Source organism: Brevundimonas sp. FV2ps16, from assembly GCF_058681075.1.
The window spans coordinates 1910247-1964038 of record NZ_CM178728.1; the positions used below are offsets into that span (position 1 = coordinate 1910247).

Genomic DNA, 53792 nt, shown 5'->3' on the forward strand with positions numbered 1-53792 from the left:
CCTGAATTTCTTCCAGCAGCACAAGGGCAAGGTCGTCATCCTGTCCGGCGGTTTCCGCGAGGTGATCGCCCCGGTGGCCGAGATGCTGGGCGTATCGCCGGACCGGGTGCTGTGCAACGACCTGGTCTATGACGCCGACGGCCGGGTGACCGGCGTCGATGACGCCAATCCCCTGTCCCAGGCCGACGGCAAGCCGGCCGTCATCCACGCCCTGAAGCTGTCGGGTCGCGTCGTCATGGTCGGCGACGGCTGGAACGACGCCGAGGTCAAGCTGGCCGGGGCCGCCGACGCCTTCTACGCCTTCACCGAGGTCGCCCGCCGCGCGCCGGTGGTCAAGGTCGCCGACGCCGAGGCCGCATCGCTGGACGAAGTGCTCCACGCCGAGGGCCTGGTCGGCCGCTGGTCCTTCCCGCGCAGCCGGATGAAGATGCTGCTGCTTGAGAACATCCACCCCGCCGCCGTCGAACGGCTGGAGGAGGCCGGCTATTCGGTCGAGACGGTCAAGGGCGCCCTGGATGAGGACGACCTGATCGCCGCCATCAAGGGCGTGCATGTGCTGGGCATCCGCTCCAAGACCACGGTCAGCCGCCGGGTGCTGGAAGAGGCCGACCGGCTGATGGCGATCGCGGCCTTCTGCATCGGCACCAACCAGATTGATCTGGACGCCGCCTCCGATCACGGCGTGGCGGTTTTCAACGCCCCCTATTCGAACACCCGCTCGGTCGTGGAACTGGCCATCGGTCTGATGATCGTCCTGATGCGGGACGTGGTGGACAAGTCGGCCGCCATGCACGTGGGCCAGTGGAACAAGTCGGCGACCGGGTCGAAGGAGTTGCGCGGCAAGACCCTGGGCATCGTCGGCTATGGCGCCATCGGCAGCCAGCTGTCGGTCCTGGCCGAGAACCTGGGCATGCGGGTGCTGTTCTATGACCTGTCGGAGCGGCTGGCCCTGGGCAATGCGCGACGCATGCGGTCGTTGGACGCCCTGCTGGCCGAGAGCGACGTCGTCACCCTGCACGTCGATGGGCGGCGGGAGAATTCCAACATCTTCGGCGCGGCCCAGTTCGCCCGGATGAAGGAGGGGGCGCTGTTCCTGAATCTGTCGCGCGGCCATGTGGTCGATGTCGGCGCCCTGGCCCAGGCCATGGGATCGGGCCGGGTCGCCGGGGCGGCGGTGGACGTCTTCCCCGAGGAGCCGCGCACCAATTCGGACCCGTTCGAAAGCCCGCTGCAGGGGATGAAGAACATGATCCTGACCCCGCACATCGGCGGCTCGACCGAGGAAGCGCAGGAAGCCATCGCCGAGTTCGCGGCGGAGCGGCTGCTGGGCTATCTGAACCGGGGCGACACCACCTTCAGCGTCAATCTGCCGAACGTGCAACTGGCCGAGGTGTCCGGGGCGCACCGCATCCTGCACATCCACAAGAACCAGCCCGGCGTCCTGGCCGAGCTGAACCGCGCCCTGGCGGCGGCGGGGCTGAACATCCTGGGTCAGCATCTGAAGACCGACGAGCGCACCGGCTATGTCATCACCGACGTGGACCGGGACTATGATCCCGAGGCGCTGCGGACGTTGAAGACCGTGCCGGGAACGCTGAAGTTCCGCACTCTGCACTGAGTGCGGAAGGATGCTGAGAGGGTTTCAGCCTTGCCCTCACGCCGCCGGCCCGCCAAGAACGAAGCACGCTCCCAGCCGTACCGGACCGACCGCATGACCGCCGACCGCACCCGCCTCGACGCCCATATCGCCGCCCTGGACGCGCCTGACGGTCTGAAGACGGTCCTGACCGTCGCCGCCGCCACCTGCGCCGACATCAGCAAGGTCGTTGCCGGCGGCGCCCTGGCCGGCGCACTCGGCGCCTCGGGCCAGATCAACGTCCAGGACGAGGAGCAGAAGAAGCTCGACGTCATGACCAACGACATGCTTACCGACGCCCTTCTGGCCAGCCCCGCCGTCGCCGGCGTCGCCTCGGAAGAGATGGACGAGGTCCAGCCGGCGTCCCATTCCACCGGCGACTATCTGGTCCTGTTCGACCCGCTGGACGGCTCGTCCAACATCGACATCAACGCCATGGTCGGCACCATCATCTCGGTGCTGAAGTCCGCGACGCCTTCGCCGACCGAGGCCGACTTCATGCAGCCGGGCCGGAACCAGATCGCGGCTCTCTATGCCTTGTATGGCCCCCAGACCATGCTGGTCCTGACGACCGGCGCGGGGGTCAAGGGGTTCACCCTGTCGAACGACGGCGACTGGATCCTGACCCACGACGACATCGCCATCTCGCCGGACACCAAGGAGTTCGCCATCAACATGTCGAACCTGCGCCACTGGTCCCAGCCGGTGCAGACCTATATCGGCGACCTGCTGAAGGGCGACGAAGGCCCGCGCGGCAAGAATTTCAACATGCGTTGGGTCGCGGCCATGGTGGCGGACGTCCACCGCATCCTGATGCGCGGCGGCGTCTTCCTGTACCCGTGGGACAGCCGCGAGCCGACCAAGCCCGGCAAGCTGCGCCTGATGTACGAGGGCAATCCCATGGCCTTCCTGGTCGAACAGGCCGGGGGCAAGGCGACGACGGACGGGACGCAGCCCATCCTGGATATCCAGCCCGAGCACCTGCACCAGCGCATCCCGGTCGCCCTGGGCTCGGCCAACGAGATCGACGCCTACGCGGGCGTGTGATGCAGATCGCCGCCACAGACGCCCTCCTGGTCATCGACCCGCAGAACGACTTCTGCGAGGGCGGCCGTCTGGCGGTCGCAGGCGGGGCGGGGATCATGCCGCTGATCAACCGGCTGGCCGAACGGTTCTCGCGCGTGGTCCTGACCCAGGACTGGCACACGCCGGACCAGATCAGCTTCGCCTCCAACCACCCCGGCGCGGCCCCCTTCACCGAGATCGAGGTCGCCTACGGCCGCCAGATGCTGTGGCCGGATCACTGTATCCAGGGTTCGCCCGGCGCCGACTTCCATCCCGACGTCGCGCCCACGGTGCAAAAGGCGCTGGCGGTGATCCGCAAGGGCTATAATCCGGCGGTCGATTCCTATTCCGGCTTCTTCGAGAACGACCATCGCACCCCGACGGGTCTGGCCGGCCTGCTGCGCGACCTGGGCGTGACTCGCGTCTTCCTGGCGGGCCTGGCCTTCGACTATTGCGTCCGCTTCACCGCAGAGGACGCGGTGCGCGAAGGCTTCGAGGCCGTGGTCATCACAGACGCCAGCCGCGCCATCGCGCCGCAGAGCGAGGCGGCGGCGCGGGACAGTTTCCGGGCGCTCGGGGTGACGGAGGTCAGGGCCGACACCGTCCTCGGCTAAACCCCTCTTTCGTCATCCTCCGGCGAGCGTAGCGAGATCGGGGGACCCAGTGGCGCGCGAGAGCGCGAACCTGTCGCGGTCTGGATCTTCGCCATCGTGCGGCGGAAGCATCGCCTTCGGCGCCGCTGGGTCCCCCGGTCTGCGCCGCGAAGACGCGGCTTGCCGGAGGATGACGAAAGAAGAGGCGTCACCCCGCCTTGGCGTAGGCCTCCACCTCCGCCACGAACGCCGCCTTCTCCGCCTCGCCCAGGAACGACCCTTCGAAACTGTTCCGCGCCAGCAGCGTCACCTGATCCTTCGTCAGCCCGACCGCCGCCGCCAACCGGCTGTAGTTGTCGTTCACATACCCGCCGAAATAGGACGGATCGTCCGAGTTCAGGGTGACGTGCAGGCCCCGGCGCAGCATCTCCGGCACGGGGTGGTCCTTCAGGTCGTCGACCACGCACAGTTTCAGGTTCGACAGGGGGCAGACGGTCAGGGTCATCTGCTCGCGCGCCAGCCGCTCGACCAGAACCTCGTCCTCCATCGAGCGATTGCCGTGGTCCATCCGGTCGATGTGCAGCAGGTCCAGCGCCTCGTGGACATAGGCCGGCGGGCCTTCCTCCCCGGCGTGGGCGCACAGTTTCAGGCCCAGGTCGCGGGCGGCGGCGAAGACGCGCTGGAACTTGGACGGCGGATGGCCGACCTCCGACGAATCCAGCCCAACCCCGATGAAATGATGCAGATAGGGCTTGGCCGCCTCCAGGGTCGCGAACGCCTCCTCCTCGGTCAGGTGGCGCAGGAAGCTGAGGATCAGTCCCGAACTCACGCCCAACTCCGCCTTGGCCCGGTCCATCCCCGCGATCAGCCCCTCGACCACCACGCCGAAGGCCACGCCCCGGTCGGTATGGGTCTGGGGATCGAAGAAGATCTCGGCGTGGCGCACGTTATCGGCGGCCGCCCGCTGGAAATAGGCGAAGGCCAGATCCTCGAAATCCTGGCGCGTCAGCAGCACGGCCGCCCCGGCGTAATAGATGTCGAGGAAGTCCTGTAGGTTCGAGAAATCATAGGCCGCCCGCACCGCCTCGACGCTGTCATAGGGGATGGACACCCCATTGCGCTGCGCCAGTTCGAACATCAGCTCCGGCTCCAGCGAGCCCTCGATATGCAGGTGCAACTCCGCCTTGGGCAGGCCGGCGATATAGGCGTCGAGGGTGGTGTCAGCTTGTACGTTCATAGGCCGTTCTCCCGTGCATAGTCGTCCAGACCCATGATCTGGATGGTCGTCGTGTCTGACGCCCGCGTCTTGGCGATGAGTTTCTTGTCCGCCGTCAGAAGGGGCGCGCCCAACTGTTCGGCGTGGGCGATGTAGAAGCAGTCATAGGCCGGATGGTCCAGCGCGATCGCCAATTCCACCGCCCTTTCGATCAGCCTGCGACCGGGCTCTACATCCAGGTTCATGGTTTCGATCAGTGTGACCGCCTGCATCGCCTGTTCGCGAGTGATGTCGCCCATCCGACAGCGCTTCCAGATGATGTTGGCGCATTCCGACAGGATCAGATCGGGCGCTGACCAGGACTGGGCGCGCAGGGCGGCGACGGCGATGGGGCTGTCGGGTTCATAGAGCGCGACGTTGATCGCCACGCTCGCGTCCACGACGATCAACGAGAATCCCGATCTTCGCGGATCAAGACTTCAGAAGGCGTGCTCAGCCTGCCCTTGGTCGCGTCCCGCAGAGCGGCGGCGCGGCGCTCCCACTCCGCGTCGATACGAGGCGTCAAAGCCTTGCGAAGAATCTCGCGATGCTCCGCCTCGGCCGAGCGATTGTTTTCCTGGGCCCGCTTCTTCAGGGCGATGGCGATGTCGTCGTCGATGTTGCGGACGTGGAGGTTGACGGGCATGGTCGCTCCTTATGCTAGCAAATATAGCATGAGGCCCTCGTCGCGACTAGGCGTTCGACACCACCAGCCGCAGATGTCCAGTCTTGGTCTTCCCCGCGTCGTCGTTGGGCGGTGGATCGGGCGGCGGGGGCAGGCTGGGGCGGGCGCTCCAGGCCTCGGGCCGTTCGATCCAGCCCTTGGCCGTCTTCAGCCGGTCGGGCAGCATGGACCGGGCCACCAGATTGGGCCCGATCCCCACCAGTTCATCGGTCCAGTTGGCGATCTGGCGGTTGTGAAGCCGTCCGGGCGGGGCGACGCTGACGATCCGCTTGTTGGGATAGGCCTCGCGCACGAACCGCACCGTCGCCGCATGGTCCCCGTCGGTGGTCAGCAGATAGACGGAATCGACCCGGTTCGCCGCCACATCGTCCGCCACCGCCAGGGCCAGGTTGACGTCGCTCTGCTTCTCCGTCGCCGAACTCCAGCCGTGTCCGCAGGCGCGGCAATGTTCGCCGTGGACGATGAAATGCCCCATCAGGCATCGCACGCGCCGCGCCCTCAGCGCGGCTTCATAGCGGAACTGGGCCTCCATCCGCGCCCTGGCCTGGGGCTTGTGCGCGCTGACCCAGACCACGCCGGTCAGCCGCTCCATCGGATCGATCAGGCCGCGCCCCAGGGCCTGCAAGTCCAGCCACAGCCATTCTCGCCGCTTCTGATCCAGCAGGGCGTGGAACAGGTTGTAGCCGTCCACATACAGGACGGCCCGCCGTTTCAGGAACGGCGGCGTGAGGTCGCCTGGACCAAAGGGGCGCAGGGCCGCGTCCGCCATGCGGATACGCCCCCGATGCTGACCCCAGGACCTGCGTCCCTTCGACTGCTGACCGTCGGGTTTCCCCATCCGTCGCCCGCTCCCTGTCCCCGGCAAAGGTTAACCAGAGCTGTCGAGCGGAGTCCGCGTCTTTCAGGTCACAGAACGGCGGTCACATCCGTTCGGGCGTCTCGATCCCCAGCAGGGTCAGCGCCGTTTCGAGCTGGCGCAGGGCCGCGGCCGACAGGGCCAGGCGCGAGCCACGCGTCGCCGCGTCCGGCGCGACCAGCACCGGGCAGGCGGCGTAGAATTTCGAGAACGACTGGGCCACGCGATAGGCGTGCTCGGCTGCCAGGTGCGGCATCCGCTTGTCATAGGCGTCGGACACGGCGGTCGAGAAGGCGTCCAGCGTCAGGGCCAGATCGCGTTCCGCCTGTTCGGCGATGACGATGGCGCCCGGCGCCGCCCCCTGTTCGGCGGCCTTGCGCAGCAGGGATTTGATCCGCACCGACTGGTACAGCAGATAGGGGCCGGTCTTGCCCTCGAAGCTCATGAACCGGTCCAGGTCGAAGACATAGCTGGTGGTCCGCGCGTTCGACAGGTCGGCGAACTTCAGGGCGGCGATGGCCACCTTGTGCGCGATGGCCTCGAACTCTTCCGGCGACAGGTCGTCGCCCAGCTTGGCCTCGTGCAGCCGCTCGCGCGCCTTGTCCGTCGCCTGGTCGATCAGGTCGCGCAGCTTCAGCACGCCGCCCGCGCGGGTCTTGAACGGCTTGCCGTCCTGCCCGTTCATGGTGCCGAAGCCCAGATGCTCCAGCGCCCCTTCGGTGGCGTAGCCGGCCAGATAGGCGGCGCGGAATACCTGTTCGAAATGCTCGGCCTGGCGTTCGTCGACCACATACAGGGCCAGGTCCGGCGCCAGGGCCTTCTTGCGGTCCAGGATCGTGGCCAGGTCGGTCGTGCCGTACATGGCCGAGCCTTCCGAACTGATCACCAGCAGGGGCGGGGGCGACGGGGCCTCGATCACCGAACCGTCGGCCAGCTTCTTCTTGCGGGTCTCGCCCGGCTTGGCGACATGCACCACCTGGGCGCCGTCGTCCTCGACCAGCAGGCCGGTCGCCTTCAGATGCGCCAGCATTTCCGGCATCTGCGGATCGGCGTCGCTCTCGCCGTTCCACAGGTCGAAATCGACCGACAGATCGCCGTATTCGCGCTTCAGCGCCTCGCGGCTGACCGCCACGAAATGAGCCCACAGGGCGCGATAGCCGGGACGTCCATTCTGCAGTTCCGCCGTCGCCTTGCGGGCGCGGTCCCGGAAGGCCGGGTCTTCCTTGGCCTTGCCGGCGGCCAGCGGATACAGCCGGTCCAGATCGGCCAAGGTCACAGGACTATCGGCCGGGAAGGGCCCGTCGCCCTCAACCAGGAAGCCTTCCGCCAGACCCTCGTCGCCACAGGCCACGATCAGCAGCCCCATCTGGAAGCCCCAGTCGCCGAAATGGGCGTCGCCGGTCACGTGATCGCCGCGGAAGCGGAACAGCCGCTTCAGGCTCTCGCCGATGATGGCGCTACGCAGGTGGCCGACGTGCATCGGCTTGGCCACGTTCGGACCGCCGTAGTCGATGACCACCTTGCGCGGCTCGGCCACGAGTGCGGCGCCTGCATGGTCAGCGTCGGCCGCGACCTCTGCGGCGCGTTCGGCCAGTAGCGCATCGGCCAGCTTCAGATTGATGAAGCCCGGCCCCGCCACCTCGACCGAGGCGAAGCGCGGATCGGCGGTCAGCCGCTCGGCGATCCTGCCCGCCAGTTCGCGTGGATTGGCCTTCAACGCCTTGGCGGCGGCCAGGGCGCCGTTCGACTGGAAGTCGGCCAGGTCGGGACGGTCGGACGGGGTGACGCGGGCCAGAGCCGCATCCACGCCTTCGGCGGCGAAGGCGGCGGCGACCGCTTCGCTGAGGACGGTCTTCAGATCAGACATTACTGGCTCGGCGTAGAGGCTTGGGCCGTTCCGGCGGTGACGCGGAAGCGGCTGCCCGAACGGTTGAACTCGGCCATTTCAGGCGTGACGTCGAAGCCGATCAGAACTTCGAAATTGCCGCCGCTGGTTTCCAGATCTGCGCGCGGGATCACGATGCTGCGCTCCTCGTGGACTGAGGCGGTGCGCTGACCGTCGAAGTTTACCGGCAGGTCGAAATATTCCTTGGCCAGGACGGCGCTGTTGCGCTCGGTTACGGCGACCCAGTAGCGATAGGTCTTCTGATCGCCGCTCGCCTGCTCGCCCCGGCCCAGTTCGAACAGGATGTCCATGTCCAGCTTGATGGGGTCGTCCTCGCGATATTCGCAGTCGGCCGACACGCCCTCGATCTCGCCGGTGAAGCCGACGTTGGCGATGGCCGCGCGGCCGCCTTCAAGCTCGACATAGCGGGCGGCGTCGTAAAGCACCTTCACGAAGGGGCAGGGCCCGGCGTTGGCGCGGCGGCGCAGCGGCGCGAACCGCGGCGCGCGTTCAGAGGGCGCATTGGCTGATCCGTCGGCCTGCTGGCCGCTGGAGCTGCGATCCCGCTGACGCTGTGAGGTCTGAGCCTCGGCGGCCGTGGGCAGGATGGAGGCCGCGATGGAGACGGCGGCCAGGGCGGAAAGCACGCGACGCATCAGTTATTTTCCGACAGCGAGAGGACCAACGCCGTGGCAGGCGTCCTTGGAACAGGGCGAAGGGTCTTACAGACCCGGCAGCTTGAAGCCGCCGCTGCGGCGCGGCTGGATCGTGATGGCCTGTTGGCCGCCGGTCAGGGCCTGGAGCCGCGCAGCCTCGGTCGAGGCGTCGATGGTCTGCTGGCCGTCCGCCGTCTGGCGCACCGTCGGCGCCTGGGTCGAAGCATCGTCCTTGCGCCAGAACATCACGCGGTTGGCGAAGCTCTCGTCCTTGTGGGCGATGTCGCCGAACTCGTCGTCGATGACATAGCGGGCCAGAGGGTCGGCCTGTTCGGCGCCGGCCTGTGCGACTAGGACCTGCTCCCCCGGGGTGCGGGTGATCGCCTGACGCTGACCCAGCAGGATCTGGCGGGCGGCGCTCTCGGGCGCCAGCTCTTGCGGGCGCGGCTGGCCCGGCGCCGGCGGGCGCAGGCCGTACTCGGGCGGCACGCTCAGCGGAGCGGTGGAGACGGTCACGAACTCGTCCGGCACGACCTTGGTCAGGCCGATGCCTTGCTTGATGCTGCCGCAGGCCGAAACGGCGAGCGCGGCGGTGGCGGCGAGGGTCAGTACGGCGACGCTGCGAATACGCATGGGTTCAGGCTCTGATCGGCTGATGCTCGAAACGCCTCTACGGGCGCTCTTGGCATAGTGAAGAGGGGGTGATTACGACTTTTCGGGGGCCGCGCCAACCTTGGCGGCCTTGTCGGACAGGAAGCTGTCGAGAATCAGCAGGACGACGCCGATGGTGATGGCGCTATCAGCGATGTTGAACACCCAGGGGAAGACGCCCGTGCCGGACACATCGATGAAGTCGACGACATAGCCGAACCGGATTCGGTCGATCACATTGCCCAGGGCGCCGCCCATGACGAAGCCGATCGCTGTGATCAGCAGGCGGCGATCCGACTGGGTCGCCCACCAGGCCAGGCCGGCCGAGACGATGACCGAGAAGATCGTCAGCCCCCAGCGCGCCTCGCCCCCGCCGAACAGGCCGAAGCTGACCCCGGTGTTCTGCACGAAGGTGAAGCGCAGGATCGGCGGAATCACTTCGGCGAACACATAGCCGACCGGAATCTGGCTGACCGAAGCCACGTCCGGCAGGCTCAGAATCCAGGCCTTGGTCAGCTGGTCCAGAACGATGATCAGAACGGCGATGCCGTAGGCGGCCAGGGCGATGCGAGTGATCTTCATGCGGCGGCGGTTAGCAGGAAGCGGCGCCGGGGCGAAGCGGAAAACCACTGAGGCCCGAACTTCACGTCGGCGAATTCACAGTCGGAAAAGAAAAATGGCGCGCATGACGATTCGTGCGGCCATCGGCGTTTGCCGGGCGAAAACCGCGATCAACTCGCCTGAGATGAGAGCCGGTTAGAATGGCGTCATGATCCGGTCGCCGCTCATTGATGTCGAAACCGTGCCGTCAGAGAACATGCCGGGCCCTCGGCTTGGCACGATTGGCGCCCTGTCACCCTGTTTTCGCGCCAAGCGCCGATTGTCAGGTTGGCGCATTGTCACCCTGTTTTTACGACAAGCGTCAACGGATCAGAACAGGTCGCCCTGGCTTGGCGTCGGCGGTTTGGGCCTTGGCGTGGGCTTGGGCGGAGGGGGCGACGCGACCCGTCCATCCCCCCCGTCGATGGTCGCGCCCCGCGCGCCGTCGCCGAACACCAGCCGCACCGCCTGGCCGGGCTCCAGTCCCGCCGCCGCGGTGATCCAGTCGCCGTCGGCGTTCTCGACCCGGGCGAATCCGGGCTTGGGCCGGCCGGGATCCAGCGTCGCCAGCGCCCGCGACAGGGCGTTCAGCCGGTCCTGGTCGCGGGTCAGCCGTCGCTCGACCGTCGGCTTGAACCGGGCTGCGACGGCGGACAGCCGGTCGCCCCGACGCTCCAGCGCCCGGTCCAGCAGCCCCCGTCCAAGCCGTCCGCCGACGCCGGCCAGCCGGCGTTCGTGGACCGAGACATTGCGTTGCAGCCCCGATCCCAGCCGGCTCGACACATGGTCCAGCCGCTGCTGCGCCAGGGCCAGCAGGTCTTCCGGCCGCGCCGGCAGGCCACGCGCGACCGCACGCAGCCGGGTGCGCCGATCCTCGATCAGTCGTCCGCCCGCCAGGACCATGCGCCGGTCCAGGTCGGCGACCGCATATCTCAGGTCCGCCAGCACCGGCGTCGCGATCTCGGCCGCCCCCGTCGGCGTCGGCGCGCGCCGGTCGGAGACGAAGTCGATCAGGGTCGTGTCCGTCTCATGCCCCACGGCCGAGATGATCGGAATTCGCGCCGCCGCCACCGTCCGCGCCAGGCCTTCATCATTGAAGCACCACAGGTCCTCGACCGAGCCGCCCCCACGGGCCACGATCAGCAGGTCGGGGCGGGGGATCGGCCCATCGGCGGTCATCGCGTCAAAACCGCGAATGGCGTTCGACACCTGGCCGCACGCCGCCTCGCCCTGGACCACGACGGGCCAGACGATCACCCGGCAGGGCCAGCGTTCGGCGATCCGGTGCAGCACATCGCGGATCACCGCCCCGGTCAGGCTGGTGATCACGCCGATGGTGCGGGGAAACTGTGGCAGGGGCTTCTTGCGCCCCGGCTCGAACAGTCCTTCTTCACGCAGCCGGACCTTCAGTCGTTCCAGCTGGGCCAGCAGGGCGCCGGCGCCGGCCGCCTCCATGCTCTCGATCACGATCTGGTACGACGACCGCGCCGGATACGAGGTGATCTTGCCGGTGACGATGACCTCCAGCCCTGCCTCCGGCTGGACGCCCAAGCCGCGCACCGATCCCTTCCAGATCACCCCGTCGATGGCCGACTTGTCGTCCTTCAGGGTCAGATAGATGTGGCCCGACGCGTGACGATTGACCTTGGACACCTCGCCCCTCAGCCGCACATGGCCGAATCGCTCCTCCAGCGTCCGCTTCAGGGCGAAGGACAGTTCGGAGATCGACAGGGGCGGATTGTTGTCGCGCGGGGCGGCGGCCTCGGCCGGGCCTTCGAACACATAGGAGTCGTCGCTCATCGGCCCATCCTAGCCTGCGTCGCGTCTTGCGGGAACAGGATCGACGCCGCCCCGTTCGGCTTTCATGGCCGCCGACCCCCAAGGAACCGATCCGGACGACCGCGACCCGCGCGAGCGCGACCTCATGCGTCGCAGCGGCGCCGGCGGGGCCATGAGCCCCTGGCTGATCATCGGCGGGATCGCCCTGATCGGCCTGGTCGTCTACGTCCTTTCCGCCCTGTTCTGACGCTTCAGCCCGTCGGACGCTTGACCGTCCGACGCAGGCCCGTCATTGCCGACTTCATGATTATTCTTCTCGTTGGATCGGGCGGGCGCGAACACGCCCTGGCCTGGAAGATCGCCCAGTCGCCACTGGTCACCCGCCTCGTCGCCGCCCCCGGCAATCCCGGCATCGAGAAACTGTGCGAGCTTCGTCCGGTCAAGGCTGACGACGCCGAGGGGCTCGCCGCCCTGGCCCGCGAGATCAAGGCGGACCTGGTCGTGGTCGGGCCTGAAGTGGCCCTGGCCGCCGGTCTCGCCGACCGTCTGGCCTCGGCCGGCATCCCCTGTTTCGGCCCCACCGCCAAGGCGGCCCAGCTGGAGGTGTCCAAGGCCTTCTCCAAGGCCTTCCTGGAACGCCACGAAATCCCCACCGCCGGCTACGGCGTCTATGACACGGTCAAGGACGCCAAGGCCGCCCTGGACGTGTTCAAGCCTCCCTATGTCATCAAGGCCGACGGTCTGGCCGCCGGCAAGGGCGTGGCCATCAGCCCCGACCGTCCCGACGCCGAAGCCGAGATCGAGCGCATGCTGGGCGGCCGCTTCGGCGCCGCCGGGGCCCGCGTCGTGATCGAGGAGTTCATGGACGGGGAGGAGGGCTCCCTCTTCGCCCTGTGCGACGGGAAACAGGCCGTCCTGTTCGGCGGCGCCCAGGACCACAAGCGCGCCTTCGACGGCGACACCGGCCCTAATACTGGCGGCATGGGCGCCTATTCGCCCGCTCCGGTCTTCACCGCCGACCTGGTGCAGCAGGCCGACGAACGGATCGTCCAGCCCACCATCCGCAAGATGGCCGAGGAGGGCGCTCCCTACCGCGGCGTCCTCTACGCCGGCCTGATGGCCACGGCCGACGGTCCCAAGGTGGTCGAGTTCAACGCCCGCTTCGGCGACCCCGAATGCCAGGTGCTGATGATGCGCATGGCCGGGGACATCGTCCCCTATCTGCTGGGCTGCGCGCGGGGCGACGTCTCGGGCCTGCCGTCTCCGGCCTTCAAGCCCCAGACGGTGATCTGTGTCGTCATGGCGGCCAAGGGCTATCCCGACAGCCCGCTGGAAGGTTCTATCATCCGCGGCGTGGACCAGGACGTCGGCCCCCACGTCCAGGTCTTCCACGCCGGGACCAAGCGCCGCGACGACGGCCAGCTGTGCGCCGCCGGCGGCCGTGTCCTGAATGTATGCGCTGAGGGCGACGACATCGCCCAGGCCCGCGAACGCGCCTATGACGCCATCCGCAAGATCGACTGGCCCGGCGGCTTCAACCGCTCCGACATCGGCTGGCGGGCCCTGGGCCGGGGCTGACCGTATCGGCGGGATGTGCTAGGCTCGCGCCATGGCTGATCCCGCAGTTGATCACGACGAAGAAGATCTGTTCTCGACGCCGGACGACGCGGCGGATGAGGCCGCGACCTTGCGGGGCCTTGCCGATGCCGCAGCTGGACGGGTCGTAGACAACGAGACCGTGATGCGCTGGGTCGAGTCATGGTCGACGGCCAATCCTCTGCCCCGGCCTAAATGCGGTTAGTCGTCTGGACGGATCAGGCGCTGAGCGATCTGGAGGACATCAGCCTCTATATCGCCGACTTCAATCCAGCTGCTGCGGCGCGCTTCTTCATTCGATTGAAAGCTGCTGCCGAGAGCCTCGCGCATTTCGCGGACCGGGGACGCCCTTCCATTCATGGAACACGAGAACTGACTCTGGTGAAGCCCTATCTGATCCGGTACGCGATCCTGCCTGATCGGGTTGAGGTCGTCACCATCAGGCATTCCGCCCGACGGCCCGAGCGATAGGTCTCACGCCCAGGCGAACAGCAGCCGCCCTTCGCCCATTCGCTCGCGCAGTTCCGGCAGATCGGTGTGGGCTACCGAGAAACAGCCGTAGCTGCGACCCAGCTTGCCTTCGCGGGCCAGGAAGTCCGGGTCGGCGTAGTCGGCCCCGTGGATGATGATGGCCCGCTCGCGCGCCTTGTCGTTGGTGTATTCCAACCCGTCCAACAGGACGTTCGGCCCCTGCTGGGATCCCCAGCCTGCCCCTGCGGTGGCGTAGGCCCCGACCGAGGACATGTTGGAATCCGGCGTGTTGGAGAAGCGCTGGGCGTAGCCCGTGTGGCTGGGGTCCGAACCTCGCCCGTGGCAGGTGCGCAGCACCTTGACCTCGCCGGCGATCAGATCGACTTCGTACAGCCGCTCTTCGCCCGAGAATTTCTTGAAGTCGACCAGGTACATCCGGTCGCGCAGCGGAATTTTCTTGTGATGGATGTCCAGAGCCGCCATCGCTCGCTCCATCAGGTCCTTGCGAACATGACCGCGCGGGTCGAGAGGCGGCGGGCTGACGACGAGGGCCTCGACGACGGGGGCGGGGGACGGAGGTGCGACCGGCTTGGCCGCCGCCAGGGTCGTCACCGGGACGGATGCTCCGGCGCTGGCGCAACCGGCCAGCATGGCCGATCCGCCCAGAATGAGTCCTCGTCTTGAAAGCCGCATGCGACGCCCTCGTTGCGGTTTATCTTCGGAGATGCTTGTTTCAAATGGTTACGGGGGAGGCAACCTGAGCCTTGTGGGGCATTTTTGCGGCGCTGCGCCGCAGGGGAACAGTGATGATGCGTTTTGGTCTGGCGCTGGCGGCTCTGATGGCCACGGCCACGGTCGCGGTTGCGCAGCAAAGCCCCGCTGGGCCTACGGTTTTCTCCACCCAGGGGACGACGTTTGTCGAAGCTGGCCGACTGCTCGCGGATCCGTCGAACGGCGTTGTGCAGCGCGGTAAAACTCTCGTGATCAGGGGGAACCAAGTCGTCGAGATCCGCGACGGCTTCGTCGGCGACCCGTCTCAGGGTGCGGTGGTTGGTCTCCGCGATTCCTTCGTTCTGCCGGGTTTGATCGACAGCCATGTCCATCTGACCGGTCAGCAGAACCCCAATTCCCGCCTTGAGGAACTCACCCAGTCGGATGCCACCCAGGCCATGGTCGGCGCCCGCTATGCCCGCCGCACCCTGATGGCGGGCTTCACCACGGTCGCGGACCTCGGCGCCAGCAATGAAGCCATCTTCGCGCTGCGCGAGGCGGTGAAGGCCGGCGACGTGCCCGGTCCGCGCATCATTGCGGCCGGATCCTCGGTCTCGATCCATGGCGGCCACGGCGACGCCAACGGCTTCCGCGAGGACGTTCTGCACCTGTTGTCGCCGGAAAGCGTCTGTTCGGGGCCTGAGGATTGTATGCGCGCAGTCCGCACCCAGGTCCGGTCGGGCGCCGACATCATCAAGATCACCGCGACTGGCGGGGTTCTGTCCAACACCGCCGCCGGTCTGAACCAGCAGTTCAGCGATCCCGAACTGACCGCCATCGTCGAAAGCGCTCACCGCATGGGTCGTCAGGTCACGGCCCACGCTCATGGCGCGGACGGCGTCAACGCCTTCCTGCGCGCGGGCGGCGACTCCATCGAACACGGCACCTATCTGGACGACCAGTCGATCCGCCTCTTCAAGACCAACGGCGCCTGGTTGGTGCCCACGCTTCTGGCCGGGGACTTCGTCGCCCGGATCGCCGCCGGGCCGGACAACTTCTTCACCCCGGCCCAGACGGCGAAGGCGCTGGAAGCGGGGCCGAAGATGCTGGACATGGCGCGCCGCGCGCATGAGGGCGGGGTGAAGATCGCCTTCGGCACCGACAGCGGCGTCTCGGCCCACGGCGACAACGCCAGGGAGTTCGCCCTGCTGGTCCGCGCCGGCCTGACTCCGCTGGAAGCCGTTCAGGCCGCCACAGTGGGCGCCGCCGAACACCTGCGCATCTCCAGCGAGGCCGGGCGGATTGCGCCGGGCATGCCCGCCGACATCATCGCCGTGAAGGGCGATCCTCTGACCGACGTCACCGAACTGGAGCGGATGAAGTTCGTGATGAAGTCCGGCGTGGTCTACCGCGCCGACTGAATCCTGTCCGTTAGGAAGGCGGCGAAAGCCGCCTCATCCTCGAACCGGGCGACGACCGGCCATGCCGTCACGCGCGTGCGCTGGTCTGGCGTCAGCCGCACCCAGTCCTTTTCCGTGGTCACAAGACCGGCGTCATAGACCGCGGCCCGATCCATCAGGAACGCGATGTCGTCGGCCCTATAGGCCGCATGGTCGGGGAAGGGGACGAAGTCCGCCAGGGCGCACCCTGCCGCCTTCAACGACCGCTCGACCTTCCACGGCTTGGCGATGCCGGCGAACCCGACCTGAGGCCCAGGCGGAGGCGGCCCTTCGGGCGTCAGGCGCGCGACGAAGATGGGCAGGCCGTCGAACACGGCCAGCAGTTCGGGATCGGCCGTCTCCAGATCGGTCGGCAACATCACCACCACGGCGTCGGCGCGGGCCAGTCCGGCCTTCAGCGGCTCACGCATCGGACCTGACGGAAAGACCGAGCCGTCGCCGAACGGCCATTCGTCGCCCCGTGTCTCGCCGTCTACGACGATCAGGCTGATGGTCTTCTTCAAGGCGGGGTTCTGATGTCCGTCGTCCAGCACCAGCGCCCGCGCGCCTTCCGACACGGCCGCCTGCGCCCCGGCGATGCGGTCGCGCGAGATCCAGGCCGGGGCGTCCTGCGCCAGCATCAGGGGTTCGTCGCCGACGTCCTCGGCCGTGTGTGTATTTTGATCGACCCGCACCGGGCCTTCCAGCTTGCCGCCATAACCGCGCGACAGGCCTTGCGCCTCCACGCCCGCCGCGCGCAGCAGCCGCAGCACCTCGCGGGCCACAGGCGTCTTGCCCGACCCGCCCACAGTCAGATTGCCGACCGAGATCACCGCGCAGCCCGGATCGACCGGGACCGTCCGTGCGATCCGGCGCGCCGTCACCCCGGCCCAGATCCAGCCCAGGGGCTTCAGCACGGTGCGCGTCACCCGCGCATGGTCGCGGTCGCGCACATACCACCAGCGCGGCGTGTTCAGCTTCATCGCCTGGGCCTCTTCTGCGGCGTCAGCGGCGACAGCCAGGTCCACAGCCGGTCCAGACCGCCGCCCGCCTCGGCCGCAGCACGCCGGGCGCGCTCGCCCATGACCTTGGCCGCCGCCGGATCGGCCAGCAGGGGCGTCACCGCCTCGGGCAGGTCCCAGGGTGCCTGGACCAGGATCAGACCGCCGGCCTCGGCCAGGGCCGAGGTGACGGTCGCCCAGTTCGAGGCGTCCGGCCCCGTCACGGTCGGTCGGCCCAGCCGCGCGGGCTCCAGCGGATTATGCCCGCCCACTGCCGGCAGGCCCAGGGCCGGAGCGAAGGAGCCGCCCATCACCACGACGTCCGCCAGTCGCAGGAACAGGCCCATCTCGTTCAGGGTGTCGGCCAGATAGACGTCGGTGTCGCGCCCGATGGTCTCGCCGCGCGACCGCATGGCGAAGGCCACGCCCTCGCGCTGCAAGGCCGTAGCGATATGCGGCCCCCGTTCGGGATGGCGGGGAAGCAGGATCAGACAGGCGCGGTCGGGCAGCTTGTCCAGGGCGCGGACGATGGCGATCTCCTCGCCCTCGTGCGTGCTGGCGGCGACCACCACCGGCCGGTCGCCGATGGCGGCGCTCAGGCGGCTGAAGGCGGCCGTATCATGGGGCAGGGGCTCGCCCGCCAGTTTCAGATTGACCAGCCCGTCGATCCGCGCGCCCAGGCTTTCCAGCCGCTGTGCCGACAACTGATCCTGCGGCAGAACCAGGTCGAAGGCGCCGGTCACCGCCCGCGCCGAGGCCGGAAACCGCGCCCAGCCATCGACCGTCTTCTCGGTGATCCTTGCGCTGACCAGGGCCAGTTTCACGCCCCGCTGATGCGCCTCCAGCAGCATATTGGGCCACAGTTCGCTCTCGACGAAGATCGCCAGGCTGGGCCGCCAGTGATCCAGGAACCGCGCCACCACGCCCGGTCCATCGACCGGCGCATACTGATGGATGGCGCCCTTCGGCAGACGGTCGGCCAGAATCCGCGCCGATGTCACCGTACCCGAGGTGACCAGCACCGTCAGGTCGGGCCGCGTCCTCACGAACCGCTCGACCAGCGGTAACAGGGACAGGGTCTCGCCGACGCTGACGCCGTGCAGCCAGACCAGATCCCCTTGCGGCCGCTCCACGTCGGTGAAGCCCATCCGCTCATCGACGCGTACGGGGTCCTCCTTGCCCTTGGCCGCGCGGGCGTCCAGCAGGCGCGGGGCAAACGGCTCCAGCGCCCGCGTCAGCAGCCGATAGGCCAGCAACGGCAGGGGCGTCACGGCTTAAGGCCCGTAATGGCGTCGGCCCGCGCCTCGACGGCGGTCAGGCGGGCCGTCCAGTCGGCGACCACGGCCGCCATGTCGGCGCCCTCGGGGAAATCGGCCCGGTCCCAGACCACGGCGCCCTTGCCGAACGGCAGGGGCAGCACCGCCCGGTCCCAGCTGTTGAACCGGATCGCGGGATTGCAAGACAGGCCGATGAACAGAGCCGGCGCATTCGACAACTTGGCCATCAGGGGCAGGCCTTCGGCCATAACTCGGGCCGGCCCTCGCGGACCGTCCGGCGTCAGAGCCAGCGCGCCCACCTTCAACTGTTTCAGCCCGTCCCGCAGGGCCTGCGACCCGCCCTTGGCCCGGTCAGCCTTGTCCTTGTTGGCGGAGGACCCTCGCACGGCGGGGAAACCCTGGCGCGCCACGGCCTTGGCGATGAACTCTCCGTCGGCCGAGAGTGAGATCAGTCCTTTGGCGGGTTGCGCCCGGTCCAGCGGCCACGACGCCGGCGCCAGGCCGATGCGCGAGTGCCAAAAAACGCACAGGACCCCGCCGCCCCTGGCCCAGATCTCTTCGGCGACCGATTGGTTCTCATGGGTCCATCGGATGGTGGCGAAACAGAACTGCATCCATTGCGCCAGGAGCCAGGCCAGGGCGGACTGGATGACCGGGTTACGAAGGGGCCTCAAGCCACAGCCTCGACAGTCGGGGCGCCGCCGTCCAGCGACTGCTGTCGGGCCAGACGGGAATAGAGCCCCCCCTTGGCGACCAACACGTCGTGCGAGCCCTGCTCCACCACCCGTCCGGCTTCGATCACATAGATCCGGTCGGCGTTGCGAACGGTCGACAGCCGGTGCGCGATCATCAGGGTGGCGCGGCCTTCCATCAACCGCTCCAGCGCCGCCTGGACCAGGGCCTCGCTCTCGGTGTCCAGAGCGCTGGTCGCCTCGTCCAGCAGCAGGATCGGCGCATCCTTCAGGAAGGCGCGGGCGATGGCGATCCGCTGGCGCTGCCCCCCAGACAGCCGCAGCCCCGCCTCGCCGGCGCGCGTCTCGTACCCCTCGGGCAGGGCGGTGATGAAGTCGTTGGCGGCGGCCGAACGTGCGGCCTCCTCGATCTGGGCCTGGGTCGCGCCCGGCCGGCCATAGGCGATATTGGCGGCGATGGTGTCGTCGAACAGGAAGGGCTCCTGCGTCACCAGGGCGATATGGTCGCGCAGGTCGTGGATCCGCAGCGACCGCACGTCGGCGCCGTTGATCGTCACCGCCCCGTCCGTCACATCATAGAAGCGCGGCAGCAGACTAAGGATCGTGCTCTTTCCCCCGCCCGACGGCCCGACCAGGGCCACCGTCTCGCCCGGCGCGACCCGCAGCGAGACATCGTTCAGCGTCGGCGCCCCGCCGGGGGCATAGGCGAACGACACCTGGTCCAGCACCACCTCGACCGGGCCGGGGGCCAAGGGCGCGGCGTCGGGCGCTTCGCGGATCTCGGCCTCGATGTCCAGAGCGCCGAACAGGCGACGCGCGGCGGTGAAGCCCTCGCTCATCACCGTCGCCAGATTGGTCACCTGTCGCAGGGCCTGACCGGCGGCCAGCAGCATGCCGATGAAGGCGGCGAACCCGCCCACCGTCATCTCGCCCGCCTGCGACCGCCAGCCGGCATAGGCCATGACCGCCGCCACCACGACATAGGCGACCATGTCGCTGGACGGGCCGGCGAAGGCGCGGGCGTTGGCGCCTTTGATGACGTGACGCTGGCGACGGGCCACGACCTCGGCGACGCGGTCCTGTTCAGCCGCCTCGCGGTTCTCGATCTTGATCAGCCGAACCCCGTCCAGGTTCTCCATCAGGGCGGTGGACAGATTCTCGGTCTCGGCCATCGCCCCGCGCGCCGCCTTGCGGGTCTTGCGTCCGAACTGGCGCAGCACCAGCGCCACCAGCGGCACGCCCAGCAGCACGACGATCGTCAGCTGCCAGTCGATGAACCCCATATAGATCAGCACCGCGATCAGGGTCAGCAGGTTCTGGGTGTAGTTGACCACGCCCGAGGTAAAGGCCTCGCGCACCATATTGGCGTCGAACAGGACGGACGAGACGAAGCCGCCCGAATGCTGGCTGCGCAGCCGGGCCAGGTCGGCGCGGATCATGGCCCCGAACAGACGGATCTGAATATCGCCAACGATGGTGTGACCCAGACGGTTGACCAGAGCCGCCTGGCCGATGGCGGCCAGGGTCCGCATCACCGCGACCGCCAGGATGGCGGCAGGGATCCAGATAATGGCCTTATCCGCCGGGAAGCTGACGACCCCGAACAGGCTGATCGGCTCGGTCCCGCCCAGGAACAGACCGTTCACCGCCGGCTCCAGCAGCTTCAGCAGGGCCGCCGTCAGCAGGCCCGTCATGGCCGCGCACAGCACCGACAGGATCAGCGATCCCTTGTGCCGGGAAAGGTAGTCGCGCCAGATCCGCGCCAGCAGGGCGCGCAGGGGCATGGTCTCGGAAGCGGGCGCGGTCATCGGCTCTCGGTCGTCCGAGCCGCCGTTCAAGTCAAGGCTTGTCAGGCGCCGGTTCCAGCAGGCGCCCCTGTTCATCCGCATGGATCAGGGTTTCGCCCGGCGCGTCCTCGACCCTGACGGCGGGGGGGACTGTCGGATTTGACGCATAGCGACGGCCATCGAACGGCACGGCGGCCTCGTGGCCCTCGGTGATCCCGCCACCGGCGACATAGACGCCCAGATCGCGACGCCCGTGGGTCTGCTGCTCCAGCAGCCGGATCGGCGCCCGCGTCACGCTGATTTCGCCGATTGACACATAGGCGTCGCCCACGCGGCTGAGGACCAGCAACTGGCATCCGCCCGACCCGCACCAGTTCGGTCCCGTCAGATAGACGAGGGTGGTCGCACCATCGGGCGTGATCGCAGCCGTGTATCGCGTGGCGCCCACCGCGCCCTGCGCTTTCTCGCGCAGATAGGCGGTCAGGGCAGGATCCTCCGGCGGCGGGGTCTGTGCGGCGGCGACGCTGATCCAAAGGCCCAAGGCTACGGCTGCGGTTGCTGCGATGGTCTTCATGTCGGCCTCCTGTTTCGGCGAACAATCCAACGCGCGAACGTCGAGTTCGGATGACGCGGTCGGTCCGGGACGCTATCTGGCGGCCATGGCGCGCTTTGATCTTTCGACCGCGATGGGCCGTTTCCGGGCGCATTGGCATTATTTCTGGGCGGACCACGCCTTTCTGCGCTTGGCGTTTTCGAACGCCCACTGGCTGGGCCCTGACCTGGTGCGCACCAACCAGCCGTCGCCGCGCCAACTGGCCTATTGGAAGACAAAGGGCGTCCGCACCGTCATCAATCTGCGTGGACAGCGCGACGAGGGCTACTACTGGCTGGAGAAAGAAGCCTGCGAGCGCCTGGGCCTGACCCTGATCGACGCCCCGCTGGATTCGCGCGATCCGCCTCAGACCGACCGCATCCACCGCGCTCGCGACCTGTTCCAGACCATCGAATATCCGGTCCTGATCCACTGCAAGTCCGGCGCGGACCGGGCGGGGATGATGGCCGTCTTCTACCGCCATTTCCATCTGGGCGAGCCGATGTCGGTCGCCATGAAACAGCTGTCCAAGAAATACCTGCACTCGCGCGAGGGGCTGACCGGGGTGCTGGACTATACGCTCGAGAAATACGTCAATGAGATCGAGCCGCGCGGTATCAGTTTCATCGACTGGGTCGACAGCCCCGAATACGATCCCAAGACGATCCGCGCCGAGTTCAAGGCCGGCTGGTGGGGCACGCTGCTGACCGAGAAGCTGCTGAAGCGGGAGTAGGGTTCAGCCCCCATCCTAATGTCGTCATCCTCGCCCTTGTGGCGAGGATGACGGGTTTATAGAGGGCGTTAGCCCCAGGGGCCTTTCGGAGGCTGATCCCCGCGTTCGCGGGCCTCGGCCGTCAGCTCGGCGTCGCGCCGGGCCTTGCGGTCGGCTTCCCACTTTTTGAACCAGCGCGCATAGCCGATCTGTCCCCGCAGCGAAAAGCTGAACAGGATCAGCACCGCCAGCAGGCTGACCAGTTGGAATATCTGTTGCGGTTCCAGGTTCATGTTCGTTCAGCGTCCGGGTCAGGGAGCGGGTTCCCGTTCCCTGACGTCGCAGGATCAGGCCACGTCGCCGCGCGGGTCGATCAGCTTGTGGGCGTGCAGGATGAAATAGCGCATGTGGGCGTTGTCCACGGTCGCCTGGGCGCGCGCCTTCCAGGCCTGTTTGGCTTCGTCATAGCTGCCGAAGGCGCCGACGAATTCGACCTGCGACAGATCGCGAAACGTCGGCTCGCCCAGATGGCGCAGTTCGCCGCCGATGACGAGGTGGAGCAGCTGGGGCGGGACGGAGGATTGATCGGCCATCGGATGTCCTTGAAGTCTGGGGAGAGCTTTTGCCGGGGCATAAGCCCAGAACGCCTAAGGATCAATGTATGATAGGGTTTTTCAACCCAAGCCTTAGGTCGATGGCGGCACGTTTTAACAGCGGCTCGCTTGTTTGCCCCGGAGTGCGGGTTGAGGCATGATGCAATCATGAGCAGCGATCCGGAAAACCTGATGCTCGTCTTTCTTCGGCGTATCGACGCCAAGATCGATACCCTGACGCTTGATGTTCGTGAGTTGAAGGATCGGGTGTCTGGCGTGGAGCTAGGTCTGACATCGGTGCGGCGCGACATCGCCGGTCTGGCCGAAACCGACGCCCGTCTTCAGGTTTCGCTGGATCGCATGCGCGACGATGTCGGCCGAATCCAGCGCCGCCTTGATCTGCATGAGGAGCCCGCCGCCTAAACGGAGCTGCGTCCTAGGTCGATAGCGGCACGTTTTTACAGCGCCGCACGATCAGCGGGTGCAGGGCCGGGGCGGCGCAGACCAGGCTGGCCTGGCGCGGGTCGGGCCGGTTGAAACGCCAGGGGCGGCCATGGTGGTCGCTGACCCGCGCTCCGGCCTCCTCGGCGATCAGACTGCCCGCCGCCACGTCCCAATCCCATTTCGGCGTCAGAGCCAGGGCCGCGTCGAAGGCTCCGGCCGCGACCAGGGCCATCCGATAGGCCAGGGCGTTGCGTTTCGAAAACCGCAGCGCCGGCCAGGGCTCGTCCCAGTGCGACCCCTCGATCATCCGCGCGTCGCCCAGCACCGAGGCGTCATCCAGCGTCTCCACGTCCGAGGCCCGCACCAGGGCGCCGTTCCGCCGCGCCCCGCCGCCGCGCGCCGCCACATAGGTCTCTTGCACCTCGGGCGCATGGATGACGGCGGCGACCACCTGGCCGTCCTCGACGACCGCGATCGGCACGCACCACCAGGGCTGCCGCTTCATATAGGCCACCGTGCCGTCTACCGGATCGACCACGAAGATCCGGCGCTTCGACAGTCGCTCGGGCGAGTCCGCCGTCTCTTCCGACAGCCAGCCATAGTCGGGGCGGGCAGCCAGCAGCCGGTCCTTCAGCATGGCGTCCACCGCCAGGTCGCCGCTGGTCACGGGCGACCCGCCGACCTTGGCCTCGATCTTCAGGCCCGCCTCGCGTTCAGCGACCGCAAGCGCCCCGGCGTCGATCGCCGCCTGGCGGATCAGCTCCAGATCTGAGGCTAGATCGATCATTTGCCCGCTATGGCCACCGCGTCGAACATCAGGCTGGGCACGTTGAACCCACCCCGGAACTCCAGGTCGGACCCGCGTTGGAGGCGCAGATAAAGCTCGGGCAGCTTGCCCGCCACCGTGACCTCGTTGACCGGATAGGCGATCTCGCCGTTCTCGAACCAGAAGCCGGACACCCCGGCGGACCAGTCGCCGGTGTTGCCGTTCAGCGACGGCCCGAACATCGAGGTGACCAGAAGGCCCGTCCCCGCATCGGCCATCAGGCCCGCCAGATCGCGCTCGCCCGGCTCCATGTGCAGATTATGGGTTCCGACCCCCGCTGGTCCCGCCAGCCCGCGCGAGGCGTGGCCGGTGGATTGCAGCCCCAGTTGCTGCGCCGAGGCGCTGTTCAGCAGCCAGGTGGTCAGCATCCCGTCGTCGAACAGGGCGCGTCGCTCCACGGCGACCCCTTCATCATCGAACGGCGTCGATCCCAGGCCGCGTGGCCGGAACGGATCGTCGATCAGGGTCACCCCTTCGGCGAACACCCTCTGACCCATCCGGTCCTTCAGGAAGGAGGTGCCGCGCGCTATCGACGGGCCCGAGATGGCGCCGATCGCCGGCGAGACGATCTGGCCAGCCATGCGGTTGTCGAAGATGACGGGTGCGGTGGTCGAGGCGATCTTGCGCGCCCCGGTCCGGGCGACGGCGCGCTCTCCGGCCGTCCGTCCGATGATCTCGGCGCCCGGCAGGTCGGACAGGTGCCGAGTCGAGCGGCTCTCGCCGCCGCGCTCCATGGCCCCGTCTTTTTCTGCGATCACCCCGACGCCCAGCGAGAAGGCCGAACCCTGATAGTCGCCGTCGAACCCGTGCGACGTCACCAGCCGCCAGCGGCTGGACGACCAGGACGCATGCCCGCCCTCGGACCGGGCCACGCCTTCTACCGCCAGGGCTGCGGCCTCGGCCTCGGCCGAGACCCGCTCCAGGGATTCGGCGCTGCGCTCGCTGGGGTCGAACAGGTCCAGTTCGGCGAAGGGGCCCCGCGCCAGCCGATCCACGGGGGCGAAACCGGCATGGGGATCTTCCGGCGCCAGCCGGGCCATGGCTACGGCCCGTTCGACCAGACGCGCCTGGGTCTCGGGCGACAGGTCGGAGGCCGACACCGATGCCTGACGTTGTCCGACAAAGACCCGAAGACCCAGGTCGCGCGCCTCTTCGCGCTCGACGTCCTCCAGCTTGCCGTTGCGCACCCCGACCGACAGGGAGCGTCGGTCCGCGCTGACCGCCTCGGCGGCGTGGGCCCCGGCCTTCAGCGCGGCCTGGACGATGTCATTCAGAAGATCGGTGGAAACAGGCGCATACAGGGTTTCAGTCATGCCCCGATATGGCGGACCCTTTGCTGCGCCGCAACCTTGCGCCTCAGACCACGGCGAAGGCGATCAAGGCCACGGCGGCCGTCAACAGCGCCACCCAGGTCAGCAGCATGCCGATCACCCGGCCCAGCGACGGTCCCGTCTGGAACAACAGGCCCAGGGCATGGACCACGCGACCGACCAGCAGGGTCGCCCCCACGGCATGAACCATCCAGGCGGGCGTGCCGACGGCGGCCAGCAGCAGCAGGGCGACCATGCCCGGCGTGGCATATTCGGCGCAGTTGCCGAAGGCGCGGCTGGCGGCCAGCAGATCCGGGTTCCCTCCATCGCCGAACGACACCATGTGCTTGCGCCGCCCGCTGACCACTATGCCCGACAGCACCAGCATCAGCAGGATCAGCAGGCCGCTCCACAGGGCGGCGGCCTGGACGGCTTGCATCAGGGGTGTGGTCATCGATCAGTCCTCGCGGCCGACGGGATACAGCAGATAATGGTCGTCATAGAAGGGCGTGCGCTCATAGAACCAAGCCAGTCGCGCCTGCGGGTTCGCTGCGAAGTCGGGTTCGGCGGCCAGTTTGGCCTCGAACTCAGCCTTTAGCGCCGGATCGGCGGCCAGCATCTTCTCCGCCAGCGGCGCGATGGCGTAGGCCTCGATATATTCGACCCGGCTCATGACCTCCGGGAACATGCCCCAGGCGAAGAAGCTCTCGCTGGACTGCGGCTCCAGCAGCAGCACGACGATGTCGCCCAGCGGCTGATCGGTCGGCACGCGCACCGAGCCGGTCGGGAAAGTCCAGTCGCGGCGCTCGACCTCGACCGTCTTGACCGAGGCCTGGACGTGGCCCTCGTTGGCCCGCGTCGCCAGCTTGGGCTCGACCAGACGCAGCATCGACAGGTTCACCGTGCGCGGCGCGTCCACCGTCTCCATCTCGACGCCGTGAATCTTCAGCCGCTCGATGATGTCGGTGCGATAGCTCGGCACCCAATAGGCGGCCTGCCGCGTCAGGCTCAGCGTCGGCTTGGATCCATAGAAGGGCATCTGCCACAGCTCGGGATCGGGTCGACCCAGCCAGCGCACCTCGTCGCGGCCCGAGGCGGGGCTGTGATGCATCTCGTAAAGCACGCCTTTGAACGGACGGATGGAGGAGGGGGTCTCCTCTGCCTCGAAATTCGCCGCGATTTGCGCCGGCCGCAGGGCCCGATCCTGGTCCGTCGCCGCCTTCAGCGCCGCGCCCTGATCGGCCAGCAGCCGCATCGCTTCTTCGATGAAGACATAGGTCCCCAGCACCCGCTGCTCATGCGGTTTCAGGCTGTGGTTCTCGATCAGGATCGTCGGCACATGGGCCGCCGAACCCCAGCCGTTCGAGAACCGCTCGCCCAGCCCGCCGTCCGACAGGCCCTTCTTGGGCTCGTCATCGTCGATGCCGAACACCAGCTCGCCGGGGATGTGACCCTCCCGCTCCAGCGCCGCATTCATCGCCGGCTTGAACACCGAATCCAGCCAGGCCGAACTGTTCGGCGACCGGCTGAAGGTACCGTCTTCGCCGTTGAAGCCGTAGGTGACGTCATACTGGTAATCCAGGCCGTCGGTGACGTGGACGTCCACATACAGGTCCGGCCGGTACTTCAGGATCAGGCCCCGCACCGCCCGCATCTCGGGCTGGTCCAGCTTCAGATAGTCGCGGTTCAGGTTCTGGTTGGTCGCCGTATTCCGCCAGCCCTGGATGCGCGGCCCGCGCTGGTTCGGGCGGGAGTAGGGGCCGGAACGCTCGTGCCCGTCCACGCTCAGGATCGGGATCAGGATCAGATTGACGCGGTCCAGCAGGGGGTCCTTGCCGTAGAAGGCGATGTCGCGCAGCACCATCATCCCTGCGTCCTTGCCGTCGATCTCGCCGGGGTGGATGCCCGCCTGGACCATCAGCACCGGCTTGGCCGGATCAAAGGCCGCTCCGTCCTTCGAGGCGATCACCACATAGATGGGCCGCCCCTCGGGCGAGACGCCGAACTGTTCGATGCGGATCAGGTCGCTGGCGGCGTCCAGTCGGTCGAACCAGGCGCGGGTGTCGGCGTAGTTCGGTGAGAAGTCATGCGCCGGATCGGCCTCGAACGGCGTGACCCAGGGGTCGCTCGCGCTGCGCAGCAAGGCCTTTGACGCCCCGTCCCAGGCGGGCGCCGGCGGCAGGAAGGCTTGGTCCCACGGCGCGGTGTTGGGAAGCGTCTGGGACATGGCGGGGCTCACGCTACAGGCTAGGGCGGCAAGAAGGGCCGAAATCAGGAAAGTGGATCGCATGGCCTTTCGTGAGCCGATTGCCTCGACCTGACAAGGCGTCAACCGCCGCCGCCCAACGCTGGCGCCCACCCACCGGCCTTGACCAGCAGGGCGGCGGAGTTCGCCATGCCCCACAGGCTGTAGAGCAGCACCACGATCAGGGCGCCCCCGGCGACCTTGCGCCACGGCGCGAACGCCGCCGTCGCCGTCCCGGTCACGAAGATCGTCACCCCGACCCAAAGCCGCAGCGAGCCGGCCAACCGCGCGAACTCCGCATTCATCTGCGCCAGGATGATCACCACCACCGCCACGATCAGATTGGCCGCCAGGACACAGCCGAACACCAGCCGCCGGTGGGCCCAGAAATGGTCGTCCAGGTCGATCCGCTCATCGCCCCCCTCGGCCGAAACGCGCGGAAAGGTCACGCTGGCCGCCACATAGAAGGTCGCCGCGATGCTCAGCGAGACGAGCAGCACGAAGGTGTTGAACGGCGCGCCTCGGAAGATGACCCAGGCCTGGTTCCAGAAGGTGGCGATGTCGATAGCCACGAACAGGGCCAGCAGCGGCGTCAGCCAGCCGAACCGGATTCGCCGTTTCTCATGCAGGACTCGCGCAAATCCGCCGACCAGTTCAGCGACCGACAGGCCCAGCAGCAGGCCGTAAAAGCTGAAGAAGAATTCGAACGCGCTCACATGGCCCCCGGCTGAGTCGTGCTAACCTATTGCCAGCTCAGCGGCCTGTCGCTCCCAAATTCACCGCGCCATGCCAAGCGCGAATCTTAAGCTGCTCGCCGAAAATCCATGACCCAGTTCAGCTCCCAAGCCCGTCCGTCGTCGTACGAGAAATGTTGGGCCCAGCGCGGCGTCTCCGTGTTCACACGCGACCACTCGAAGCGTGCAAGGATCGGCCGCTCGCCGTCTATGTCGGGTCCTTCGAGGCGGCAGCCCTCGTCGTGAAACCGGCCAACGACCGGCGGCGTCAACCGGCCATCGCGGTCGCTTATCCAGTAGATCGACCACTCGTCGGTCGCCAGATTTAGCGTTCGCAGAGAAACGCCACGCCAACCGCGTTCGGGACAGTCGTGCTGTTCGATATTGGCGATTCCACCCATGCGGGGCTCTGTGAACGCCGTCCCGTGCGCGATGTCCCAATCATCTGAGCCGACGCCCCGGCTTACCAGTCTGCGGTGTTCAACCTCCCAGGGGCCAAACAGGAAGTCGAAGTCATGGATGTGTGAACGTATCATGGCGGCAGCTCCAGCTATGCCGCATCCCTAAAGCGCCCAACTGCCAAATGCTGTCAGCATTCGCAGGCCGTCTACTTCCAGATCGGCGTCCCGTCGCCCGGCAGACCCAGCCGGCCCCACAGGTCGTTGACCCGCTCCACCACCGCCTCGTCCATGCGGATTTCCTCGCCCCATTCGCGCTTGGTCTCGGGCGGCCATTTGTCGGTGGCGTCCAGGCCGATCTTGGAGCCCAGGCCGCTCTCGGGGCTGGCGAAGTCCAGATAGTCGATGGGCGTCGACTCGATCACGGTGATGTCGCGCGCCGGGTCCATCTTGGTCGAGATGGCCCACATGACGTCCTTCCAGTCACGGGCGTCGATGTCGTGGTCCACCACGATGACCCATTTGGTGTACATGAACTGGCGCAGATAGCTCCAGACGCCCAGCATCACCCGCTTGGCGTGGCCCGGATAGGCCTTCTTCATCGACACCACCGCGATCCGATAGCTGCACCCCTCGGGCGGCAGCCAGAAGTCGACGATCTCCGGGAACTGCTGGCGCAACAGGGGAATGAACACCTCGTTGAGCGCCTCGCCCAGCACGCTGGGCTCGTCCGGCGGTCGGCCGGTGAAGGTCGTCAGATAGATCGGGTCCTTGCGCATGGTGATCGCGCTGACCTGGAAGACCGGGAACTTCTCGACCGAATTATAGTAGCCGGTGTGGTCGCCATACGGCCCCTCGTCCTCGAACTCGTTCAGCAGGACATGGCCTTCCAGCACGATCTCGGCTTGGGCCGGCACCATCAGCGGCACGGTCTTGCAGGCGACCAGTTCGGCCTTGGCCCCCCGCATCAGGCCGGCGAACTGATATTCCGACAGGGTGTCCGGCACGGGCGTCACCGCCGCCAGGATCGTGCCCGGATCGGCGCCCAGGACCACGGCGCAGGGCAGGGGCTCCTTGGGTCGGGCCTTCTTGTGCCGGGCATAGTGTTGCGCCCCGCCGCGATGGGCCAACCAGCGCATGATGGCCCTGTCCTTGCCCAGCACCTGCATCCGATAGATGCCCAGGTTGAAGTCGTCCTCGCGGTCCTCGCTCGGCCCCTTGGTCACGACCAGGCCCCAGGTGATCAGGGGGGCGGGTTCCCCGGGCCAGCACGACTGAACGGGCAGCGCGGTCAGGTCGATCTGGTCGCCCTTCAGCACCACCTCCTGCACCGGCGCCTTCTTCACCGTCTTGGGTCGCATCGACATTATGGTCTGCGCCAGGGGCAGCATCTCCATCGCGTCGCTCAGGCCGCGTGGCGGCGTCGGATTGCGCAGGAAGGCCAGCAACTCCCCGACCTCGCGCAGCTCGCCCGCCGTCGTCCGGTTCTTGCCCTCCAGCGTCACACCCATGGCGACCCGCTTCACCGTGCCGAACAGATTGGCCAGGCAGGGGATGGGGCTGATCGTCCCGTCCGGCATGACGGGCTTTTCGAACAGGACCGCCGGGCCGCCGTTGCGCAGCAGCCGGGTCTGGATCTCGGTCATCTCCAGCACCGTGGAGACAGGTTCGGAAACCCGCACCAGCTCGCCTTCGGCTTCCAGCTGGTCGATGAAGTCACGCAGGGATTTGTAGGCCATGCCTTCGCCTAAAGCGCCGGGGCCGAACTGTCACGCCTCGTTCGACTTAAGGCCCGATCCGTCCCGACCAGCGCCAGTCCGAACAGCAGGAAGACGGCCAGCAGGCTGGCGAAGGTCGCCAGCACCCGGCCCAAACCCAGGGTGTCAACATTGACGAACCCATAGGGCCACCAATGGGTCGCCAGCCCGTGAACCAGCGTCCACACGCCGAAGATCAGCGGGAAGCCAAGGGCCTTCGCCGGGTCGATCCACCGCAGCTCCCCCTTCGGCGTGAACCACAGCCAGTCCAGCAGGAAGGCGACCGGCATCACGTAGTGCAGCACCAGATTGACGCCCAGGGTCAGCCCCTCCGGCCGCCAGTAGGGGGCGATCATGAAATGATATACCACCCCGACGATCAGGATGTAGGTCGTCACTGCGGCGCGGAAGGCCGGCGACGCCGCCCAGCGGGCCAGCGGCCTTGTCGGTTTCAGCAAGGGCCCGGTCAGGGCGCCCGCGACCAGGATATTGCTCAGTATGGTGAAGAAGCTGAAGTACTGGACGGTCCGCGTCATAACCGCCCAACCGTCTGCCGGCGTTACCATCAGCAGATATTGCAGCGCCAGCGCCGCCCAGCCGATCACGGCGAAGGCGGCGCGCCAGAGGCGCGGTCGATCTCGTTCACGCAACATGCGCGTCTCTTTCGATCAGCGGGCGATCAAGCGGCGGCCTTGTCCCATTCGTAGGCGTCGTCCAGCCATTGCCCCAGGCGCTCGCCGCGATCCAGGGCGTCCATCCGTTGCATCTCCTCGCTCGACAGTTCGAAGTCGAAGATGTCGAAATTCTCGCGCGCGCGGCTTTCCTTGGTCGTGCGGGGAATGGCGATGATCCGGTTCTGGATCAGCCAGCGCAGGGTGACCTGGCCGTTGGTCTTGCCGTGGGCCTCGGCGATCTCGGAGATCGTCTTGTCGTCGGCGATCTTGCCCTGGGCCAGGGGCGACCAGGCGGTGATCGACGACCCCAGCTCGGCCGCCGTCGCCACCAGCGGGTCGATCCCCAGATAGGGGTGGTGCTCGACCTGGTTGGTCAGCAACCGGGCCTTGGACAGGCTCTGCGCCTGCCGGAACTCCTTGGACGGGAAGTTGGACAGGCCGATCGACTTCGTCAGGCCCTGGTCCTTGGCTTCGTTCAGCGCGCCCAGGGTTTCCTCGAACGTCGGCGTCGGCTTGGGCCAGTGCAGCAGCAGCAGGTCCGGCGTCGTCCCCAGGCTCTCGGCCGATTCTTTCGCCTGTTTCAGCAGGGCGTCATGGGTGAAATGCTCGACCCAGATCTTGGTGGTCAGGAAGATGTCGTCGCGGGATATGCCCGAATCCACGATGCCTTCGCCGACCGCCTTCTCGTTCTTGTAGATCCAGGCGGTGTCGATGTGGCGATAGCCGATCCGCAACGCCTCGGCGACCATCCGACGCGCGTCCGCCGGCTCAAGCTGCCAGGTGCCGAAGCCGAGCAGGGGGATCTCGACGCCATCGACGGTGATTGAGGGCTGATCGCCGTAAGCCATGGGGAAATCCTTCATTCTCGGGGAGCAGCACAGTTAGGCGCCGGGTGCGGCCTTCGAAACCCCCGCGTCGAACCAATCCAGAATTTCCTGCCACAGCGGTTCCAATCCCTTGCGGAAGGCGCCCTCGTGGCCGATCCTTCGCGCGCCGTAATCGCCGGCGCGGCGCACCACGATTTCGGAGGGGGCGTTGGGATAGGCCTTCAGCAGCGCCGCCCCCGTCCCCGGCGTGGCGATGGGGTCGTCCGGAAAGATCCAGGACCGGATCGGCGCCCGCACCTGATCTAACGCCTGGGGATCCAAGGCGCCGGACTTCAGTTCGTCCAGGAAATACGCCGGTTTCAGGCACCACCGCTTCCAGGTCTGGAACACCCCGCGCGGCAGATCCGTCCCGCGCCACAGCTTGCCGGCCCGGACATAGCCGTGGCGGCGCAGATGGCTCGGGCCAAAACCGAACCAGAAGAACAGCTCCATCGGATTATAGGTCCGGTGGTGTCCGCCCCACCATCCGGTCCCGACCGAGACGAAGGCATGCCGCCCGATCTCGGCCTGGTTCGGCATGAAGCCGACGAAATGGCCTCCGACGCTGTGCCCCACATGGAAGACCGGCAGGCCGGGCGCGGCCTTCTTCAACGCCTTCAGCGCGGCCGGCATGTCCAGCCTGCCCCAGTCGGGATAGTCCATCTCCATCGCCGCCAGATCGTCCGGCCGCGAGCCCCCTATGCCGCGATAGTCATAGGTCAGGACCACGCAGCCGCGCTCGGCCATCCAGCGCGCGAACCGGGCATAGAAGCCGCGTGGAAACCCCGTGCCCGCAGAAACCAGCACCGCCATCCTCGGCGCGTCGCCCCGGAACAGCGTCGCTTCCAGCGGCCAGCTGTCCACGGCCTTGATGACCCGATCCTCGACCGCCAGCCCCATGTCGTTTCCTGTCCGTTCTTATTTTAAACGGACCCTGCATGGTTTCCCCGACGTCAGGTCAAGCGGCGTCGTGGGCCCTCACCAGCCGCTTCGGCGCCACCTTGCGCCACCGCTTTTCCAGCGCCGCCCTCAGCCAGACGGGATCGACCGTGGCGATCCGCGCCAGCACGATCGGATGATCGCGGTAGTGGTCGGTAAAGTGAAAGCTGTCCGGGTCCATCTCGACCAGCAAATCTCGCTCATCCAGATTATCCAGATGCACCACGATACTGTCGTCCAGCTTCGGACGCAGCCAGGTGAAGAACTTCCCCGCCACCTTGAACGACGGCTCCCCATAGGACACGCCGTCCTCGACGCCGGGGAAGGACAGCAGCAGGGCGCGCACCTCGTCATGGGTCATGTCAGCACGCCAATCTCAATAAGCCAGCGCGATGCCGTCCTTGCGCATCTCGGTCGCCGCGCCATAGGTCCAGCGCCCGCCGGGGTTCATCTGTTTCATGACGTTCTGATAGCCGCCGAACCCGCCGTCCGGCTCGCCCAGGGTCCAGCCCATGGCCCGTAGCTGCGCCTTGGTGGCCTCGGGTACGCCGCTCTCCAGGTGCAGCACCCCGGTCCCCTCCTGCGGCTGGCCGGTCGGTTCGGACGAGCCATAGTGCTGCCAACGCGGGGCGTCGCCCGCCGCCTGCGGCTCCAGCCCATAGTCGACCATGTTGATGATGATCTGGGCCTGGCCCTGGGGCTGCATCGCCCCGCCCATGACGCCGAACGCCATCCAGGGCTCGCCTTCCTTGACCGCGAAGCCGGGGATGATGGTCTGGAACGGCCGCTTGCCCGGCGCATAGACATTGGGGTGGCCGTCGGTCAGGGCGAACAGCTCGCCCCGGTCCTGGAACATGAAGCCCAGCGGCTCCGACCCATTGTCCGGCGCAAGGCCGGAGCCCATGCCGCGATAGTTGGACTGGATCCAGCTGACCATCATCCCGTCGCTGTCTGCGACGCTGAAATAGGTGGTGTCGCCGTGGTGCGGGGCGTCGCCGGGCATGACCCTATCCATCACCCGGTCCGGCCGAATCAGCTTGGCCCGTTCGGCGGCATAGGCCTTGGAATTCAGCCATTCGACCGGGGTCTTGGAGAAGCGGTCGTCGGCGAACCAGCGCGCCCGGTCCTCGAACGCCAGCCGCTTGGCTTCGGCCTGGACGTGCAGCGAGGCGGCGGACTGGAAGCCCATGGATTTCAGATCGAACTGTTCGCAGATGTTCAGGATCTGGTTGGTCGACAGGCCTTGCGTGTTGGGCCTCAGGCCGAAGACGTCCACCCCGCGATAGTTGGTCCGGATCGGCTCGACCCATTCGGTGTGGTGGGCGGCCATGTCGGCGCGGGTCATCCAGCCGCCGATCCGCTTGAAATAGGCCTCGATCTGATCGGCGATGGGGCCATTGTAGAAGGCGTCGCGCCCACCCTCGGCGATCATCCTTAGGGTCTTGCCCAGATAGGGGTTGGCGAAGACCTCGCCCACCTTGGGCGTCGCCCCTCCGGCGGCCCAGATGCGTTTGCGGTTGTCGTTCTCTTCGATTGGGATCCGGCCCCGGTCGAAGGCCGCCATATTGCGTTCCAGGTAGTAGGCGATGACCTGGGGCATGGGGACGCCCTGTTCGCACAGCTCGGCGACCGGCAGCAGCACATCCTTCCACGGCAGCTTGCCATAGCGTTGATGCGCGCTCCACCAGGCGTCCACCGTGCCCGGCACGTTCACCGTCACCGCGCCATAGCGCGGCAGATAGCCGTCGATGGCTTTGGAGCGCGCGGTCTCCAGGCTGAGGCCCCGCGGACTGGCGCCCGAGCCGTTCAGGCCGACCACCTTCTTCTGTTTCGGGTCCCACAGCAGGCAATAGGCGTCGCCGCCGATGCCGTTGGCCACAGGCTCCAGGAAGCCCAGGGCCGCATTGATGGCGATGGCCGCGTCGATGGCCGATCCGCCGCGTCTCAGGGTATCGATCCCGATCAGGCTGGCCGCCGGGTGCGCCGTCGCCGCCGCCCCGTTCGCGCCCCAGACGGTCGAGCGGCCCATGAATTTCGGTCCCGTGATCCGGTCGCCGATGCCGACTCCGGCATGGGGATCGGCGGGGCGCGCGGGCGAGGGCGGCGCGGACGCCGTCGCGGGCTGCTGCGCCTGGGCTGCGGTCGTGGCCAGCACCCCGACGGGAAGGGCGGACAGGAAGGTGCGACGACGCATGGGCGGACTCCTCGAACAGCCGATAGGCCATCAAGGCGGGGTCCGGCCGATCCCGCAAGCCCCTATCTCGCGGTCATGGGGCAAAGAAAAAGGCCGCGTCCCTTTCGGAACGCGGCCCTGATCCTGGATAGAACCTCGGTCCTATTCGATGTCTTCGTTCAGCAGACCGACCTTGAAGAAGCCGTTCTCCTGCATCTTGTTCATGACTTCCATGAACTGCGAATATTTCACTTCCGGCTGAGCGCGGACGAACACACGCTCTTCCTGGCAGGAGCCGCCGCCCAGGGCCGTGCAGACGTCGGCGGCCAGATTGTCGATCGAGGTTTGCTTCTCGGCGATGAACAGCTGACCGGTGTCCTGGATGGTGATGTAGACCGGTTCTTTCTCTTCCTGCGGGTTTTGCGGCGGCTGCGCCGGCGGCAGGTCGAGTCGGATCGACACCGTCGCCATCGGCGCGGCGACCATGAAGATGATCATCAGCACCAGCAGAATGTCGATGAACGGCGTGATGTTGATATCCGCCGTTTGTTCGATCGTGTGCTTGTCCCCGCCGGAACCACCGAGCTTGGCAGCCATGCATCGTCTCCGTTACTCGCCGCCGCGCTTCGCGCCGGCACATCCCATGGGTCCCCGAAGGGCTTGATCGGTTCTTGGCGTCCCGATGCGCGCTTGTAAAGCGGTTCTAAACGATCCGACGTTCCTGAACGTCAATTACCCGCGACAGGCGAGGGGTTTACGCCTTCGCCAACTTCAGGAAACGGTCCATCAGGGCAGGATCGTCCTTGAAGGCGCCGGTGAACCGGGTGGTGACGGTCGAAACATGCCGGTGGTGCACCCCGCGCGTGGTCATGCACTGGTGTGCGGCGTCGATCATCACCGCGACGCCCTTGGGCTGCAGGTGCGATTCGATGGCCTCGATGATGTCGTTGGTCAGGGTTTCCTGATTCTGCAGCCGCCGGGCGAAGATCTCGACCACTCGCGCCAGCTTGGAGATGCCGACCACCTTTTCGCCGGGCAGATAGGCGACATAGGCCTTGCCCAGGAAGGGGGCCAGGTGGTGCTCGCAATGGCTCTCCACCTCGATCTCGCGCAGGATGACCATGTCGTCGTAGCCGGTTACGTCCTCGAAGGTGCGGCTCAGCTCCTTGGCCGCGTCGGCGTCATAGCCGTCGAACCATTCGCCATAGGCGTCCACCACCCGCTTGGGCGTGTCGATCAGGCCCGGACGGTCGGGATTGTCTCCGGCCCAGGCGATCAGGGTGCGCACGGCGTCCAGCGCCTGTTCGCGGCTGGGACGCTGCACAGTTTCGTCGCTGACGAGGACGGGCTTGGCGGGGATGACGCTCATGAACTCGATTTTCCGGCCGAGGCGGTCGGGGCCGCCCGGTATAGCTTCTACAATCCGTCGGGACTGTATATCAGGCCGCTATATGGGACGGACCCTCCGTCCCGCAAGAAAACCCGCTGAAGACTTATCCATGCCGCTGCACATCCACGACACCCTGCGCCGTGAAAAACGCCTGTTCGAACCGCGCGATCCGAACCGGGTGACCCTCTATGTCTGCGGCCCGACGGTCTATGACTACGCCCATATCGGCAATGCCCGCCCGCCGGTGGTGTTCGACGTCCTGGTCCGCCTGCTGCGCCGGACCTATGGCGCGGATCATGTGATCTACGCCCGCAACGTCACTGACGTGGACGACAAGATCAACCAGAAGGCCGCCCGCGAAGGCGTGGCCATCGGCGAGGTCACGGCCCGCTATGAGGCCGCCTATCTCGCCGACATGGGCCTGCTGAACGTGTCGCCGCCCGACCTCGCCCCCCACGTCACAGACTATGTCCCGGCCATCGTCGCCCAGATCCAGGCCATCGTCGACGCCGGCTGCGCCTATGCCGCCGAGGGCCATGTCCTGTTCGACGTCTCGTCCTATCCGTCCTACGGCGCCCTGTCGGGCCGGAACCTGGACGACATGATCGCCGGCGCCCGGGTCGAGGTCGCCCCCTACAAGAAGAACCCCCACGACTTCGTCCTGTGGAAGCCGTCCAAGCCGGACGAGCCGTCCTGGCCGTCGCCCTGGGGCGAAGGGCGCCCCGGCTGGCATATCGAATGCTCGGCCATGATCGAACAGACCCTGGGCCTGCCCATCGACATCCACGGCGGCGGCATCGACCTGGTCTTCCCGCACCACGAGAACGAGATCGCCCAGGGGGTCTGCGCCCACGGCCACGCCCATGACGACCAGGCCCACGACGAATACGCCCGCTACTGGATGCACAACGGCTTCCTGACCGTGGACGCCGAGAAGATGTCAAAGTCGGTGGGCAACGTCCTGTTGCTGCACGACCTGGTCCAGGCCATGCCGGGCGAGGTCGTCCGTTGGGCGCTTCTGTCGGCGCACTATCGCCAGCCTCTGGACTGGAACCAGGGCCTGCTGGATCAGAGCCGCAAGAACCTCGACCGGCTGTACGGCGTCTTGCGCGACGCCGACGCGGCCCTGGCCGACTTCGATCCGGCCACGCTGGACGAGGCCGAGATGGAGCTGGCCGAGAACGCCCTGGACCCGGTGCTCAATGCGCTTGAGGACGATCTCAACACGCCGGGCGCCATCGCCCAGTTGTTCGGTCTTGGAAACACCTTGCGCGATCTGCTCAACGACGGCGAGGCCGACATCAACGACGTCGCCATGGCCCGCTGGAGTCTGGTCGAAGCGGCCGGCCTGCTCGGCGTGCTGTCTCTGACGCCCGATGCCTGGTTCGAGGGCGGCGATCCCGCTCTGAAGGCCGAGGTCGAGGCCTTGCTTGAGCAACGCGCCGCCGCCCGTGCGGAAAAGAACTGGCCCGAGGCCGACCGCATCCGCGACCGCCTGAACGCACTGAACGTCGTCGTCATGGACGGCCCCGACGGGGCGACCTGGCGAATGAAGGGATAGACTTCAGGCTGCGGCGGCCTTGGCGCTGGTGCTGTAGAAGACGATGCCGGCGAACAGGAACATGCCCAGCAGGACTAGGGTCGGCCCGGCGATGATGCCGATAACGGCGAACGGCATCAGCGCGGTCACGCCCAGCAACTGCACCGCCAGGGCCGCCATCATGATCGGCAGGCCGATCACCGCCAGCCAGAAATGGATCAGCGGCAGGGCGCCCGACTGGGCGCCGGGATAGGCGCGGTAGAACAGGCCGTACAGAAACATCGACACCCACCCCAGCAGGTTGATGTGGGCGTGGACAGGCGAGATGGTGAAATCATGGGTCACCCCCATGAAGTAGCCGAGCGACACGCCCAGGGCGGCGAACAGCACGGCGAGCCGCAGGAAGGCGGTGGAAAGGTTCATGGCGTGTTTTCCCCGAAAGACCTCGCCACCCATTATTCGAAGAACAATGATCGTCCAAGTTACATTGGGGTAAGCTTCAAGGCGCGAATAAGCGCCTTCTCGAACCCCTTAGCGTCTGGGCCGGGCAGGGCGGTCTTCAACTCACCGCTTTCGTACAGCTCCATCACTTTCGGATGGACATAGGAGGCCCGGCACACCGTCGGCGTATTGCCCAGCAGGCCCGCCACCGCCTTGACGCAGACGGTGATCTTGCGTTTCGCGTCGGTGGGCGAGGTCGGCGGCTCCATCTCACGCAAGGCCCGCGCCGCCGAGACCGTGCCCGCCCAGGTGCGGAAATCCTTGGCGGAGAACTGATCGCCCATGGCCGCGCGGATATAGGCGTTCACATCGTCCGAGGTGACGGGGCAAAGCTCCCCGTCAGCCGTGCGGTATTTGAACAGGTGCTGGCCCGGCAGTTCCTCCAGCGCCCGCACCACCCGCGCCAGCCGCCGGTCGCGGACGCTGACCCGGTGGTCCTTGCCGCTCTTGCCCCGGAACTCGAACGTCAGGGCCGCGCCGTCCACCTCCAGATGCCGCTTGTTCAGGGTGGTCAGGCCATAGCTGCGGTTCTCCCGCGCATAGGCCGCATTGCCGACCCGGATCAGGGTGATCTCCAGCAGGCGCACGGCGGTGGCCAGCACCTTGTCCTTCACCGGCCCCCTCAGACCCAGGTCGTGCTCGACCTTTTCGCGCAGCCGCGGCAAGGCGCGCGAAAAGGCCGACAGCTTGTCGAACTTGTTCTCCGACCGGGCCGCGCTCCACCCGTCGTGATAGCGGTACTGTTTGCGCCCCTTCACGTCGCGGCCGGTCGCCTGGATATGGCCGTTGGCCTTGGGGCAGATCCAAACGTCGGTCCAGGCGGGCGGAATGGCCAGGGCCCGGATCCGGTCCAGAACCCTGGGATCCTTGATCGGTTGATCCTTGGCGTCGCGATAGGACCAGCCCTTGCCGGCGCGTCGGCGGGTCAGGCCGGGGTTGTCGTCGCTGCACCAACTCAGTCCCTGCGGAACCTCGACCGCCTGATCGAAGCTATGCGATCCGTCCGCCATCGCGGCGTTTCCTTTTCATCGGTCTTTCAGCGGCTTGCCTCAGACCGGCGACCAACGCGGGGTCGCGCCCGCGAGTTCCCCTTGACCCCGCGCGCCCGGAGCGACACGAGGCGGCATGAATTATCGCCACAGCTTCCATGCCGGAAACTTCGCCGACCTGGTCAAACACGCCCTGGTCCTGTGGTTGGTGAAGACCCGCGCGGCCGCGGGCCCGCTGACGGTTCTCGACACCCATGCCGGGGCCGGCCTCTATGACCTGTCCGGCGACGCCGCCCGGTCGAAGGAGGCCGAGGCCGGGGTCGCGCGTCTGATGACCGACCCGGATCTGCCGCCGCTGATGCAGGCCCTGGCGGATCGGGTGGCGGCGTTCAATCCCGATGGCGGCGCTCGCTTCTATCCCGGCTCGCCCCTGCTGATCGCCGAAGCCCTGAAGGCCGACGGAAACTATGTCGGCTTCGAACTGAACCCGCCCGTCCGCGCCCTGCTGGCCCAGGCCCTGACCGACCGCCCTAACGCCCAGGCGCGCGAGGGCGACGGCTACGCCCTGGCCACGGCCGAGGCGGCGCGGGCCAAGGCGCCCCTGATCCTGATCGACCCCCCGTTCGAAAAGCCCGACGACTATATCCGTTCGGCCGAAACCGCCCTGGCGGTGGTCCGCCGCGACCCCGCCGCGACCGTCGCCGTCTGGACCCCGCTGAAGGATCTGGAGACCTTCGACGGCTTCATCCGCCGGCTCCAGACCAGGGCCGGCCCGACCCTGGTCGCCGAGGCCCGCCTGCGTCCCCTGACCAATCCGATGAAGATGAACGGCTGCGCCCTGGTCATCGTCAATCCGCCGCCAGGCGCCGAGGACGCGGCGCGCCAGGTCTGCGGCTGGGTCGCCGACCGTCTGGGCGATCCGGGCGGCCGGGCTGAAATCTGGTCCTTCTGATCGGCGCGCCCCTTGTCTATGGTCGGGTCATGACCCGCATCGCCATTCTGGAAACCGGCCATCCGCCCGAGGCCCTGAAGGACAGTTTCGACGACTATCCGGCCCGGTTCCGCGCCCTGCTGGGCGAAAACGTCCCGACCACCCGGTTCGACGTCCAGTCCGGCCATCTGCCGTCCGACCCCGCCGCCTTTCAGGGGGTGATCGTCACCGGCTCGGCCGCCGGCGTCTATGACGACCTGCCGTGGATTCCCCAGCTGATCGACTGGCTGCGCGCGGCGCGCGGCCGGACCCGGATCGTCGGCATCTGTTTCGGCCACCAGGTCCTGGCCCACGCCTTCGGCGGCGAAGTCGTGAAATCGGACAAGGGCTGGGGCGTCGGCCTGCACCGCTATGACGTGCACGGGACCGAGCCCTGGATGCACCCCCGCGCCCGCACCATCGCCATTCCGGTCTCGCACCAGGATCAGGTCGTGGCCATCTCGCCCGATGCGCGTGTCATCGCCTCCAGCGGCTTCACCCCCTACGCCGGCCTGGCCTGGGGCGAAGACGCCATATCCTTCCAGTGCCACCCGGAGTTCCAGCCGGACTATGCCGCCGCCCTGGTCGAGGTCCGGCGCGGTTCGCGCATCCCCGAGCCCCTTGCCGACGCCGCGCTCGACAGCCTGAAACGCCCCAACGACCGCGCCGTCCTCACCGCCTGGATCCGCGCCTTCCTGCTGCTCACCCCGCCGCCGGTGGAAGAGCAGGGCAGCGGGATCTAGCTTCCTTACTTTCGTCATCCTCCGGGCCGCGAAGCGGAACCGGGGGACCCAGCGGCGCGCGAGAGCGCGACCCTGTCGCGGACACTGGCTTCAAACAGCGAGCGGCGGATGGATTTCGCCTTCGGCGCCGCTGGGTTCCCCGGTCTGCGCCGCGAAGGCGCGGCTTGCCGGAGAATGACGAAAGGGAAGGCGCTAAACCCCCAACACCGCGATCAACCCCAGGCTCAGCCCCGCCAGGGCCGCCAGCGACAAGACCACGGCCGCCACCACTCGCCCGCCGGCCCGCGCCACGGCCCGGATGTCGGTCTGCAGCCCCAGCGCCGCCATGGCCGCCACGGTCAGCAGGCCGGACGCCGCCGCCATCGGCTCCAGCGCCGCCTGCGGGATCAGGTCCAGGTTCCTCAATGCGATCATCGCCAGAAAACCGGCGATGAACCAGGGCAGCAGCCGGTGCAGACCCGGCCCCTTCGCTCCCGCCGCCCGATCCCTGAACATCAGCGACAGCACCAGGATCACCGGCCCCAGCATCAGCACCCGCGCCAGCTTGACCACCGTCCCCGTCTGGGCCGCGACCGCGCCGAACGGGGCTGCGGCGGCCAGCACCTGGGGCACGGCATAGACGGTCAACCCCGCCAGGGCGCCGTATTGCAAGCCGCTCATCGACATCAGTCCACCCAACAAGGGCAGGGCGAGAACCACCACCACCCCCAGCACGGCGGTAAAGGCGATGGAGGCGGCGATCTCCTCGCCGTCGGCGTCGATCACCGGGGCCACGGCGGCGATGGCCGAGTTGCCGCAGATGGCGTTGCCGCACGCGACCAGCAGGGCCATGCGCGGGTTCAGCCCCAGCAGACGCCCGATCCCGAACCCGGCCAGGATGGCGGCGGCGACCAGGGCGAAGACCCCCGCCACGAACCCGACCCCCAGCGACGACAGGGTCGCCGCGCTGACCGAAGCGCCCAATAGGACCACCGCGACCTCCAGCAGGATCTTGGCCGAAAAATCGATCCCGACCCTGAACCGGGCGTCCGGCGTCCAGGCCGCCCGCACGCCGGCGCCCAGCAGGATGGCTAGGACCAGCGGCTCCAGCCAGGCCTTGCCGAAGACGTCCCGCTCCAGACTGGTCAGGCCGACCGCCGCCAACGCGACCACCAGGCTCATCATCAGGCCGGGCCACACCGAACGGCCGAACACGCCCAGCCGCGCACCCAAGCCAACGGGGCGCGGCAGGGGCGGGCTCAGAACGGCGGCGGGGGCGGCGGACTTCATGGTCCAGCTTGATGTGTGAACCCTCGACCCCGGTCCAACGGATTGTTATGGTTATTTCAATCCGATTTGGAGATTGATTGTGACCCTGGAACGCCTGCGTATCTTCGTCGCCGTGGCCGAGCGTCAGCATGTGACAGCGGCGGCGCGGGCGCTGAACCTGACCCAGTCTGCCGTCTCCAACGCCATCGCGGCGCTCGAGGCCGAACATGACGTGCATCTGTTCGACCGGGTCGGCCGGGGCGTGGTCCTGAACCAGACGGGCCAGGCCTTCCTGCCGGAAGCCAAGGCCGTGCTGGCCCGCGCGGCGGCGGCCGAGGCGGCGCTGGCGGATCTCAGCGCCCTGCGGCGCGGCCGCCTGACCGTCTTCGCCAGCCAGACCATCGCCTCCTACTGGCTGCCCCGTCGCCTGGTCGCCTTCCACGTCGCCCATCCGGGCATCGAACTGGACGTCCAGATCGGCAATACGCGCCAGGCCGCCGCCTCCGTCCTGGGGGGCGAGGCCGAGATCGGCCTGGTCGAGGGCACGGTCGACGAACCCGCGCTGGAGCAGACCCGTATCGGCTCTGACCGTCTCGCGGTCTTGGTCGCGCCCGATCATCCCTGGGCGAGCCTGCGCCGTCTGTCGGCTCAGACCCTGACCTCATCTCCCTGGGTCCTGCGCGAAGCCGGCTCGGGCACCCGTTCGACGCTGGAGGAGGCGGTGCGTCAGGCAGGGATCGACCCCGCCGACCTGCCCGTCGCCATGACCCTGCCGTCGAACGAGGCGGTGCTGGCGGCGGCCGAGGCAGGGGCAGGGGCCACGGCCCTGTCCGAAAGCGTCGCCTACGCCTCAGTCGCCGCCGGCCGTCTGGTCAGCGCGGCCTTCCCCCTGCCGGAACGCCCCTTCCGCCTGCTGCGCCACTCCGAACGTTACCGCAGCCGCGCAGGCGACGCGTTTGTCGCGGCCATGGGCTGAGCGGACAGGGCTTGCACCCCTAATGCCGCACCACCGCATGTGGAATTCTAAGGGCTTTCAAAGAAAATTCGACAATCGACCTATCACCCTTCCGGGCGCGGTTAGACTGGGCGCCAGGTCTTTGACAATCGAATGGAAAACACGCCGCCAAACTGCACTCCTTTGCATATTGCACCGATTTCGACGGTGCAGTGCAATTTGGGGGGACGGTTTCAAGGGCGCGCGTGTCGCCGGAAATACACTCAAATAGACTCAAAAAAATTGGAGTCGAAACCGTCTAATCTGCCCGCTTCCCCCGCAGCCCGCGCCTCACACCCCATACCCCCGTCATCCTCGGGCTTGACCCGAGGACCGGATGCGGATCGGGCTGTGCGCCCACCGCTGACGCAATGCGCGGATAGCCCGGTCCTCGGGTCAAGCCCGAGGATGACGGGAGTATGGGTGCGGTCGCCTACAGTCCGAACCTTGGAAACACGAACCGCTCCAGCAGCAGAGACGCCGCGAAATAGAAGCCGATCACCACGAACAGGGTCAGCGGGATCTGCGGCTGTTTCGACAGGGTCAGATAGACCCCGTACAGCACGGCGAACAGAACCGAGGTGGCCAGGGGCCGCAGCAGGATCTTCGCGAGAGGGGACGTCACGGCCATTTCACCACCGGGGGCATGGAGCTGAGGATCGAATCGACGTTGCCGCCGGTCTTGAGGCCGAACATGGTGCCACGGTCGTACAGCAGGTTGAACTCCACATACCGCCCGCGCCGCACCAGCTGCTCCTCGCGCTCGTCGGCCGTCCAGGCCTCGCCCATCCGCCCGGCCACGATCTTCGGATAGATGTCCAGGAAGGCCAGGCCCACGTCGCGGGTGAAGGCGAAGTCCCGGTCATGGTCGCCGCTGTCATGGTGGTCATAGAAGATGCCGCCGGTCCCGCGCGGTTCCTGCCGATGCGGCAGGAAGAAATACTCGTCGCACCAGGCCTTGTACTTGGCGTGCCAGTCGGGATCGTGGGCGTCGCAGGCGGCCTTCATCGCGGCGTGGAACGCCAGGGTGTCCGGGTGGTCCTGGCGCCGATCCGCGTCCAGCACCGGCGTCAGATCGCCCCCGCCGCCGAACCAGCTCTGGGTCGTGGCGATGAAACGGGTGTTCATATGCACCGCCGGAACCCTGGGACTGACCGGATGGCAGATCAGGCTGATCCCGGTGGCGAAGAACCGGGGATCCTCCGCCGCCCCCGGCACCGTCTTGGCGTAGTCAGCCGGAAACGATCCGTGGACGGTCGAGACATGGACCCCGACCTTCTCGAACAGCCGGCCGTGCATCATCCCCATGACGCCCCCGCCGCCTGCCTCGCGGTCCCACGGCGTCCGCACGAACCGCCCCGGCTCCCCCGGAAACAGATCGTCGGGCGCCGCATCCTCCAGCGTCTCGAAGGCGGCATGGATACGGTCGCGCAGATGCTCGAACCAGGCGCGGGTCTCGACCTTCTTCAGGTCGAGCGGATCGGAAAAGGCGGCGTCGCTCATACCGTCTCTCCTAGACGCTCGTCGCCCGACCGGGAAACCTCTTCCTTCTCCCCTTTGCGGGAGAAGGCGGGCCCGAAGGGCTCGGATGAGGGGTTGCCTGCCGCCTTTCGTCTGTCAGTGTGCGTCGCAACATCAGGGAGTCGCATCATGATCCGTCGTCTGCTGGCCGGCGTCGCCGTCGCCGCCTTCGCCACCGCCGCTAGCGCCCAATCGACCGGCGAGGCCCGGGTGCTGGAGATCCTGAAGACCACCCCCTTGATCGACGGCCACAACGACCTGCCCTGGGCCCTGCGCCAGCAGTATGGAAATGACGTATACGCCGTTGATTTAACGACCAATCTTGAGGCGACGACCCGGCTCCACACCGACATCGCCCGCCTTCGCGCCGGCGGCGTCGGCGGTCAGTTCTGGTCGGTCTACGTCCCCGCCAGCCTGACCCCGCTCGAGGCGGTCGAGGAGACCTTCGAACAGATCGACACGGCCAAGCGGATCATCGCCGCCCACCCCGACGTCTTCGGTCTGGCCACCACGGCGGATCAGGTTGACGCCGTCTTCGCCTCGGGCCGGATCGCCAGCCTGATCGGCATGGAGGGCGGCTATTCCATCGACGACTCCCTGGCCCTGCTGCGCGAGTTCCATCGCGCCGGCGCCCGCTACATGACCCTGACCCACTCCAAGACCACCACCTGGGCCGACAGCGCCACCGACGCCCCCAAATGGGGCGGCCTCAGCCCCTTCGGCGAGGATGTGTTGCGCGAGATGAACCGGCTGGGCATGATGGTGGACCTCAGCCACGTGTCCGAGGACACCATGCTGGACGCCATGCGGGTGTCCGACGCCCCGGTGATCTTCTCCCACTCCTCCGCCCGGGCGATCACGGCCCATCCCCGCAATGTGCCCGACCGGGTGCTGCGGATGATGCCTGAGGACGGCGGGATCGTGATGATCAACCTGGCCCCCGGCTTCGTCTCCGAACGCGTCCGCGCCTGGAACGCCGACCGTGCGGGCGAGGAGGCGCGGCTGAAGACCCTGAACCCCGGCGATCCGACCGCCGTCGCGGCCGGCCTGACCGCCTGGTCCGCCGCCCATCCGACGCCGGAAGCGACCCTGGCGGACGTCGTCGCCCATATCCAGCATGTGCGTCAGGTCGCCGGCATCGACCACGTCGGCCTGGGCGCCGACTTCGACGGCATCGGCAGCCTGCCTGAGGGTATGACCGGGGTGGACGCCTATCCCCGCATCCTTGCCGCCCTGATGGACGCTGGCTGGACCGAGGCCGACATCCGCAAGCTGGCCGGCGAGAACCTGCTGCGGGTCATGCGCGCGGTCGAAGCCACCGCCGCCTCCAAGGCCGCCGAACGGCCGTCCCTGGCCAAGCCGACCGCCGGATAGGCGGCTTGCCTTTCGGGCCGGGACCGGGCATCAGGCGCGCCTCACCCTGGACCCGGCCTGATTGAAGCGTCGGGTGGCTATCCCGGCCGCCGATCCGCCGGGAAACCCGCCGCATACGACCATGGCCGCGCGCCAGGTCGGCGGCAGACCCCAGATGAACCCCACATGTCCCTTATCGCCTCCGCGCGCCAGCAATGGCTCGCCAACCCTCGCCGCGACCTGCTGGCGGGGACCGTCGTCGCCCTGGCCCTGATCCCGGAAGCCATCGCCTTCTCCATTATCGCCGGCGTCGATCCCGCCGTGGGCCTCTACGCCAGCGTCGTCATCGCCGTGACCATCGCCTTCGTCGGCGGCCGTCCCGCCATGATCTCGGCCGCCACCGGGGCCATGGCCCTGCTGATGGTCGGTCTGGTCCGCGACCACGGGCTGGAATACCTGTTCGCCGCCTCGATCCTGTGCGGCGTGTTCCAGATCGTCATCGGCCTGCTGAAACTGGGCCGCTACATCAAGTTCGTCAGCCGCAGCGTGATGACCGGCTTCGTCAACTCCCTGGCGATCCTGATCTTCCTGGCCCAGATGCCCGAGCTGATCGGCGCCAACTGGCAGACCTTCGCCCTGGTCGGGGCCGCCCTGGTCGTCATCTACGGCTTCCCGCGCCTGACCAAGGCCGTGCCGTCGCCCCTGGTCGCCATCATCCTGATCAGCGTCTTCGTCATGATGACGGGCCTGGACGTCCGCACCGTCGGCGACATGGGCCAGATGCCTTCGACGCTTCCGGTCTTCCACCTGCCGTCCGTGCCCCTGACCTGGGAGACCCTGGCCATCATTGCCCCGATCTCGGCGACCCTGGCCTTCGTCGGTCTACTGGAAAGCCTGCTGACCGCCAATCTGCTGGACGACATCACCGACACTCCGTCGGACAAGGATCGCGAGACGCGCGGCCAGGGAATCGCCAACATCCTGTCGCCCCTGTTCGGCGGCATGGCGGGCTGCGCCATGATCGGCCAGTCGATCATCAACGTCACCTCCGGCGCGCGGGGGCGGCTGTCCACCCTTTGGGCCGGCCTGTTCCTGCTGTTCCTGATCCTGGTGCTGCGCGACTGGGTCGCTCAGATCCCTATGGCTGCCCTGGTCGCCGTGATGATCATGGTCTCCATCGGCACCTTCGACTGGGGCTCGGTGCTGAAGCTGCGCTCGACCCCGTTCCAGTCGTCGGTCGTCATGGTCGCCACCACCGTCACCGTGGTCGCCACCCATGACCTGTCAAAGGGCGTGATCCTGGGCGTGCTGCTGTCGGCGGTCTTCTTCATGCGCAAGGTCGGCAAGACCATCGCCGTGACCGAGATCGAGACGCCGGAGGAGGGCGTGCTGCGCTATCGCGTCACCGGCCAGCTGTTCTTCGCCTCGGCCGACCTCTTCGCCGCAAGTTTCGAGCACCACGGCCACCCCAAGCGGGTCGAGATCGACATGACCGAGGCCCATCTGTGGGACCTAACCGGCGTCGCCGCCGTGGACAAGGTCGTCTTCCGCTATCGCCGCCAGGGCGCGGAGGTGGACGTCATCGGCATGAACCAGGCCGCCCGGACGCTAGTCGATCGGGTGGGCCGCTTCGAGAAGGAGCATCTGCCCGCAGGCGCCGCCCACTAGCCCCAGGCTTCAACGGCGCCGCGGCGACGGACCGGCGCGGCGCTGGCCAGCTGGGTGCGCGGCTCCGCCTCGGCGCGGCCGAACAGCCAGCCCTGGCCGTACTCGACGCCCAACGCCTTGAGTTCGGTGACCACCTCTTCGGTCTCGATCATCTCGGCGATGGTCTCAAGCTTCAGCGACCGGCTCAGCTCGACGATGTTGCCAACCATATTGCGCACCACCTCGTCGGTTTGGACCTCCCGGACCAGAGCGCCGTCGATCTTGACGGCGTCGACCGACAGCTTGCGCAGGTAGTCATACGAGGCCGCGCCTGAGCCGAAGTCGTCGATACAGACCTTGATGCCTGTTTCGCGCAGGGCCGCCAGGCGTCGGTTGGCGGCGCCGATGTCCGCCAGGGCGGAGGTTTCTGTGATCTCGACGATCAGCCGCTTGCGGTCCACAGGCGAACCGGCGGTCATCTGCAGCAGTTGTTCGACATAGGTGTCGTCGCCCAGCGAGGCGCCGGACACATTGATCGCCATCTTCAGCAGGCCCGCGCCCGGCGCGCGCATCCGCTTCAGCACCTTCTCGGCCACCGCCAGATCGAAGGATTCGATCATGTCCAACTCCTCGGCCATGCGAATGGCGTTGGCGGGGCCGGCGCTGGCGTTGAAGCGCGCCAAGGCTTCGAAATGGTGAACCGCACGCGAGGTCAGTTGCACAATGGGTTGGTAGTGGACTTCAAACTCGCGCGATTTGACGACGGAGCGGAAAGCCTCGGCGTCGCGGAAGGTCCGTTTCAGCGCCTCGGAGAAGGCGACTTGCGGGTTGGCGAGACCGTCGTCCTTTAGGCAGGCCTCGATCGCGTACCGCATGGCGCGCAGGACGCACAGGGTGTCTCCTCCGGGGAGTTTGGAGGCGAAAGACTCGGCGTCGAGGTCCACCCCTTCCGCGCGGCCGGCTTCAACGACTTCGGCGGCTAGGTCGCGGGTGTCGCCGGGGGAGCGGAACAGGGCGTACCGCTCCGAGGTGATCTGGGCAGCCGACGAACCTTGCGCGGCCGCAGATTGAAGCGTGGCTTCGATCCTGCGCTGGACCTTTTCTGCGACCTCTCCAGCCAGGTCTTCGAGCCCGCGAATATCAAGGAAGGCGAGTGAAAGACTGGGCGATAGCGCCACGACGCGAGCGGCGTCCGCCAGGAAGGCCTCGGCGTCCAAAAGCGGGGGGGTCTCAAGCGAATCCACCGCTATGGCGGGGCCTTCATAGGCGATCGAGCAGGAAATGGCCGGCGCCAGCTGGGGGAGGATGAAGGCCCTCAGGGAGGCCCGTCGCACGCGCCCGGGCCCCGCCTGGACCAGGATTTGGGCGGCGGGGCTGCGTGCGCCAGGCTTGGTCTGCAGCAGAAGCTCGAGCGCGCCGTAACCTTCATGAAGGAAGGTCACCAGGGGCTTGCCCGTCCAAAGCGCCCCGACATCCGTACCCGGCAAAGGCCCTGCGCCGAGCGCAAAGGCAACGCGGCCTTCGGCGTCAATTTCGACCAGGGCATCCGCAGATGCGAAGGCCAGACCGAGAAGGCGAGTTGTCATCGACATGTCGCCACCATGCCTCTCGCCGCTTAAAAAATCGGCAACACCGGCGCGATTTTGAGGCCGCCGATCTTTTGGCTTCAGGCCTTGCGGTTGAAGGCGACCGCGCGGCCGTCGCTCTGGGCTGGGCGGCCGTCTGCGGCATAGGCCGAAGCGGGCGTCCGGGCGGCGGCGACCTCATGGGCGATCGCGCGCACCAGTCCTTCGGAGATCTTGCGGGCCGCGTCCACCGCGCTGGCATGGCGCGCCAGAACCGCTTCGAAGGCGCGGGTCGCCTCGATCAAGGCCATGCGCTCGGTTGCGAGAGCGCCGGCCAGCAGGGCGGGGTTGGCTTTCACATGGCCGGAGTCGCGACGATACAGGTTGGCCATCTCCTGTGTCTCCGCCAGGCTCGCGGCGACGGCTTGAGGCCGACCTTCTTCGAAGGCGCGGGTTTCGGTCGCCAGCCGATCCGTCAGGCGTCGAGTCAGTTCGAGAAGTTGACGAACCCGAGCGGTGGCGAGGTCGGCATCACTCATTGCGCGCCCTCCTGCATTTTCAGCATCTCGTCCATGACTGAACCGGACAGGCCGATGCCGCCCGCTGCGACTGTCTTTTTGGCCATTTCGTCCAGCAGGAAGCTGCGCCAGGTCGCCTCGGCTTGACCGCCGCCGAACAGGCCGTCGGTGGAAAGGCCCTCGAACATCGGCTTCAGCATCTGCGACAGGAAGGAGGCCTCGAAGGCTTCGGCGGTTTCCTTGACCTTGTCCTTGGACGCGCCGGCCGTGTTGGCGGTCAGGCCCTGAGCGGGGCGGAGCAAGTCGGCGGAGACGGCGAGGTCGGTCATGCTCACATCACCTCGATGTCGGCCTGCAGGGCGCCGGACGCCTTGATGGCCTGAAGGATGCTGATCATGTCGCGCGGACTGACACCCAGGGCGTTGAGGCCGTTGACCAGGGTCGACAGGCTGGTTCCGCCGCCGACGAGGCGCATCTGCGTGCCAAGGTCTTCCTCGACCGTGATGTCGGCTTGCGGAACGACCACGGTCTGTCCCTGACCAAACGGCGCCGGTTGGCTGACAAAGGGCTGTTCATCGACCGATATGGTCAGGTTGCCTTGGGCAATGGCGACTCGCGAGATCCGAACCGCGTCGCCCATGACGATGACGCCGTTGACCTCGTCGATGATGACCTTGGCCGGGGAGTCCACCGTGACTGGCAGGTTCTCGACCCGGCTGATAAAGCCGGCCATGCCCATCTGACCCGGTGCGCGCAGGGCCACGACCGTTCCGTTCTCGGCCAGAGCCGAGCCCGGATAGGCGGCGTTGACGGCGGCGGCTACCCGCTGAGCCGTGGTGAAGTCGGGGTTGCGCAGGTTCAGACGCACCTCGTTCATATTGGCCATCTGGAAGCCGGTCTCGCGCTCAACCGAGGCGCCGGACGCGATCCGGCCGGCGGTCGGCACGCCCCGCGTGATCGAAGATCCTGCTCCGCCTCCGGCAGAGACAGAGCCGGTCTGAACCGAGCCTTGGGCCACCGCATAGACTTGGCCGTCGGCGCCCTGCAGGCTGGTCACGACCAGTGATCCGCCCAAAAGGCTCTTGGCGTCGCACATCGATGAGACATTGACGTCGATCCGCGAGCCGGGTGTGGCGAAGGCCGGCAGTTCGGCCGACACCATGACCGCGGCCATGTTCTTGGTATTGGCGTTGGCGCCGCGGATGTTGACGCCCAGACGCTCGGTCATGCCTTCCAGCGACTGTCGGGTAAAGGGGCAGTTACGCAGGCTGTCGCCGGTGCCGTTCAGACCCATGACCATGCCATAGCCGACCAGTTGGTTGCCGCGCACGCCTTCGACGGCGGCGATATCCTTGATGCGCGATTGGGCCAGCGCCGGGGACGCCACGACGCCCATAGCGGCAAAGACGGCGAGAGGGGCGACAAGGCGGGCAAGCAGATTCTGCATCGGTCGGACGTCCTTACGGCGTTTCGATCGATGTAGTGCGAAGATCGTGCCGCGAGCTAAGATGTTGAAAATAATGGGGTGAATGGCCGCGCGGCGTCTTGCTTTCGGCAGTATTTGCCGGGCCGTTAACCAAACGGTCATTCCGTTCGCCAAGGATGCGAGCATGAGCCGGAGCACGCGCCGATGAAGGTCACAGGGACGACGGGCCCCAGCGCCCCTGCCGGCGGCAAGGCTGCACGTTCCGCGTCCGGCTTTTCGTTGGGCCAGACTTCAGCGGCTTCCGGGGCAGCCGCCCCGGCGGCCAGCGCTGCAGCCTCGACCGTCGCGGACGTCTCGGCCCTGATGGCGCTGCAGGGGGTCGAGGGACCGCTTGAAAAGCGACGTCGCGCAGTTAAGCGGGGCACGGGTCTGCTCGATCGTCTCGACGAAATGAAGATGGCCCTGCTGTCCGGTGAGCCGGACGACGCGACTCTTGACCGACTCGCTCGGACGTTGCGCGAAGAGCGGCCGGATGACGGGAACCCCGAGTTGAACGCCCTGCTTGACCAGATAGACCTGAGGGCGTCGGTCGAATTGGCCAAGGCAGAGCTTAGGCGCGGCGGCGTCTGAACCTAAAAACTTCGGGTTTTCAAAATTTACGGCCGAAACTGCGCGCCAAATGTCACGCGAGCCCCGCCCTTCGCCTAATCGTGATCACGGAATCGCGAGCGCCGTTGCCGGGACTCTCCGGGCTGACTATACGGCCCTTACGCCACAGGGGGGCGTGCTTAGAGAGCGTGAGTGCGATGAACGCTTTGGCGTCCGTTGTGTCCGACGAATCCGGTCTTTATCGGCCGTCTGACAATGAGCCGTTCATGAACGAACGGCAGCTTGCCTATTTCAAGAAGAAGCTGCTGGACTGGAAGGACGACATCCTTCGCGAGTCCAAGGGCACGGTGGTCAACCTTAAGGCCGAGACCGAGAATCACCCCGATCTGGTGGATCGGGCGTCGTCGGAATCGGATCGCGCGCTGGAGTTGCGCACTCGGGATCGTCAGCGAAAGCTGATCTCCAAGATTGACGACGCGCTGCGTCGGATCGAGGACGGGTCGTACGGCTATTGCGAGGACACCGGTGAACCGATCGGTCTGGGGCGTCTCGAGGCCCGTCCGACGGCGACCCTGTCGGTCGAAGCCCAGGAACGCCACGAACGCCGTGAACGCGTCCACCGCGACGACTGATCGTGCTATTGACGGCGCTTGCGGCCCTGCGGCCTTGACTTCGCCGGGTTGCGGCGCGACCTAGCCGCCTCGCTTTCAAGGTCGCTCCCCTATGTCCGTCAAGGTCCGTTTCGCCCCGTCGCCCACGGGTAAGCTGCACGTCGGCAATGTCCGCACCGCACTGGTGAACTGGCTGTTCGCCAAGGGGCAGGGCGGTTCGTTCGTGCTGCGGATCGACGACACCGACCTGGCGCGCTCCACGCCCGAGTTCGAACAGGGGATCGAGGACGATCTGACCTGGCTGGGTATGCCGTGGGACGAACGTTACAACCAGTCCAAGCGGTTCGACCGCTACGAAGAGGCCGCCGCCAAGCTGAAGGCGTCCGGCCGACTTTATCCCGCCTATGAGACCGCCGACGAACTGGATCGCCGTCGCAAGGTGCAGTTGTCGCGCGGCCTGCCGCCGATCTATGACCGCGCCGCGCTGGAACTGACCGAGGACCAGAAGGCCGCCTATGAGGCCGAGGGCCGCCGTCCGCACTGGCGTTTCAAGCTGGAGGGCAAGCGGGTCGCCTGGGAAGACCTGGCGCGCGGTCATGCCGAGGTCGACACCGCCTCTATGTCGGACCCCGTCCTGATCCGCGAGGACGGCCTGTTCCTCTACACCCTGCCGTCCGTGGTCGACGATATCGACATGGCCATCACCCACATCATCCGGGGCGAAGATCACGTCACCAACACCGGCGCGCAGATCGAAATCTTCGAAGCGTTGGGCGCCACGGTTCCCGGCTTCGCCCACATGCCGCTGCTGGTCGGTGCAGACGGCGCGGCCTTGTCCAAACGCCTGGGCTCGCTGTCGATCAGCGACATGCGCGACCAGGGCTATGAGCCGATCGCCATCACCAGCCACCTGGGCCGGATCGGCACCTCGGATCCGCTAGAAGTCGGCGAGTCGGTCCAGGCTCTGGGCGCCAGCTTCGCCTTCACCAAGATGGGCCGTTCGCCGGCGCGCTATGATACCGCGGATCTGGACCGCCTCAACGCCCAGGCGCTGCACGTCATGGACTACGCCACCGCCCAACCGCGGCTACAGACGCTTGACGCCGATCTGGGCGAGACGTTCTGGTCGGTCGTGCGGGGCAACCTGAACAAGTTCGCCGATGTGGTTGAAATGGCGAAGATCGTGCGTGGCCCGATCCAGCCGGTGATCGAAGACGCCGCCTTCATCGACGCCGCCGCCACCCTGCTGCCTGAAGTGATCGACGAGAC

59 protein-coding genes and 1 other annotated feature (2 of these 60 cut by a window edge) are annotated in these 53792 nt (G+C 67.2%); of the genes, 19 read left to right on the plus strand and 40 right to left on the minus strand.

Annotation, left to right across the window (positions count from 1 at the left end; translation table 11 throughout):
* From serA to pncA, 3 genes are all read left to right on the plus strand, one after another.
* Positions 1-1618 carry the 3' portion of a phosphoglycerate dehydrogenase gene (gene serA / locus ACW170_RS09175; protein ID WP_492086418.1) on the plus strand. The gene continues 275 nt to the left of window position 1, outside the view, so 1618 of the gene's 1893 nt are visible here — the last part of the coding sequence; its start codon lies off the left edge, out of view; its stop codon occupies positions 1616-1618.
* A gap of 93 nt (positions 1619-1711) precedes the next feature.
* Positions 1712-2683, plus strand: a complete 972-nt coding sequence (locus tag ACW170_RS09180; RefSeq protein ID WP_492086419.1) for a class 1 fructose-bisphosphatase — start codon at positions 1712-1714, stop codon at positions 2681-2683.
* A complete protein-coding gene (gene pncA / locus ACW170_RS09185) occupies positions 2683-3315 on the plus strand; it encodes a bifunctional nicotinamidase/pyrazinamidase (protein WP_492086420.1) in 633 nt (210 codons plus the stop codon). The genes ACW170_RS09180 and pncA overlap by 1 nt, the downstream gene beginning before the upstream one ends.
* Positions 3316-3502: 187 nt before the next feature.
* Here pncA and ACW170_RS09190 read toward each other — a convergent pair whose 3' ends face one another.
* The 9 genes from ACW170_RS09190 to xseA all read right to left on the minus strand — a co-directional run bounded on the left by ACW170_RS09190 (position 3503) and on the right by xseA (position 11682).
* Entirely contained in the window at positions 3503-4531 is a 1029-nt protein-coding gene (locus ACW170_RS09190) for an adenosine deaminase (RefSeq protein WP_492086421.1), read from the minus strand.
* A complete protein-coding gene (locus ACW170_RS09195; RefSeq protein ID WP_492086422.1) occupies positions 4528-4938 on the minus strand; it encodes a type II toxin-antitoxin system VapC family toxin in 411 nt (136 codons plus the stop codon). Before ACW170_RS09195 ends, ACW170_RS09190 begins: the two co-directional genes overlap by 4 nt.
* Before the next feature lie 17 nt (positions 4939-4955).
* Positions 4956-5195, minus strand: a complete 240-nt coding sequence (locus tag ACW170_RS09200) for a FitA-like ribbon-helix-helix domain-containing protein (RefSeq protein WP_492086423.1) — start codon at positions 5193-5195, stop codon at positions 4956-4958.
* Between the two features lie 46 nt (positions 5196-5241).
* Positions 5242-6003 carry a PIN domain-containing protein gene (locus tag ACW170_RS09205; RefSeq protein ID WP_492086424.1) on the minus strand — a complete coding sequence of 254 codons (762 nt, stop codon included), beginning with the start codon at positions 6001-6003 and terminating at the stop codon, positions 5242-5244.
* Positions 6004-6154: 151 nt separating this feature from the next.
* Positions 6155-7957 carry an arginine--tRNA ligase gene (gene argS, locus ACW170_RS09210; RefSeq protein ID WP_492086425.1) on the minus strand — a complete coding sequence of 601 codons (1803 nt, stop codon included), beginning with the start codon at positions 7955-7957 and terminating at the stop codon, positions 6155-6157.
* Complete coding sequence (locus ACW170_RS09215; RefSeq protein ID WP_492086426.1) at positions 7957-8631, minus strand: Tat pathway signal sequence domain protein; 675 nt, start codon at positions 8629-8631, stop codon at positions 7957-7959. The genes argS and ACW170_RS09215 overlap by 1 nt, the downstream gene beginning before the upstream one ends.
* Positions 8632-8697: 66 nt before the next feature.
* Positions 8698-9264: a DUF3035 domain-containing protein gene (locus ACW170_RS09220; RefSeq protein WP_492086427.1), complete on the minus strand. Its 567-nt coding sequence runs from the start codon at positions 9262-9264 to the stop codon at positions 8698-8700.
* A gap of 72 nt (positions 9265-9336) precedes the next feature.
* Entirely contained in the window at positions 9337-9864 is a 528-nt protein-coding gene (lspA, locus tag ACW170_RS09225) for a signal peptidase II (RefSeq protein WP_492086428.1), read from the minus strand.
* Positions 9865-10212: 348 nt separating this feature from the next.
* Entirely contained in the window at positions 10213-11682 is a 1470-nt protein-coding gene (gene xseA / locus ACW170_RS09230) for an exodeoxyribonuclease VII large subunit (RefSeq protein ID WP_492086429.1), read from the minus strand.
* Between the two features lie 64 nt (positions 11683-11746).
* On the opposite strand from xseA, the gene ACW170_RS09235 reads away from it, so the two are divergent.
* From ACW170_RS09235 to ACW170_RS09250, 4 genes are read left to right on the plus strand one after another with little or no spacing between them, the layout of a single operon-like run.
* The gene (locus ACW170_RS09235; RefSeq protein ID WP_492070985.1) at positions 11747-11908 is read left to right on the plus strand and encodes a hypothetical protein; all 162 of its coding nucleotides are present in this window, start codon (positions 11747-11749) and stop codon (positions 11906-11908) included.
* A 56-nt stretch (positions 11909-11964) separates the two neighbouring features.
* Positions 11965-13239 (plus strand): phosphoribosylamine--glycine ligase, encoded by a 1275-nt coding sequence (gene purD, locus ACW170_RS09240; RefSeq protein WP_492086430.1) that lies wholly within the window; start codon positions 11965-11967, stop codon positions 13237-13239.
* Between the two features lie 31 nt (positions 13240-13270).
* Positions 13271-13462 (plus strand): CopG family transcriptional regulator, encoded by a 192-nt coding sequence (locus tag ACW170_RS09245; RefSeq protein WP_492086431.1) that lies wholly within the window; start codon positions 13271-13273, stop codon positions 13460-13462.
* On the plus strand, positions 13453-13728 hold the full coding sequence (locus ACW170_RS09250) for a type II toxin-antitoxin system RelE/ParE family toxin (RefSeq protein ID WP_492086432.1): 276 nt from the start codon (positions 13453-13455) through the stop codon (positions 13726-13728). The genes ACW170_RS09245 and ACW170_RS09250 overlap by 10 nt, the downstream gene beginning before the upstream one ends.
* Positions 13729-13731: 3 nt before the next feature.
* On the opposite strand, the gene ACW170_RS09255 is transcribed toward ACW170_RS09250, so the two are convergent.
* Complete coding sequence (locus tag ACW170_RS09255; RefSeq protein ID WP_492086433.1) at positions 13732-14421, minus strand: murein L,D-transpeptidase catalytic domain family protein; 690 nt, start codon at positions 14419-14421, stop codon at positions 13732-13734.
* Between the two features lie 113 nt (positions 14422-14534).
* Between ACW170_RS09255 and ACW170_RS09260 the strand changes: the two genes are divergently transcribed.
* Positions 14535-15860, plus strand: coding sequence for a metal-dependent hydrolase family protein (locus ACW170_RS09260; protein ID WP_492086434.1), 1326 nt, complete (start codon positions 14535-14537; stop codon positions 15858-15860).
* On the opposite strand, the gene lpxK is transcribed toward ACW170_RS09260, so the two are convergent.
* The 5 genes from lpxK to ACW170_RS09285 are packed head-to-tail and all read right to left on the minus strand — an operon-like array spanning position 15845 to position 21209.
* Positions 15845-16861, minus strand: coding sequence for a tetraacyldisaccharide 4'-kinase (gene lpxK, locus ACW170_RS09265; protein ID WP_492089162.1), 1017 nt, complete (start codon positions 16859-16861; stop codon positions 15845-15847). The genes ACW170_RS09260 and lpxK overlap by 16 nt on opposite strands.
* A complete protein-coding gene (locus ACW170_RS09270) occupies positions 16858-18150 on the minus strand; it encodes a 3-deoxy-D-manno-octulosonic acid transferase (protein ID WP_492086435.1) in 1293 nt (430 codons plus the stop codon). Before ACW170_RS09270 ends, lpxK begins: the two co-directional genes overlap by 4 nt.
* A complete protein-coding gene (locus ACW170_RS09275; protein ID WP_492086436.1) occupies positions 18147-18830 on the minus strand; it encodes a lysophospholipid acyltransferase family protein in 684 nt (227 codons plus the stop codon). The genes ACW170_RS09270 and ACW170_RS09275 overlap by 4 nt, the downstream gene beginning before the upstream one ends.
* Complete coding sequence (locus ACW170_RS09280) at positions 18827-20656, minus strand: ABC transporter ATP-binding protein (protein WP_492086437.1); 1830 nt, start codon at positions 20654-20656, stop codon at positions 18827-18829. Before ACW170_RS09280 ends, ACW170_RS09275 begins: the two co-directional genes overlap by 4 nt.
* A 31-nt stretch (positions 20657-20687) precedes the next feature.
* Positions 20688-21209 carry a COG3650 family protein gene (locus ACW170_RS09285; protein ID WP_492086438.1) on the minus strand — a complete coding sequence of 174 codons (522 nt, stop codon included), beginning with the start codon at positions 21207-21209 and terminating at the stop codon, positions 20688-20690.
* 85 nt (positions 21210-21294) lie between these two features.
* On the opposite strand from ACW170_RS09285, the gene ACW170_RS09290 reads away from it, so the two are divergent.
* Positions 21295-21960 carry a protein tyrosine phosphatase family protein gene (locus ACW170_RS09290; protein ID WP_492089163.1) on the plus strand — a complete coding sequence of 222 codons (666 nt, stop codon included), beginning with the start codon at positions 21295-21297 and terminating at the stop codon, positions 21958-21960.
* A 68-nt stretch (positions 21961-22028) separates the two neighbouring features.
* Here ACW170_RS09290 and ACW170_RS09295 read toward each other — a convergent pair whose 3' ends face one another.
* Entirely contained in the window at positions 22029-22232 is a 204-nt protein-coding gene (locus ACW170_RS09295) for a hypothetical protein (RefSeq protein ID WP_492086439.1), read from the minus strand.
* A gap of 54 nt (positions 22233-22286) precedes the next feature.
* Complete coding sequence (locus tag ACW170_RS09300; RefSeq protein WP_492040930.1) at positions 22287-22532, minus strand: DUF4170 domain-containing protein; 246 nt, start codon at positions 22530-22532, stop codon at positions 22287-22289.
* 192 nt (positions 22533-22724) lie between these two features.
* Here ACW170_RS09300 and ACW170_RS09305 point away from each other — a divergent pair, with 192 nt between their 5' ends.
* On the plus strand, positions 22725-22955 hold the full coding sequence (locus ACW170_RS09305) for a hypothetical protein (protein WP_492086440.1): 231 nt from the start codon (positions 22725-22727) through the stop codon (positions 22953-22955).
* A gap of 13 nt (positions 22956-22968) precedes the next feature.
* On the opposite strand, the gene ACW170_RS09310 is transcribed toward ACW170_RS09305, so the two are convergent.
* The 14 genes from ACW170_RS09310 to folE all read right to left on the minus strand — a co-directional run bounded on the left by ACW170_RS09310 (position 22969) and on the right by folE (position 36267).
* A complete protein-coding gene (locus ACW170_RS09310) occupies positions 22969-23763 on the minus strand; it encodes a 3'(2'),5'-bisphosphate nucleotidase CysQ (RefSeq protein ID WP_492086441.1) in 795 nt (264 codons plus the stop codon).
* Positions 23760-25115 carry a TldD/PmbA family protein gene (locus tag ACW170_RS09315; RefSeq protein ID WP_492086442.1) on the minus strand — a complete coding sequence of 452 codons (1356 nt, stop codon included), beginning with the start codon at positions 25113-25115 and terminating at the stop codon, positions 23760-23762. The genes ACW170_RS09310 and ACW170_RS09315 overlap by 4 nt, the downstream gene beginning before the upstream one ends.
* A 43-nt stretch (positions 25116-25158) precedes the next feature.
* Positions 25159-25566, minus strand: coding sequence for an MAPEG family protein (locus tag ACW170_RS09320; protein ID WP_492086443.1), 408 nt, complete (start codon positions 25564-25566; stop codon positions 25159-25161).
* 3 nt (positions 25567-25569) lie between these two features.
* Positions 25570-27402, minus strand: a complete 1833-nt coding sequence (locus tag ACW170_RS09325; RefSeq protein WP_492086444.1) for a M14 family metallopeptidase — start codon at positions 27400-27402, stop codon at positions 25570-25572.
* A 38-nt stretch (positions 27403-27440) separates the two neighbouring features.
* The gene (locus ACW170_RS09330; protein ID WP_492086445.1) at positions 27441-28073 is read right to left on the minus strand and encodes a hypothetical protein; all 633 of its coding nucleotides are present in this window, start codon (positions 28071-28073) and stop codon (positions 27441-27443) included.
* 86 nt (positions 28074-28159) lie between these two features.
* Positions 28160-28627 (minus strand): DUF1579 domain-containing protein, encoded by a 468-nt coding sequence (locus tag ACW170_RS09335; protein WP_492086446.1) that lies wholly within the window; start codon positions 28625-28627, stop codon positions 28160-28162.
* A 71-nt stretch (positions 28628-28698) separates the two neighbouring features.
* Positions 28699-30228: a UbiD family decarboxylase gene (locus ACW170_RS09340; protein WP_492086447.1), complete on the minus strand. Its 1530-nt coding sequence runs from the start codon at positions 30226-30228 to the stop codon at positions 28699-28701.
* Positions 30229-30236: 8 nt separating this feature from the next.
* On the minus strand, positions 30237-30899 hold the full coding sequence (locus tag ACW170_RS09345; protein WP_492086448.1) for a Pr6Pr family membrane protein: 663 nt from the start codon (positions 30897-30899) through the stop codon (positions 30237-30239).
* Positions 30900-30925: 26 nt separating this feature from the next.
* The gene (locus ACW170_RS09350) at positions 30926-31768 is read right to left on the minus strand and encodes an aldo/keto reductase (protein ID WP_492086449.1); all 843 of its coding nucleotides are present in this window, start codon (positions 31766-31768) and stop codon (positions 30926-30928) included.
* 33 nt (positions 31769-31801) lie between these two features.
* Positions 31802-32686 carry an alpha/beta hydrolase family protein gene (locus ACW170_RS09355; protein WP_492086450.1) on the minus strand — a complete coding sequence of 295 codons (885 nt, stop codon included), beginning with the start codon at positions 32684-32686 and terminating at the stop codon, positions 31802-31804.
* A gap of 58 nt (positions 32687-32744) precedes the next feature.
* The gene (locus tag ACW170_RS09360; protein WP_492086451.1) at positions 32745-33086 is read right to left on the minus strand and encodes an MmcQ/YjbR family DNA-binding protein; all 342 of its coding nucleotides are present in this window, start codon (positions 33084-33086) and stop codon (positions 32745-32747) included.
* A gap of 15 nt (positions 33087-33101) precedes the next feature.
* Entirely contained in the window at positions 33102-34919 is a 1818-nt protein-coding gene (locus tag ACW170_RS09365) for a gamma-glutamyltransferase family protein (RefSeq protein WP_492086452.1), read from the minus strand.
* A 141-nt stretch (positions 34920-35060) separates the two neighbouring features.
* Positions 35061-35495 carry a biopolymer transporter ExbD gene (locus ACW170_RS09370; RefSeq protein ID WP_492086453.1) on the minus strand — a complete coding sequence of 145 codons (435 nt, stop codon included), beginning with the start codon at positions 35493-35495 and terminating at the stop codon, positions 35061-35063.
* Between the two features lie 157 nt (positions 35496-35652).
* Positions 35653-36267, minus strand: a complete 615-nt coding sequence (folE, locus tag ACW170_RS09375; RefSeq protein ID WP_287929352.1) for a GTP cyclohydrolase I FolE — start codon at positions 36265-36267, stop codon at positions 35653-35655.
* 130 nt (positions 36268-36397) lie between these two features.
* On the opposite strand from folE, the gene cysS reads away from it, so the two are divergent.
* Positions 36398-37849 (plus strand): cysteine--tRNA ligase, encoded by a 1452-nt coding sequence (gene cysS, locus ACW170_RS09380; RefSeq protein WP_492086454.1) that lies wholly within the window; start codon positions 36398-36400, stop codon positions 37847-37849.
* A 3-nt stretch (positions 37850-37852) separates the two neighbouring features.
* Here cysS and ACW170_RS09385 read toward each other — a convergent pair whose 3' ends face one another.
* Positions 37853-38251, minus strand: a complete 399-nt coding sequence (locus tag ACW170_RS09385; RefSeq protein WP_492086455.1) for a hypothetical protein — start codon at positions 38249-38251, stop codon at positions 37853-37855.
* 59 nt (positions 38252-38310) lie between these two features.
* Positions 38311-39339, minus strand: coding sequence for a DNA topoisomerase IB (locus tag ACW170_RS09390; RefSeq protein ID WP_492086456.1), 1029 nt, complete (start codon positions 39337-39339; stop codon positions 38311-38313).
* A 115-nt stretch (positions 39340-39454) separates the two neighbouring features.
* On the opposite strand from ACW170_RS09390, the gene rlmJ reads away from it, so the two are divergent.
* A complete protein-coding gene (rlmJ, locus tag ACW170_RS09395) occupies positions 39455-40270 on the plus strand; it encodes a 23S rRNA (adenine(2030)-N(6))-methyltransferase RlmJ (protein WP_492086457.1) in 816 nt (271 codons plus the stop codon).
* 29 nt (positions 40271-40299) lie between these two features.
* Positions 40300-41031 (plus strand): type 1 glutamine amidotransferase, encoded by a 732-nt coding sequence (locus ACW170_RS09400; RefSeq protein ID WP_492086458.1) that lies wholly within the window; start codon positions 40300-40302, stop codon positions 41029-41031.
* Positions 41032-41223: 192 nt separating this feature from the next.
* Here the strand turns inward: ACW170_RS09400 and ACW170_RS09405 are convergent, their stop codons facing one another.
* The gene (locus ACW170_RS09405) at positions 41224-42300 is read right to left on the minus strand and encodes a YeiH family protein (protein WP_492086459.1); all 1077 of its coding nucleotides are present in this window, start codon (positions 42298-42300) and stop codon (positions 41224-41226) included.
* 79 nt (positions 42301-42379) lie between these two features.
* On the opposite strand from ACW170_RS09405, the gene ACW170_RS09410 reads away from it, so the two are divergent.
* Positions 42380-43255, plus strand: a complete 876-nt coding sequence (locus tag ACW170_RS09410; protein WP_492086460.1) for a LysR family transcriptional regulator — start codon at positions 42380-42382, stop codon at positions 43253-43255.
* 451 nt (positions 43256-43706) lie between these two features.
* On the opposite strand, the gene ACW170_RS09415 is transcribed toward ACW170_RS09410, so the two are convergent.
* Positions 43707-43898: a hypothetical protein gene (locus ACW170_RS09415; RefSeq protein WP_492086461.1), complete on the minus strand. Its 192-nt coding sequence runs from the start codon at positions 43896-43898 to the stop codon at positions 43707-43709.
* Positions 43895-44776, minus strand: a complete 882-nt coding sequence (gene hemF, locus ACW170_RS09420; protein ID WP_492086462.1) for an oxygen-dependent coproporphyrinogen oxidase — start codon at positions 44774-44776, stop codon at positions 43895-43897. Before hemF ends, ACW170_RS09415 begins: the two co-directional genes overlap by 4 nt.
* Before the next feature lie 147 nt (positions 44777-44923).
* On the opposite strand from hemF, the gene ACW170_RS09425 reads away from it, so the two are divergent.
* Both ACW170_RS09425 and ACW170_RS09430 read left to right on the plus strand, forming a co-directional pair.
* Entirely contained in the window at positions 44924-46168 is a 1245-nt protein-coding gene (locus ACW170_RS09425; protein WP_492086463.1) for a dipeptidase, read from the plus strand.
* A gap of 45 nt (positions 46169-46213) precedes the next feature.
* Positions 46214-46275, plus strand: a sequence feature (sul1 is cis-regulatory element that is thought to sense ions involved in sulfur or methionine metabolism; They are found in Alphaproteobacteria).
* Between the two features lie 58 nt (positions 46276-46333).
* Complete coding sequence (locus tag ACW170_RS09430; RefSeq protein WP_492086464.1) at positions 46334-47815, plus strand: SulP family inorganic anion transporter; 1482 nt, start codon at positions 46334-46336, stop codon at positions 47813-47815.
* Here ACW170_RS09430 and ACW170_RS09435 read toward each other — a convergent pair.
* The 4 genes from ACW170_RS09435 to ACW170_RS09450 all read right to left on the minus strand — a co-directional run bounded on the left by ACW170_RS09435 (position 47812) and on the right by ACW170_RS09450 (position 51324).
* Positions 47812-49380 carry an EAL domain-containing protein gene (locus ACW170_RS09435; RefSeq protein WP_492086465.1) on the minus strand — a complete coding sequence of 523 codons (1569 nt, stop codon included), beginning with the start codon at positions 49378-49380 and terminating at the stop codon, positions 47812-47814. The two genes, ACW170_RS09430 and ACW170_RS09435, sit on opposite strands and share 4 nt — an antisense overlap.
* Positions 49381-49460: 80 nt before the next feature.
* Entirely contained in the window at positions 49461-49898 is a 438-nt protein-coding gene (locus ACW170_RS09440; protein WP_492086466.1) for a flagellar basal-body protein FlbY, read from the minus strand.
* A complete protein-coding gene (locus tag ACW170_RS09445; RefSeq protein WP_492086467.1) occupies positions 49895-50206 on the minus strand; it encodes a rod-binding protein in 312 nt (103 codons plus the stop codon). The genes ACW170_RS09440 and ACW170_RS09445 overlap by 4 nt, the downstream gene beginning before the upstream one ends.
* Before the next feature lie 2 nt (positions 50207-50208).
* Positions 50209-51324, minus strand: a complete 1116-nt coding sequence (locus ACW170_RS09450; protein ID WP_492086468.1) for a flagellar basal body P-ring protein FlgI — start codon at positions 51322-51324, stop codon at positions 50209-50211.
* A gap of 183 nt (positions 51325-51507) precedes the next feature.
* Between ACW170_RS09450 and ACW170_RS09455 the strand changes: the two genes are divergently transcribed.
* From ACW170_RS09455 to gltX, 3 genes are all read left to right on the plus strand, one after another.
* Positions 51508-51933 (plus strand): flagellar assembly protein FliX, encoded by a 426-nt coding sequence (locus ACW170_RS09455; protein ID WP_492086469.1) that lies wholly within the window; start codon positions 51508-51510, stop codon positions 51931-51933.
* Between the two features lie 176 nt (positions 51934-52109).
* Positions 52110-52544, plus strand: coding sequence for an RNA polymerase-binding protein DksA (dksA, locus tag ACW170_RS09460; protein WP_492086470.1), 435 nt, complete (start codon positions 52110-52112; stop codon positions 52542-52544).
* Between the two features lie 91 nt (positions 52545-52635).
* Positions 52636-53792: the 5' portion of a glutamate--tRNA ligase gene (gene gltX / locus ACW170_RS09465; RefSeq protein WP_492086471.1), read on the plus strand. It continues 178 nt past the right edge of the window; 1157 of the gene's 1335 nt are visible here — the first part of the coding sequence; the start codon lies at positions 52636-52638; its stop codon lies beyond the right edge, outside the window.

What these genes read in the sequence shown, in the direction of transcription:
- ACW170_RS09180 (WP_492086419.1), top strand. Translation starts at nt 1,712, where the DNA reads ATGACCGCCGACCGCACCCGCCTCGACGCCCATATCGCCGCCCTGGAC.
- pncA (WP_492086420.1), top strand. Translation starts at nt 2,683, where the DNA reads ATGCAGATCGCCGCCACAGACGCCCTCCTGGTCATCGACCCGCAGAAC.
- ACW170_RS09190 (WP_492086421.1), bottom strand. Translation starts at nt 4,531, where the DNA reads ATGAACGTACAAGCTGACACCACCCTCGACGCCTATATCGCCGGCCTG.
- ACW170_RS09200 (WP_492086423.1), bottom strand. Translation starts at nt 5,195, where the DNA reads ATGCCCGTCAACCTCCACGTCCGCAACATCGACGACGACATCGCCATC.
- ACW170_RS09205 (WP_492086424.1), bottom strand. Translation starts at nt 6,003, where the DNA reads ATGGCGGACGCGGCCCTGCGCCCCTTTGGTCCAGGCGACCTCACGCCG.
- argS (WP_492086425.1), bottom strand. Translation starts at nt 7,957, where the DNA reads ATGTCTGATCTGAAGACCGTCCTCAGCGAAGCGGTCGCCGCCGCCTTC.
- ACW170_RS09215 (WP_492086426.1), bottom strand. Translation starts at nt 8,631, where the DNA reads ATGCGTCGCGTGCTTTCCGCCCTGGCCGCCGTCTCCATCGCGGCCTCC.
- ACW170_RS09220 (WP_492086427.1), bottom strand. Translation starts at nt 9,264, where the DNA reads ATGCGTATTCGCAGCGTCGCCGTACTGACCCTCGCCGCCACCGCCGCG.
- lspA (WP_492086428.1), bottom strand. Translation starts at nt 9,864, where the DNA reads ATGAAGATCACTCGCATCGCCCTGGCCGCCTACGGCATCGCCGTTCTG.
- xseA (WP_492086429.1), bottom strand. Translation starts at nt 11,682, where the DNA reads ATGAGCGACGACTCCTATGTGTTCGAAGGCCCGGCCGAGGCCGCCGCC.
- ACW170_RS09235 (WP_492070985.1), top strand. Translation starts at nt 11,747, where the DNA reads ATGGCCGCCGACCCCCAAGGAACCGATCCGGACGACCGCGACCCGCGC.
- purD (WP_492086430.1), top strand. Translation starts at nt 11,965, where the DNA reads ATGATTATTCTTCTCGTTGGATCGGGCGGGCGCGAACACGCCCTGGCC.
- ACW170_RS09245 (WP_492086431.1), top strand. Translation starts at nt 13,271, where the DNA reads ATGGCTGATCCCGCAGTTGATCACGACGAAGAAGATCTGTTCTCGACG.
- ACW170_RS09250 (WP_492086432.1), top strand. Translation starts at nt 13,453, where the DNA reads ATGCGGTTAGTCGTCTGGACGGATCAGGCGCTGAGCGATCTGGAGGAC.
- ACW170_RS09255 (WP_492086433.1), bottom strand. Translation starts at nt 14,421, where the DNA reads ATGCGGCTTTCAAGACGAGGACTCATTCTGGGCGGATCGGCCATGCTG.
- ACW170_RS09260 (WP_492086434.1), top strand. Translation starts at nt 14,535, where the DNA reads ATGATGCGTTTTGGTCTGGCGCTGGCGGCTCTGATGGCCACGGCCACG.
- lpxK (WP_492089162.1), bottom strand. Translation starts at nt 16,861, where the DNA reads ATGAAGCTGAACACGCCGCGCTGGTGGTATGTGCGCGACCGCGACCAT.
- ACW170_RS09280 (WP_492086437.1), bottom strand. Translation starts at nt 20,656, where the DNA reads ATGACCGCGCCCGCTTCCGAGACCATGCCCCTGCGCGCCCTGCTGGCG.
- ACW170_RS09285 (WP_492086438.1), bottom strand. Translation starts at nt 21,209, where the DNA reads ATGAAGACCATCGCAGCAACCGCAGCCGTAGCCTTGGGCCTTTGGATC.
- ACW170_RS09290 (WP_492089163.1), top strand. Translation starts at nt 21,295, where the DNA reads ATGGCGCGCTTTGATCTTTCGACCGCGATGGGCCGTTTCCGGGCGCAT.
- ACW170_RS09295 (WP_492086439.1), bottom strand. Translation starts at nt 22,232, where the DNA reads ATGAACCTGGAACCGCAACAGATATTCCAACTGGTCAGCCTGCTGGCG.
- ACW170_RS09300 (WP_492040930.1), bottom strand. Translation starts at nt 22,532, where the DNA reads ATGGCCGATCAATCCTCCGTCCCGCCCCAGCTGCTCCACCTCGTCATC.
- ACW170_RS09305 (WP_492086440.1), top strand. Translation starts at nt 22,725, where the DNA reads ATGCTCGTCTTTCTTCGGCGTATCGACGCCAAGATCGATACCCTGACG.
- ACW170_RS09310 (WP_492086441.1), bottom strand. Translation starts at nt 23,763, where the DNA reads ATGATCGATCTAGCCTCAGATCTGGAGCTGATCCGCCAGGCGGCGATC.
- ACW170_RS09315 (WP_492086442.1), bottom strand. Translation starts at nt 25,115, where the DNA reads ATGACTGAAACCCTGTATGCGCCTGTTTCCACCGATCTTCTGAATGAC.
- ACW170_RS09320 (WP_492086443.1), bottom strand. Translation starts at nt 25,566, where the DNA reads ATGACCACACCCCTGATGCAAGCCGTCCAGGCCGCCGCCCTGTGGAGC.
- ACW170_RS09325 (WP_492086444.1), bottom strand. Translation starts at nt 27,402, where the DNA reads ATGCGATCCACTTTCCTGATTTCGGCCCTTCTTGCCGCCCTAGCCTGT.
- ACW170_RS09335 (WP_492086446.1), bottom strand. Translation starts at nt 28,627, where the DNA reads ATGATACGTTCACACATCCATGACTTCGACTTCCTGTTTGGCCCCTGG.
- ACW170_RS09340 (WP_492086447.1), bottom strand. Translation starts at nt 30,228, where the DNA reads ATGGCCTACAAATCCCTGCGTGACTTCATCGACCAGCTGGAAGCCGAA.
- ACW170_RS09345 (WP_492086448.1), bottom strand. Translation starts at nt 30,899, where the DNA reads ATGTTGCGTGAACGAGATCGACCGCGCCTCTGGCGCGCCGCCTTCGCC.
- ACW170_RS09350 (WP_492086449.1), bottom strand. Translation starts at nt 31,768, where the DNA reads ATGGCTTACGGCGATCAGCCCTCAATCACCGTCGATGGCGTCGAGATC.
- ACW170_RS09355 (WP_492086450.1), bottom strand. Translation starts at nt 32,686, where the DNA reads ATGGGGCTGGCGGTCGAGGATCGGGTCATCAAGGCCGTGGACAGCTGG.
- ACW170_RS09360 (WP_492086451.1), bottom strand. Translation starts at nt 33,086, where the DNA reads ATGACCCATGACGAGGTGCGCGCCCTGCTGCTGTCCTTCCCCGGCGTC.
- ACW170_RS09365 (WP_492086452.1), bottom strand. Translation starts at nt 34,919, where the DNA reads ATGCGTCGTCGCACCTTCCTGTCCGCCCTTCCCGTCGGGGTGCTGGCC.
- ACW170_RS09370 (WP_492086453.1), bottom strand. Translation starts at nt 35,495, where the DNA reads ATGGCTGCCAAGCTCGGTGGTTCCGGCGGGGACAAGCACACGATCGAA.
- folE (WP_287929352.1), bottom strand. Translation starts at nt 36,267, where the DNA reads ATGAGCGTCATCCCCGCCAAGCCCGTCCTCGTCAGCGACGAAACTGTG.
- cysS (WP_492086454.1), top strand. Translation starts at nt 36,398, where the DNA reads ATGCCGCTGCACATCCACGACACCCTGCGCCGTGAAAAACGCCTGTTC.
- ACW170_RS09385 (WP_492086455.1), bottom strand. Translation starts at nt 38,251, where the DNA reads ATGAACCTTTCCACCGCCTTCCTGCGGCTCGCCGTGCTGTTCGCCGCC.
- ACW170_RS09390 (WP_492086456.1), bottom strand. Translation starts at nt 39,339, where the DNA reads ATGGCGGACGGATCGCATAGCTTCGATCAGGCGGTCGAGGTTCCGCAG.
- rlmJ (WP_492086457.1), top strand. Translation starts at nt 39,455, where the DNA reads ATGAATTATCGCCACAGCTTCCATGCCGGAAACTTCGCCGACCTGGTC.
- ACW170_RS09400 (WP_492086458.1), top strand. Translation starts at nt 40,300, where the DNA reads ATGACCCGCATCGCCATTCTGGAAACCGGCCATCCGCCCGAGGCCCTG.
- ACW170_RS09405 (WP_492086459.1), bottom strand. Translation starts at nt 42,300, where the DNA reads ATGAAGTCCGCCGCCCCCGCCGCCGTTCTGAGCCCGCCCCTGCCGCGC.
- hemF (WP_492086462.1), bottom strand. Translation starts at nt 44,776, where the DNA reads ATGAGCGACGCCGCCTTTTCCGATCCGCTCGACCTGAAGAAGGTCGAG.
- ACW170_RS09425 (WP_492086463.1), top strand. Translation starts at nt 44,924, where the DNA reads ATGATCCGTCGTCTGCTGGCCGGCGTCGCCGTCGCCGCCTTCGCCACC.
- ACW170_RS09430 (WP_492086464.1), top strand. Translation starts at nt 46,334, where the DNA reads ATGTCCCTTATCGCCTCCGCGCGCCAGCAATGGCTCGCCAACCCTCGC.
- ACW170_RS09435 (WP_492086465.1), bottom strand. Translation starts at nt 49,380, where the DNA reads ATGACAACTCGCCTTCTCGGTCTGGCCTTCGCATCTGCGGATGCCCTG.
- ACW170_RS09440 (WP_492086466.1), bottom strand. Translation starts at nt 49,898, where the DNA reads ATGAGTGATGCCGACCTCGCCACCGCTCGGGTTCGTCAACTTCTCGAA.
- ACW170_RS09445 (WP_492086467.1), bottom strand. Translation starts at nt 50,206, where the DNA reads ATGACCGACCTCGCCGTCTCCGCCGACTTGCTCCGCCCCGCTCAGGGC.
- ACW170_RS09450 (WP_492086468.1), bottom strand. Translation starts at nt 51,324, where the DNA reads ATGCAGAATCTGCTTGCCCGCCTTGTCGCCCCTCTCGCCGTCTTTGCC.
- ACW170_RS09455 (WP_492086469.1), top strand. Translation starts at nt 51,508, where the DNA reads ATGAAGGTCACAGGGACGACGGGCCCCAGCGCCCCTGCCGGCGGCAAG.
- dksA (WP_492086470.1), top strand. Translation starts at nt 52,110, where the DNA reads ATGAACGCTTTGGCGTCCGTTGTGTCCGACGAATCCGGTCTTTATCGG.